This window comes from Paenarthrobacter sp. NPDC089307, from assembly GCF_040685055.1.
Taxonomy (GTDB): Bacteria; Actinomycetota; Actinomycetes; order Actinomycetales; family Micrococcaceae; genus Arthrobacter.
In genome coordinates this window covers 1-55,504 of record NZ_JBFBHE010000006.1, presented here as the reverse complement: position 1 = coordinate 55,504, position 55,504 = coordinate 1, and the positions used below count along the sequence as shown (strand labels likewise).

Below are 55,504 nucleotides of genomic sequence, written 5' to 3'. Positions count from 1 at the left end.
CGTCGGACACCGCCGCCGCCGAAGCCGCGGCAGCCCAGGCGGCACAGCAGCAGGCCGCAGCGGATGCTGCAGCCGCCGAGGAAGCGGCCCAGGAGGACTTGGAACCCGTCGCGCCGGAAGTCCAGCCCGAGGCGCAGGAAGCGGCCGTTGAGGCCGCTGCAGGGACAGGCCAGCCGGGGCCAGTGGCTCCCCGTGTCACCGAGGTGGTGGTGGAACAGGGCGACACCATGAGTGGGATCGCGGCGCAGTTCGGCGTGGATCTCGGAGCGTTGATCGCCACCAACGCCGACACCGTTCCCAACCCGGACTTGATCTACCCGGGGCAGGTGCTTCGCCTGCCCTGAAAAGCCGGTATCTGGATCAGGAAAAAGGCGTCTTCGCAAATTGTGTCGGCGCCATTTTCCCGCGCTCTTTCGCCGATTTGTAGCTTCTGAAAACGTCCGGTAGAGTATTTACTCGTTGCCCCCCTAGCTCAGTGGTAGAGCGCGTTCTTGGTAAGAACGAGGTCACCGGATCGATTCCGGTGGGGGGCTCTGGATGAGGGCCTGTGTCAAGGCGGTTTTGACCGGCTTGACACAGGTTTTTCTCATTCGTGGCGGTGTAGCTCAGTTGGTTAGAGCGCACGACTCATAATCGTGAGGTCGGGAGATCGAGCCTCCCCACCGCTACAGGGCAAGACCCCGCAGATGTTCTCTGCGGGGTTTTTTGTTTTCTGGGACAGAATGGGTCCATGAGCCGAATCGCGATTATTGGCGGCCACGGAAAAGTGGCCCTGCACCTGTCCCGGATTCTTAGTGGTGAAGGTCACGACGTCACGTCGTTCATCCGGAATCCCGCCCATGTGGCGGATGTCACGGACACCGGCGCCTCTGCCGAAGTGCTCGACGTTGAAAATTCGACGACGGCGGAACTCGCCCAAGCGCTCCAGGGGCACGATGCCGTGGTCTGGTCCGCTGGTGCCGGGGGAGGCAATCCGTCCAGGACCTATGCCGTTGACCGGGACGCTGCCATCCGATCCATGGACGCCGCGGCGGAGGCCGGCGTCAAAAGGTACGTCATGGTCTCCTACATCGGTGCTTCCAAGGAGCACGGCATTCCCAGTGACCACCCGTTCTTCGCCTACGCGGAGTCCAAGGCCGCCGCTGACGACTACCTGCGTGGCACGGACCTTGACTGGACCGTGCTTGGCCCGGGAACCCTGAGCGATGAGCCGGCCACGGGCCTGATCGAACTGCACCCGGAAAACCCGGGCAACGGCACCCGGACTTCCCGGGCCAACGTGGCGCTGGTGGCTGCCGCGGTCCTTGAGCTGCCCGGGACCATCGGCAAGACCATCCCCTTCAAGGATGGAACCGAGGACGTGGTGGACGCGCTGACCAAGGATTAGCAGCCCGGCTGGCAAACGGTTCCGGCAGGAGTGTGTGCGCCCCGCGATATGTTGGTAGGGAACTTTTCCGGTTTTGCCCGGTAAGTGCCGTACACATCTGGGGAAAGCAGGAACATGGATCAGCTGGCGCTCATAGTCGGGTTGCTGCTTGCAACAGTCATCGCGGTTGGCCTGGGGGACCGGCTCCGGTTGCCGTATCCGGTCCTCATGCTCCTGCTGGCTGTTGCGCTCACCTTCATTCCCGGGTTTCCCGAATTTGAGATCTCGCCGGAACTGATCCTGCCGATTTTCCTCCCTCCGTTGCTGTTCGCCACTGCCCAGAAGAGTTCCTGGGCCGTGTTCCGGGTCCGCTGGCGGACCTTGCTGCTGATGGCGGTTGCCTTGGTGGTGGTTTCTACCGCCGTGGTGGCCGGTGCTGCATGGCTGATGATTCCCGGCATTGGTATTCCCGCGGCGATAGCCCTCGGTGCCATGGTGGCGCCTCCGGACCCGGTAGCCGTTGAATCCGTGGCGGGCCGGGTCCATATGCCACGTCGACTGATCACGGTCCTCCAAAGCGAGGGACTGTTCAACGATGCCGCGGCAATCGTGATCTTCCAGGCGGCAGTTGCTGCCACCCTGGCAGGCAAGGAAGTGGGCCCCGGCGTCATCCCGCAGTTTGTGATTGGCGCCGCGTTGGCCATCCTGATCGGCATCGCCATGGGCTGGTTGACCAAGTTCATCACCAAGCTGGTGACCTCCATGGTGGCCCGCAGCGCGGTGACACTGGTGGTCCCTTTCGCCGCGTACATCCTGGCCGAAGAACTGCACGCCTCCGGTGTGGTGGCCGTCGTCGTGACCGCCCTGGAGCTGCAGCGCCACACGCGTCCGCAGGACGCAGCTGAACGCATAACCCAGACGGCTTTCTGGGACGTGGTGGAATTGCTGGTCACCGGCTTGGCCTTTGGCCTGGTGGGCCTGGAAATCCGGCACGTAATCCGTGATGAAGGTACGGCCATTTTCGGGATGATCGGCATGGCCGTGATGATCTGCGTCCTGGTCTTCGCTGTCCGGTTCCTGTGGCTGGGGCTGCTGTCCATGACCGCCCGACGACGCCGTAACCTCCTGCCCACCTCGCCCAAGGAAGTGCTGATCCTGACCTGGTGCGGCATGCGGGGCCTGGCAACATTGGCGCTTGCCCTGGCCTTGCCCGTGACGCTGCCCGATGGCAGTGATTTCCCGGCCCGCCACGAAATCCTGGTGATCGCCTGCGCGGTCCTTCTGGCCACCCTGGTGCTGCCGGGGCTGACGTTGCCCTGGCTCATGCGGGTGCTCAAGGCCACCGAAGATGGCTCGCATGAGCAGGAGGCCGCGAGGGTCCTCGCCAGGAGGGCCCAATCCGCGGCTGTGGCTGCGCTGAAGGACCACGACCTCATGAAGGAGTTGCCGCCCGAGAAGGTGGCACTGGTCAAGGAGAAGATGCGCCGCCTGCATGCCGAGCTGCTTGATGGCACCCTGCAGAACGAATCGGCGGCGGAAAAGCGCAAGAGGGGCCGTGAACTGTCCATTGCCGTGCAGACCATCGCCCTGGATGCTGCCCGTCAGGAAGTGGTCTCAGCCCGCAACGAGCCAGGGACTGATCCGGAAGTGGCAGACAGGGTGCTGCGCCAATTGGATCTGCGCACCATGTCCATGCCGGACTAAACGGCTGCCTGGTGCCTCGGCAGGGACGCCGGGTAGAGGTCCAGGGCGTGTTCCTCCACGTAGTCAAGGGCATGGCGGATGGCACCCAGAGACACTATTCCTTCACCAAGGACTGAAGCTGCCAGCCGCGGGGGAGTGAAGGTGAAGTCCTGCAGTTCTTTCCCGATGCCTGGCAGCAACGCCTGTGCGGAGGGTGCGACACCGCCTGCGATGACCACCAGTTCAGGGTTGACGAAGGTGGCTATGGACCCGATCACGCGCGCCATGCGGCGGGCCACCTGGTCCAGCGCCTTCTGCGCGGCGGGGTCGCCGTCGGCGGCTGCCTTGAAGACCATCTCAGCGGTCAACGCGGCAGGGTCATCGCCGCAAAGCTCCCGTAGCACCGCGGTGGCCGTTCCGTCGTCCAGGGCTTCGCGCCCCCAAAGAACGGCGTAGTGGGCGATCCCGTACGTGTCGCCCACTCCGTCCACGTTGTCCAAGTAGCCCAGTTCCCCGAATCCGCCGTGCTGTCCGTGGAGCAGGCGGCCGGATTCGAGGATACCGGACCCCAGGCGGTCTCCGGCCAGCATGACCACCAGGTTGTCCACCCCTTGCGCCGTACCCTGCCACCGTTCAGCCAACGCCGCGAGGTTGGCGTCGTTTTCCAGGAGCACTTTCCATCCGTGCCGTTCTGAGACGATTCCGCGGACATCGAAGGACTTCCAGAATTCCTGGGCTGTCAGGACCTCGCCTTCTCGGCTCACGGGAGCGGCTACTCCCACGGAGACGGCAAGGACCGAATCAGCCGTCACCCCGGCTTTTTCGAGGGCTTCTGCCGCGATCTTGTCCAGCACGTCCGCCCGCTCATCGGCGCCGATGTTGTCCGTGCGGAAGGGCGTGGTGACCTGGGACAGCGACGTGCCGGCCATGTCAGCGACGATGGCGGTGATTTTGTTGGCCCCGATATCGATGCCGATCACGCTGGCCGCGCCGTCGTCGAAGACAAAGCGGCGGGCAGGCCTGCCCTTGACGTAGTCGCCGGCTCCGCGCTGGTTCTCCAGCTCCTGAAGCCAGCCAAGTCGGACCAGTTCGTCGCAGATGGAAATGACCGTGGCGCGGGAGAGCCCCGTTGATGCCATCAGTTCGGTGCCTGTCACCACTCCGGCGCCGCGCATGGCCTTGAGCATTGCGCCGGCGTTGACCCGGCGGACCAACTGGGTGGACGGGGCAGTTCCGGTCAACATTCCGACTCCCGATCAATGGGGTAGCCGTCCATCGGAGTGATAGGGCGGTCTCTCTAAATTTAGTCCATAAATTTAGATGACAACACATTTCCTCCATCGCTTGACGATGTGGTGCCAATCACCCACCATTATCGATGGGTCATAAATTTACGACCTATCAAAAATTGGGGACGAGGCCGGAGGCAGGTCTTCGGCATGGCATCGAAGCCATCGGGGTTCTCGCGACGAAAGGACTATGGAGTCTGTGAAAGCTACGCGCAGGAAACGCCTGGCAGCGATGGTCCTGGGGCTGGCCCTGCTGGCCGGCCTCCTCTCGGGGTGCACCGGGGCCCAGGGCAAAGAGACCATCCGCTTCACGTTCAGCAAGCGGGAGGCCATCGGCTTCATGACCAAGCTTGTTGCGGACTACAACGCATCCCAGGACCACACCGAGGTGGTACTGGACACCTCGGGCGTGGACGTTGTCTCCGCCAGTTTCGTGCGGGGCAATCCGCCGGACGTCGCCTTGGCCAACTACAACATGGAAACCTCCCGCTTCGTCCAGAGGGGAGCGCTGAGTGACCTGTCCGGCACGGAGGCTGCATCCCGCATTCGCGGCGACCTCCAGCCGCTCATGGACCAGTACGGTTCCTACCCCGGCCGGACCAGTGCCCTGCCGTATTCGGTTATGGCGTCATCGGTGATCTACAACAAGGCAATCTTCGCAGCCCACAACATCGCCATTCCCAGAACCTGGAGCGAACTGATCGCGGCGTGCGAAACCCTGAAAGCCGCGGGCATTACACCGTTCTACGCCACCTGGAAGGACGACTGGACCATCGCGCAGGGGTGGTTCGACTACTCCGTAGGCGGGCAGGTGAACACCATCGACTTCTTCAAAAAGCTTGCTGATGAAGGAACCCGCGTAGGACCTGACTCGTCGGCGTCCTTCCAAAAGGACTTTGATCAACCAGTGGGCAAGATGCTGACCCTGGCGCAGAACTATGTCAACAAGGATGCGGCGAGCCGGGCCTACGGCGACGGCAACCTGGCGTTCTCCCAAGGCAAAGCAGCCATGTACTTGCAGGGCCCCTGGGCGTTCAGTGAAATTGCCAAGACAGCTCCTGACCTCGAGCTGGGGACCTTCCCTTTGCCGATGACCGAGGATGCCGAAGACTTGCGCGTCCGCGTCAACGTGGACCTCGCGGCCTGGATCCCGGAGGCCTCCAAGCACAAGGAGGCAGCGCGCGATTTCCTTGAGTACCTGTACCGGCCGGAGGTGATCGACGCCTACAACGCATCGCAGCTGGGCTTTGCGCCCACCAAGGACTCCGCCAAGGCCACCGACCCCCGAATCGAGGGAATGGTGCCGTACTACGAGCAGTCCCGTGTGTACCAGGGCCCATCTGTGCTGGTTCCGCGCACCATCCCCATCATGAACTACACGCAGGCAATCGTCTTCGGCGCATCCCCTGCATCCACCCTCCGCACACTCGACGCAGATTGGGCGCGGCTGGCGTTCCGCCAGTAGTGCAGACACCAGGGAGTCAGACACATGTCCAGCATCACCACGCCATCCACGAACAGCCCATCCAGCCAGACGCCCAGCAGCCCGGCTCGGCGCAGCCGGCCGCGGGTGGAACCCATCTTCTACCTTTTCCTGGTGCCCAGCCTGGTCCTGTTTACCTTGGCCATCACCGTTCCCGGCGTCATCGGCATCTTCTTCAGCTTCACCAACTCCATCGGAATTGGTGACTGGGAGTTCATTGGCCTGACCAACTACATAGCTATATTCAGCGATCCTGCCATCTTGCAGAGCTACCTGTTTACGTTCGGCTTCTCCATCGTTACCGTCATCGCGGTCAATCTTGTTGCCTTCCTCCTTGCCGTTGGGCTGACGGCGCGGATCCGGATGAAGACCGCTTTGCGGACCGTCTTCGTCATTCCCATGGTGGTCTCCGGGATCATCATCGCGTACGTCTTCAACTTCCTTTTCTCCAATTCCCTCCCGGCGGCCGGCTCTGCGGCAGGAATCCCATGGCTGGAGAACAGCCTGCTTGCCAACCCTGACCTCGCCTGGGTCGCGGTGGTACTGGTGACAGCCTGGCAGGCGGTGCCCGGAGCGTTGTTGATCTACATTGCCGGTCTGGTGGCTGTGCCAGGGGACGTCTACGAGGCCGCTGAAATCGACGGCGCCGGTAAGTTCCAGCAGCTGATCAAAATCACGCTGCCGCTGGTGGCAGGCTATGTGGTCATCAACGTCATCCTCGGTTTCAAAGGCTTCCTGAACGCCTTCGACATCATCGTGGGGTTGACGAACGGTGGCCCGGGTACGTCCACCAGGAGCATCGCCATGACAGTCATTGCCGGCTTCAACGGCGGGGACTACGCCTACCAGATGGCCAATGCCACGATCTTCTTCGTGGTCGCCATCCTCATTTCCCTTCTTCAGCTTTCCCTGACCCGCGGACGGAATGCACTCTGATGACCACTCACTCCACCCTCACCATCGACGACGACACCCAGCCCGCCTCCGGCGTCGTGACCAACCGGCGGCAGCGAGCAGCTTCCTCCGCGGAACGCGTCAACTGGCCGGCCACGGTCATCCTTGTACTGTGCGCGGTGACCGTGCTGCTTCCCCTGTACGTGACAGTTTCCATGGCCTTCAAAACCCAGGGCCAGGCTGTGGACGGAAACGCCTTCTCATTTCCGGCCCCCTTCAGCATTGACGGCTTCATCCAGGCCTGGACGCTGACGAACTTCCCCGTGGGAGCCGCAATGTCCTTGCTGGTCACCGCGGGCACTGTCCTGGCCACCATCATCCTGGCCGCCTTTGCTTCCTACGCGATCGTGCGCAACTGGGAGCGCCGGTTCTTCCGATACTCGTTTTTCTACCTGCTGGGCGCCATGTTCATCCCGTTCCCCGTGGTGGCCCTGCCGCAGATCCAACTCACGGGGCGCCTGGGCCTGGACAATCCGTTCGGCGTGGTCCTCCTTGCCACGATGTTCCAGCTGAGCTTCAGTGTGCTGCTCTTTACGGCGTTCCTTCGTTCCATTCCCTTGGAGCTGGAGGAGAGCGCCAGGATCGATGGCGCCACCACGTGGCAGACCTTCTGGAAGTTGATCTTTCCGCTCCTGGCACCCATGAGCGCCACCGTGGGGATCTTTGCCTTCCTGTACGCCTGGAACGACTTCATGATGCCGTCCCTGATCATTTCGGATCCGGCCCTGCAGACCCTTCCGGTGCGGCAGAACCTGTTCCAGACGCAATTCAGCAACAACTACCACGTGTCCTTCGCCTCTTACCTGATGGCGATGGCGCCAGCGATTGTCGCCTACCTCTTCACCCAGCGGTGGGTCATGGCCGGTGTCACCCAGGGGGCGGTCAAGGGCTAGACCAATGTTGACCTTCCGCGACCGGCGTTTCATACTGGTCCCGGACCTAAATTTAGATTCTAAATCAAAGGAGTTTCGTGAGCACCTCCGCCACCCAGGCACACCGCACCGATGCAGACCGCATGTCCGATCCCAACTGGTGGCGCCAGGCGGCCGTCTACCAGATCTACCCGCGCAGTTTCTACGACGCCAACGGGGACGGCCTGGGAGATCTCAAGGGCATCACGGCCAAGGTCCCGTACCTGAAGGAATTGGGCATCGACGCCGTCTGGCTCAGTCCGTTCTATCCGTCGGCGCTCGCTGACGGCGGCTACGACGTCGATGATTACCGCAACGTGGACCCGAAACTCGGGACGCTCGAGGACTTCGACGAGATGGCTGCCGCTTTGCATGCTGCGGGTATCAAGATCGTGGTGGACATCGTCCCCAACCACTCTTCCGACCGCCACGAGTGGTTCAAGGAAGCGCTGGCATCGCCCAAGGGTTCGGCAGCCCGCGACCGCTACATCTTCCGTGACGGCAAGGGTGAAAACGGCGAGTTGCCGCCGTCGGACTGGGACTCGGTGTTTGGCGGTCCCATCTGGGAGCGCATCACCGAACCGGATGGCACTCCAGGCCAGTGGTACCTGCACATTTTTGCCAAGGAACAGCCGGACTTCAACTGGGAGAACCCTGAGATCCGCGAGGACTTCCTGAAGACCCTGCGTTTCTGGTCGGACCGCGGCGTGGACGGTTTCCGCATCGACGTGGCCCACGGCATGGCCAAGGACCTTAGCGAGCCGCTGCCGATGAAGGCGGACCTTGAGGCCAAGGCACACGGCACTGATGGCTTCGTTGATGGTTCCCACCCCTTCTGGGACCGGGATGAAGTCCATGAGGTGTACGCCGAGTGGCGCAAGCTCTTCAACGAGTACAACCCGCCGCGCACTGCCGTTGCAGAAGCCTGGGTCCATGAGTCGCGCCGTGCCCGCTATGCCAGCCCCGAAGGACTGGGCCAGGCCTTCAACTTCGACCTCCTGCAGTCCGATTTCGACGCAGCTTCGTTCAAGAAGATCATCACGGACAACCTGGTGGCAGCCAAGGAATCCGGAGCGTCCTCCACCTGGGTCTTCTCCAATCACGATGTTGTCCGCCACGCCACGCGCTACGGCCTGCCCAAGGGCGGCTCCGTTGCCCAGGGCACGAATGCTGCCCAGGACATCACTGGCAGCGAACCCAAGGGCCAGGACGGCAAAGGCTGGCTGCTTGCCGGCGCGCCGGCGGAAGAGCTCGACGTCGAACTCGGCTTGCGTCGGGCCCGCGCCGCAACGCTCCTCCTCCTCGCGCTGCCCGGCTCCGCGTACCTGTACCAGGGCGAAGAACTGGGGCTTCGGGAGGTCACCGAGATTCCCGACGCCGAGCGGCAGGACCCGTCGTTCTTCCGGAACCCGGGCGTCGAGATCGGCCGCGACGGTTGCCGCGTGCCACTGCCCTGGACGGCGGAAGGCCCGTCCTTCGGTTTTGGCGAGGCCCGGGCGCACCTGCCCCAGCCGGAATGGTTCGCGGACTACGCCGTCGCCAAGCAGGAAGGCGTTGAAGGCTCAACCCTGGGGCTCTACCGCAGGGCACTGCACCTGCGCAGTGAACTGCAGACGGACGAAGAACTCCAGTGGGTGGAGACCGGGAACAAGGAAGTCCTGCACTTCAGCCGGCCCGGCAGCTGGCACACGGTCACCAACTTCGGCGGGGAACCGGTTGAGCTGCCCGAAGGTGAGGTCGTTGTAACCAGCGGTCCGCTGGAGGACGGCAAGCTCCCGTCCGACACCACTGCCTGGATCGTCACCAAGGACTAGGAACCACATGACCAACGCGAACGGGCCGGGACGGCTCATTTATGGCTGCATGGGCCTTGGCGGTCCGTGGGAGGGCACGACCTACGGTACGGCCGAAATTGACCAGGCAGCTGCGGTGATCGAAGCCGCGAGGGGGATCGGCATTGGGCTTTTTGACCATGCGGACATCTACCGCAGCGGCAAGTCCGAGGCCGTGTTTGGTGAAGTCCTGGCCCGTTCGCAAGGTCTGCGCGAAGAGCTCACCCTGCAAACGAAGTGCGGAATCAGGTTGGGGGAGCGGGGTTTGCAAACCCACTACGACCTCAGCCGGGATGCCATTCTTGAACGGGTCACTGAAAGCCTGAAACGCCTTCAAACAGATTACGTGGACGTCCTGCTCCTGCACCGTCCCGATCCCTTGACGGACGCGCGCGAGGTGGCTGACGCCGTCGGGCAGTTAATGGCCGAAGGCAAGGTGCGGCACGTAGCTGTGTCCAACATGTCCGGGGCGCAGATAGCGTACCTGCAGGATGTGCTGGAGACACCCATTGTGGCGAACCAGTTGGAAATGAGCCTGCTCCGCAGCGACTGGCTGGAGAGTACTGTGCTGGTCAACCACCCTGGAGATTCGGGCTACAGTTTCCCGCACGGGACCTTGGAGCACTGCATGGCCAATGGGATCGAACTGCAGGCCTACGGCTCCTTGGCCCAGGGCCGTTACACGGGTGCGAAGTCCGGGGAGTTGTCTCCGGCGGAGTCGGCAACGGCGACGATGCTGGAACAACTCGCTGCGGCGCACGGCACAACCCCTGAGTCCGTACTGCTTGGTTGGCTGATGAAGCACCCGGCCAGGATTTCGCCCGTGGTGGGAACCACCAGCCCCGCACGGATCGCAGCCTGTGCTGACGCGGCCATCGTCGCGAAGGACATGACCCGCGCCGAGTGGTACGGCCTCTGGGTAACTGCCCGCGGACACAACCTCCCTTAACCCAACTGAGTCGCAGTTCAGGTCGTTCCCAGCACTCAAAACGACCCCATCTGCGACTCAGTTGGGTTAAAACAGCAACACATACGCGCCCCTACGAAACGCCGGGTGAGGCCACGGGCGCCACCACGGAGTAGGTGCTCGAATCACCCTGCAGTGCCTGACTCGGCTTGCCCTCGATGCCCACCGGAATGTCGCCGGCGATGGTCACCCGGTTCAGCTTGCGCGGCTGGCCATCGTAGTTGTCCGGCGCGTAGTGCTGCGTGATGCGGTTATCGAACAGGACCACCTGGTTGGGCTCCCAGTTCACGCGGACTACGTTCTCCGGACGCGTCACGTACGCCTGCAGCAGGCGGATGATGTCCTTGGATTCGGTGTTGGACAGTCCCACGATCCTGAGCCGCTGCGCGAAGCCCCCAATGAACAATCCGCGCTCGCCGGTCAGGGGGTGCACCCGCACTACCGGGTGGGCGGTTTCGAACTTCAACCGGGTGAACTCCTTGCGTCGCTCCTCCGCATTGGAATGCTCAAGGTTCTTCGGCACTGAGTAGTCGTAATCGTTGGTGTGGATGGCCCACAGGGAATCCGCAAAAGTTCGGAGTTCCTCGGGGAGGTCCTGGTATGCACCTGCGGAGGACGCAATCAGGGTCTCGCCCCCGTAGGTGGGAAGGTCAATGCTGCGCAGCGTGGAAGCCTGTGGCGGGTTGACCACGAAGGTGACGTCCGTGTGCCAGTTGTTGGCTGAGCCGTTTTCGCTGTCCACGGGGAGGACGTTCTCTTCCCCCTCCACGGAAGCCACTGTTGGGTGTGCTTTCGTCAGCGGCCCGAAGTGCGAAGCAAACTTCACCTGTGCTTCGTCGCTGAGGATGTTCGCCTCGCGGAACACCAGTGCCTTGTGTTCGTTGAGCGCTGCCCGGATCTGGGCAACAGTGTCCTCGCTGAGGTCTCCGCTGATGTCCAGCCCCCGGATCTCGGCGCCGATGCGGGAGCCCAGCTTGGCGAATTCGAGTTTGGTTTCGGTAATGACGGTCATTGTTTCTTTCCTTACTTGTTGTGATGGTTGTGGCAGGTGCCACGGGGTGGTTTCAGGAAGCGGCAGCGCCAACAGCGGTCCGCCAGCGGGAGAAGTGGCGTTCAAGAGCCACCAGCAGGAAGTTCACGCCCAGACCCAGCAAGGACACTGTGAGGATGCCCGCGTACATGTCCGGGATGAGGAAGCTGCTTTGCGCATTCACGATCAGATAGCCCAAGCCGGCCTTGGCTCCCACCATCTCGGCGGCGATAAGCACCAGGATGGATGCCGTGCCGGCCATGCGGATACCGGTGAAGATGGTAGGAACGGCTGAAGGCAGGATCACCTTCTGGAACAGCCGGAAGCTGTTCAGGCCCAACGAGCGGGCAGCCCTGATCAACAGCGGATCAACGGTCTTCACGCCCGCGATGGTGTTCAGGAGGACCGGGAAGAACGCGGCGTAGGCCACGATGCTGATCTTGGACTCCTCGCCAATGCCCAGCAACAGCGTGAACACTGGAAGCAACGCCAGTGCGGCCGTGTTGCGGAACAGTTCCAGCAGGGGATTCAGGACAGAGTTCAGCCGCCCATACCAAGCGATGAGCAGACCCAGCGAAACACCAGCCACCAAGGCCGCACCGAAGCCCGCTACCGAGCGGCTAAGGCTGGCAGCGATGTGGCCTTGGATGGTCCCGGATTCGAACAGCTTGCCCCACGCGAGGAGCACTTCATGCAGCGGCGGCAGGAACACCCGGGTGGACGGGCTGGCCAGGTAGCTTGGCCCCAGCTCCCACAGCGCCAGGAAGGCAATGATTGCGGTGGACTTCCACAGGCCCGCCCCCAGCGCGGAGGTGACCCGTCGCGCCCTGGCCGGTGCCGGCGTCGTGCGTTCGGTTTCCAAACGGACGGAAGGCTCGACGGCGGCCGTCCGCCCGGGCGCGGAGGCGGCGGTTTGTGCCTGTGTGAGGGTGGTTGTCATCAGGCTGCGCTCCTTTCAGGGGTGGTTGCTGGTTCATCGGGGGCGCTGCCGTCGGGCATGATCTTGCGGTGGCCCGCGTCCTGCGCCCGGCGGACTTCGTCGTGCAACAGGGTCCAGACCTGGTGGCGGTGCTCCACGAAGGCCGGGTTGGAACGGATGTCCTCATCGCCGTCGCGGTCCGGGATGTCGATGTCAACGATTTCCTTGAGCCGTCCCGGGCGGGCACTGAGTACGGCGACGCGCTGGCCAAGATAAACGGCCTCGTCGATGCCGTGGGTGATGAAGACGATAGTTTTTCCGGTGGCCTTCCAGATCCGCAGGAGTTCGTCCTGCAGTTGCTCTCGGGTCTGGGCATCCAAGGCTGCGAACGGTTCATCCATCAGCAGCACGTCCGGCTCGTACGCAAGGCTGCGGGCTATCGCCACGCGTTGCTTCATGCCGCCGGACAGTTCATGCGGGTAGCGGTCCTCGAAGCCCGCCAACCCCACCAACGCCAGGTACTCGCTGGCTTTCGCGGCGCGCTCGCGGCGGTTCAGCTTCCTGCCGTCCGGGCCCACACCTTCGAGCCCGATAGATACGTTGGCCGACGCGGTCCGCCAGGGGAACAAGGCGTACTGCTGGAACACAACGGCGCGGTCCTTGCCCGGCCCGGTGACCGGTTTGCCGTCCACCAATACCTCTCCCGAGGTGGGCGTGGAGAGCCCGGCAAGCAGGTCCAGGAGTGTTGTCTTGCCGGAGCCGCTGGGGCCCACCAGGGTGAGGAATTCGCCGTCGCGGACGTCCAGGCTGAGGGAATCGATGGCCGTGAGCGTTGTTGCGGACGTGGTCTTCGTGGCCCGGACCGTGAATTGCTTGGTGACATTCCTGAGGCTGATTTTCGCGGTCATGGCTATCCCTTCTTCGCTGCCGCGAGGTCGTTGAAGTCATTGGTGTAGTACTTGGACGGCGTCAGCTTGTCCTTGACGATTCCCGCCGAGTTCAACCAGGCTTCCCACCGCGTGAAGTCCTGGTCCTGGATCACGCCTGCGTCCGGGACGCCAGGGCTCTTCCAGAACTTGAGGTTGGCGGTGCTTTCGTTGCGGCCACGGTTTTCGATGATCTTGGTGAAGCGGGCAATCACCTCGTCCCGCGGGGTTTCGGCGGCCCACTTGATGGCTTTCGCAACGCCCGTGGTGAAGGTCCTGGTGGTGTTGGGATTCTTTTCGATGAAGTCGTTCCGGAGCACGATCTGGCCGCCTGCAAAGTTGCCGAACAACTGCACATCGCTGAACAAGGAGCGCAGTCCGCCTGCCTCGATGGCCCGGTCCTGGAGCACGCCTCCCAGCGTTCCCGCGTCCACCTGGCCGCGGCGAATGGCTTCCTCGGTGTCATTAGGGGCCAGCGGCACCAGCTGGACCTGCTTGATTTCGTCCTGGCTCAAGCCGTTCTTGGTGAGGTAGCTGTTGATGACGGCTTCGTGATGGGCGCCCAGGGTATTGACGGCGATCTTCTTGCCGATCAGGTCGCGGGGCTCCTTGATGGGGCTGTCCGCTTTGACGTAATAACCGCTGAACGTTTTCTCGTCCGAGCCGTAGTAGTTGACCACCGCCTTGACGGGGGCGCCGGCCTCGATGAGTTTGACCACGGCGCCTGAGAATGCGCCGCCAAAGTCCGTCTGGTTGGTGGCCGCTGACTGGATGTCCTGGGGGCCGCTGGTGGTGTTGCCCACCCAGTTCAGCTTCAGGTCACCCAGGTATCCGAGGTCCGCGGCCAGTTCGGGGAACGTCACGTTGTTGGCCGAGCCCTGGTAACGGAGTTCCTTGACTTCGTTGCCTGGCTGGCCGCCCTGTCCGGCTTCGGCTGCACCGCCGCAGCCGCTCACCGTCAGCGCTAGTACGACGGCGGCCGCGACGCTCAGGAGGGGCAGATGCAGTTTCATGGGAGCTACTTTCGATGGTTGGGGTGTTGGGTGGCCGGCTGGTGAAACGGCTTGGGAACGATGAAAGCCCATGACGACGGCGGCTGGGAAGTGGCGCGGTAACGCCCGGAAACGCTGCGAAACAGCCTGAAACGGGACGAAATCCTGAGCCATGCCCGGCAACCCGGAGACTCAAAGACGTCGTGTTGAGCCCCGTGAACAACAGCGACAGGTGCGCCGGATATTACTGGCGCGGACCGCCGTCGGGCGTTCATACTGACGGACCCCACAGTCATATGGGGTTTAGTTCGTATTGATCCTCACAAGGAAGCCGAATTCTTCGCCTTGCGGGCAGCAGGGCAGATACGGTAGATACATGACGTCTAGCATCGCCGCCGAATCCATTCGGCCCACCCGCAACATTCCCGCCGACATCGCCCGTTCATGGCTCCTCGTGAATGCGATGAAAACGGAGCTTTTCGACGAATCCGCGGGTTCGCGTGCCGACGCCATCATCCTGGACATCGAAGACGCCGTGGACCCGTCCCAGAAGGACGCTGCACGCGAAAACGTGGTCAATTGGCTGACCGCGGGCGGCCGCGCATGGGTCCGCATCAACGATGCCACCAGCAAGTTCTGGGCCGACGACCTCGCGGGCCTGCGTGGTACGCCCGGCCTGCTGGGCGTCATGCTCGCCAAGACCGAGTCCGCGGACCAGGTCACCGAGTCCTACCACCGCATGGACGGCAAGACTCCGGTTGTTGCGTTGGTTGAATCCGCCCTCGGCATCGAGGAAGCCAACCACATTGCCCGCGCCCAGGGCGCCTTCCGCCTGGCGTTCGGTTCCGGCGACTTCCGCCGCGACACCGGCATGGCAGCCACCCCTGAAGCCATGGCCTACCCGCGCGCCAAGCTCGTTGTGGCCTCCCGCGTAGGCAACCTGCCCGGCCCCATCGATGGCCCCACCGTCGGCACGAACCACCCCATCCTGCGCGAGCAGACGGGCATCACCGTGACCATGGGCATGACCGGCAAGCTGTGCCTGGCCATCGATCAGACCACTGTGATCAACGAGGTCATCAGCCCCACGCCGTCGGATGTTGCCTGGGCCACCGACTTCATGAACGACTTCGAAGCCAACGGCCGCGTGATCCGAGATGGATCGGACCTCCCGCGTTTGGGTCGTGCAGAAAAGATCATGAAGCTCGCCGTGGCTTTCGGAGTCCAGCCTTCCATCTAACCGTCCTGGTCAGGTAAACGATGCTGGTCCACGGAGTCGTTTGGGATACTCCCACACCCTCACTGCGGGCGCTGGGGCCGGACGGGGATTTCGTTGACGTCGGGTTGGCCAACGGTGCTGTCCTCGGCCTCCGCGTCACCCCCGGTTTGTGGTGCCTCGGACACACCAAGGTCCACGGACCAGGGGACCGCACCCACGTGCCGTGCCGCGATGCCGCCCCGGCGGAGCGCGGCAAACAGTGCGGGACCTGCTTCGCGCGCGACGACTCCCGGCTGATGCACGATTTCCACCGCGGCGGCGCCGTCCCAACGGGTCTTCGGGCCTACCTGATGCAGCCGCACTGGCTGTACGTGGCAACGTTTGCGAACGGCGCCACCAAAATTGGTACTGCGTCCGCGCCGCGGAAATGGAACAGGCTCGCAGAGCAGGGGGCCGTGCATGCCTCCTATGTAGCCCATGCTGAAGACGGCCACGTGGTCCGGGTGCTTGAGGACCTGGTGACGCGCGAGCTCGGCCTCGTCCAGCAGGTCCGCTCTGCCGCCAAGGTGACAGGGCTGGTGGAGCCGCGGACCGCCGTCGAGCTTTCCGGAGTGAACCGGGAGCACGCAGGGCGCGTGCGCGGTTTGCTCGGCGGGCTGGCCATGACCGGTTTTTCCATTGTGGAGGAACAGTGGGAACGGCCTGCCCTGGCCGATGCCCTGTGCACCGTTCGTCCCGGCGCCGGGGTGCGGCACCGGTATCCGGCAGCGTTCGACGACGGCGGGCACGGCCTGCGGATCCGCTCACTGTCCGGGGCAATCGCCTTGGCTGGGCTGCCCGATGCTTCGGGAAACGAGATCGAGGGCAGCTTCGTGGCGGACCTGGGTGCCTTGAAAGGCCGCAAAATCGAGTTCGGCCCCCACACTACGGAGATCCCGGCCCTACAGGATTCGCTCTTCTAGTCCGTTGCGGGGCCTGGTCTGCGGGGTGTTTCCCGCTTCAAGGGCGCGGACCGGGCCTCACAACGCGCCCCGGTAGACTTGGACCGTGCTTGAACAATTCTGGGCCACCGCCTCCACCTCCTATAAAGTGCTGGTTTTCAGCGCCATGGGACTCATCGCTGTGGGACTCATCCTGTCGATTGCGGGAAACGTCTCGGGTAACCAGGGGCTGGCGTTGGCGTCATTGCCCGTGATCGGTGTCGGGCTGATCCTCCACGTCACCGGGCTGGTGGTCCGCGGCCAGAAGATCCGGAAGAGCTACAAGAAGTAGTTGCCCGCACTGCCCGCACGGCCGCTGCCCGATAGGGTTGGAGCATGAGTATCAATCCGGACCTGCAGGGCCGAAGCTACCCTGCCGCAGAGGTATACGACGTCGGCCGCGAAAAAATCCGCGAGTTTGCCAAGGCCGTGAAGGCCAGCAACCCTGTGCATTTCGATGTTGAGGCAGCAAAGGCCATGGGCCACAGCGACCTCGTCGCCCCGCCAACGTTTGCCATCATCGTCGCCCAGCGCGCCGACGCCCAGCTGGTGGAGGACCCCGAGTCGGGGATCGACTTCTCACGTGTGGTCCACGCTGACCAGCGGTTTACGCATCACCGCGCGATTGTCGCCGGCGACCGCCTCGTTGCCGAGCTGCACGTTGACGGCGTCCGGGCCATGGGTGGCGGAGCCATGATCACCACGCGCTCCGAGATTTCCACCGAGGCCGGCGAAAAAGTAGCCACCACGACGTCGTCCATCCTGGTCCGGGGAGAGGGACAGTAACCATGAGCCACACCTTCGAAGAACTCAGCGTTGGCCAGGAAATCGGTACGCGCAGCATTGAGGTAACCCGCCAGGACCTGGTGAAATACGCCGGAGCGTCGGGCGACTTCAACCCGATCCACTGGAACGAGGCTTTTGCTACCTCCGTTGAGCTCCCTGGCGTCATCGCCCACGGGATGTTCACCATGGGTGCCGCAGTTCAGCTGGTGAGCGACTGGGCAGGCGACCCTGCCGCCGTCGTCGATTACCAGACCCGCTTCACCAAGCCCGTGCTGGTCACGGACACGACGGGCACCGAACAGGCCGGGGCTGTCATTGATGTCACCGGCGTGGTGGGAGCGCTCGACGCCGATGCCCGCACGGCCCGCATCGATCTCACCGTCGTGGCTGCCGGACAGAAAGTCCTCATGAAGTCGCAGGCGGTTGTGAAGGTCTCTTGAACCAACGCGGTAACACTGAACATTGCAGCAAACCGCGCGCCACTGCGACAGAAATGTTGCGGTGGCGCGCCGCTGTTCTTGCCTCCTACGCTGCGAGCGGGATCGCCTTTGCCACGTGGGTTTCCCGGCTGCCGGCGATCCGCGACGGACTGGACCTCACCCCGGGCGGCATCGGCCTGTTGCTGATGTGCATGACCGTGGCGTCCTTCATCTCGATTTCGGCCTCGGGCCTGATCGTGTTGCGGCTCGGGCCGAAGCTGACCACGAGGATCGGCAGCTGCATGGTCGGTGCGGGACTGGTCATTGTGGGCATCGGGACCTCGGTTGCCGCACACCCGCTGGTGGTGGCTGCAGGACTGGTGGTTCTGGGCTTGGGCACAGCGAGCTGGAACACGGCTTCCAACGTGGAAGGCGCCGCCCTGGAGCGTGCCCTCGAGCGGCACATCATGCCTCACCTGCACGGGGCGTTCAGCCTGGGAACAGTTGCCGCGGCCGGTTTTGGTGCCTGGGCTGCTGCCGTGCACATGCCGGTGTTTTGGCACTTCCTGATTTCCGGCGTGGTGGTGACGGCATCGGTGGTCAGTGCAGGCTTCTGGTTCAGGGCGGAAAAGACTGCCCAGGCCGCCACGACCTACCGGCCCCCTGAAACGGATACTTTCCAGGATCCCTCAACAGGTCCGCTGCCTGTTATCTCTCCCGAACCGGTCCGCACCGGGGCCGAGACCTCACCTCCACTGGACAACAAGCGGCTCGTTGCCCTCGCCTGGCGGGATCGCCGGACCCTCCTGATCGGCGTCCTTGTCCTTGGTTTGGCGCTGGCCGAAGGTGCGGCGGGGGACTGGGTGGCTTTGGCACTGGCTGACGGGCACGGGCAGAGTGATGCGGCCGGCGCCGTAGGTTATGGCGTGTTCGTGACGTTCATGACCATAGGTCGTTTCACGGGGACAGCCGTCCTTGACCGTTTCGGACGGGTACTGGTGATGCGCTGGTGCTCGGCCACCGCCGTCGTGGGTCTTGCCCTTTTCGTGTTTTCGCCAGTTCCCTGGCTTGCTTTCGTCGCATTGGCGGTGTGGGGACTGGGAGCCTCCCTGGGCTTCCCCGTGGGAATGTCCGCAGCGGCCGATGATCCTGTACACGCGGCCGCCCGTGTTTCCGTCGTATCCACGATTGGATATGGCGCGTTCCTGTGCGGACCTCCACTCCTGGGCCTGCTGGCAGAGCACTTCGGCATCCTGCATTCCCTGCTGGCGCCGCTGGTGCTGCTGGTGGTCAGCTTTTTCCTGGCGCCGCTGGCCGGCAAGCAGAAGGCCACGTCCATGGAGCCCGGCCACTCCCGTTAGGCTTGATTGGTGACCCAGATGCTTCTTTCAGAATTGACCACGGCTGCCGTCGGCGGCCCCGCAGGGAACTACGTTGAAGCCCGCACCGAAGCAGAAATCATCGACGCCGTCCGTTCGGCCGACGCTGCCGGTGAGAAACTCCTGATCATCGGCGGTGGATCAAACCTCCTGATTTCCGACGACGGCTACCCCGGCACGGTCCTGAAGATCGCATCCGAGGGCTTCACGGTCAACTCAGAGGACAGCTGTGGCGGCGTTTCCGTGGTGGTCCAGGCGGGCCACAACTGGGATGCGCTGGTGGAGTATTCCGTTCTGCACGCCTGGTCCGGCCTGGAGGCCTTGTCCGGCATTCCCGGGGCCACAGGAGCAACTCCCGTGCAGAATGTGGGAGCTTACGGAGCGGACGTCTCGCAAACCATTGCCGCCGTCCGGACGTGGGACCGGGAACGCAACGCCGTCCAGACTTTCACCAACTCTGAATTGAAGTTTGGTTACCGTGACTCGATCCTGAAGCAAACCACCGTTGAAGGATCCCCGCGCTACGTGGTGCTCACTGTGGAGTTCCAGCTGCCCCTGGGCCGGATGAGCGCCCCCATCCGCTACGCCGAGTTGGCCCGGGTCCTCGGAGTCGAGGCCGGCAAGCGCGCCTACTCCAACGATGTCCGCCGGGAAGTCCTTCGGCTGCGCGCCTCCAAGGGCATGGTCCTGGATGCAGCCGATCGCGACACCTTCTCCACCGGCTCCTTCTTCACCAATCCCATCGTCCCCGCGGAGCGTGCGGCGGGGCTCCCGGAGAACGCCCCCAAGTATCCCGCCGGTTCGGACGGACTGGTGAAGCTCTCCGCTGCCTGGCTGATTGACCAGGCCGGATTCGGGAAGGGCTTCGGGCTGGAGGAATCCAGCGTTTCAGGTGGCAGGGCTTCCCTGTCCACCAAACACACCCTTGCCATCACCAACAGGGGCTCGGCGTCCGCTGCGGATATGGTGGCCATCGCGCGCGAGGTGAGGGCCGGCGTCGTCGAACGCTTTGGCATTGAACTGCACCCGGAACCGTTGCTGATCGGCCTGAGCCTCTAGTCCACGCCGCGAGGGGGCGGGCTTTCGCCCCTCGGCGTGCAAAAAGCTAGCGTGTGCGGCGCTCGGCGATCGGCAGGACCTTGTTGAGCAGCAGGAAGGTGAGGCCGCAGCTGACCGCACCCAACAAGAAGATCTGGCTGAACGCGATGCTCTGCGGCGACGGTCCACTGGGCATGAACATCCCGGCCGTCGCAAAGCCAATCAGGCCCAGCAACAAGACGATCGCTCCCAGGAGGAAGCTGCGGACCTGTGCTGCAGCGGCAGGGTAGTACCAAGGCTCGGGGGCTTCATCGTGGCGATCTGACAGGGGTTGGCTGGCCGCTGCGGTTCCTATCAACAGCGCCGCGGCGGCGGTTGCCACCAAGCTGATGGTCTGGATGGCTTGCATGGAGGGGGAGAGGCTTACGCCCGTCCCGACGGCCACTATGAGTCCGGAGCCGAGTCCGACAAGCGTGCAGAACCAGCCGGCGGTAGCCAACCACCGGCTCATCGGCCGCACAAACGGTGCAAGATCACCAAAAAGCATGAACTCATCCTAGGATCCGCTGCTGGGTGACGGCTGGGAGGCGCGGCAAGGTTTCCTGTGCCTGCCGGGCCTTTTAGGATGAAGCATGCCTGCACCCCTTACTCCCCGCGTCATGGGCCGCTTGCGGCTCGCCAGCCAAGGCCTGCTGGGCACCGGCTTTCCAACGGTTCCCGACGCCGTGCGGTGGATGACCGCCATGCAGGCGCAAGACCTTGGTGCGGCGCTGTGGGCGGTTGGGCAACGCGTGCCGGGGACGGCCGCTTCGGACGTTCGCGCGGCCCTCGACGCCGGAACTGTGGTCCGTTCGTGGCCGATGCGCGGCACTTTGCATCTCCTGGCGCCGGAGGATCTGCGCTGGATTCTGGGCATCACGAGTGACCGCCTGATGAACACCCTGACCGGCCGCCACCGCGAACTTGCCATCACGCCTGACGACATTGCCCACTGCCGTGACATCGCGTTCAAGACCACTGAAGTCCTGGCGGCAGACGGCATCCCAGGAGCCAGCCGCGAGCAGCTCTTCCAGGCGTTCGAGGACGCTGGACAACTTACCAAGGCCCAACGTGGCATCCACCTCCTGGGGAGCCTGTGCCAGCGCGCTTGGTTGGTCCAGGGCCCGATGGCAGGGAGCAAGGGAAAGGTGGGTGTGCAGCAGCTTTTCGCACCTTTTGACCTGTGGATCCCGGAGTCCAGGGACTTGAGCCGTGAGGAAGGCATTGCCGAATTGCTGTTCAGGTACTTCAGGAGCCACGGGCCGGCCACGGTGAAGGATTTCTCGTGGTGGAGCCAGATCCCGTTGTCGGAGGCGCGGGCCGCCCTTGAGGGGATCCGACACCGTCTGGTGGAGCTGCAGTTCGGCGGCACCAGCTATTGGCTCTCGCCGGAGTCGGCGGCACTGCTCGACGACGGCGTCCCCGGCTCGCGTTCGTTGCTGGCCCTGCCCGGGTTCGATGAATACCTGCTCGGCTACCAGGACCGCAGCCTGGTCCTCGCCCCTGGGTTTGCGGAGCTGGTGGTACCGGGCAAGAACGGTGTGTTCAAGCGGATCATCGTCTCCGGAGGTGAGGTGGTCGGGACGTGGACGAGGGCCGTCAGTGGCAAGCAGGTGGATATTGTGCCCGAGCCGTTCGCCGGTCCCCTGGGTCCTGCCGCCGGGCGTTCGTTCGCCAGCCAAGGGCGTGCCTATGTGAAGTTCATGGCGGGCTAAACGTAGAAAACCCGCTGTTCCGTTGCAGGGCAGCGACGGAACAGCGGGTCAAGGCCGTGAAAAGGGCTCGGTTAGAGCTTGCCCGTCACGATGTTGAGCATGCGGCGCAGCGGCTCAGCTGCACCCCACAGGAGCTGGTCGCCCACGGTGAAGGCGCTGATGTACTCGGGTCCCATTTCCAGCTTGCGGATGCGGCCCACGGGGATGTCCAAAGTGCCGGATGCGGCAACGGGGGTCAGGTCCGCCATGGACGCTTCCTTGGTGTTCGGCACAACCTTGGCCCACTCGTTGTCCTTGGCCAGGAGGTTCTCGATCTCCGTCACGGACAGGTCTTCGCGCAGCTTCAGCGTCAGCGCCTGGGAGTGGGAGCGCATGGCGCCGATGCGGATGCACAGGCCGTCCATGGCGATGTGGTCCTTGCCCGCGGTGCCGGCTCCGGTGCCGAGGATCTTGTTGGTCTCAACACCGGCCTTCCACTCTTCCTTGGACTGGCCGTTGCCGAGGTCCGCGTCAATCCAGGGAATCAGGGAACCGGCCAACGGAACGCCAAACTGGGTGGCGTCGACGCCCGTGCGCTGGGTGGCGAGCACCTTGCGGTCGATTTCCAAAATGGCGGATGCCGGGTCCTGAAGTTCGCTGCTGACCTCGTTGTTCAGGGTGCCGAACTGATTGAGGAGTTCGCGCATGTGCCGTGCGCCGCCCCCGGAAGCTGCCTGGTACGTCATGGACGTACCCCACTCCACGAGGTTGTTCTTGAACAAGCCACCGAGGCCCATCAACATGCAGGAAACCGTACAGTTGCCGCCGATGAAGTCCTTCACGCCACCGGAAAGCCCGGCGTCGATCACGTCGCGGTTGATCGGGTCCAGCACAATGATGGAGTCATCGTTCATGCGCAGCGTGGAAGCAGCATCAATCCAAAGGCCGTCCCAGCCGCGGCTGCGGAGTTCGCCATGAACCTGCTTGGTATAGTCCCCGCCCTGGGCGGTAACAATAATCGGCAGCTTGGCAAGCGTCTCAATATCGAACGCATTCTCGAGCTTGCCTGCTCCGTCAGCAAAGGACGGAGCGGCACCTCCTGCGTTCGAGGTGGAGAAAAATACCGGGTTGATGTTGGCGAAGTCGTTCTCTTCCTGCATGCGCTGCATCAGGACGGAACCGACCATGCCACGCCAACCGACCAGTCCTACGGACGGATTAGCTGCTGTAGTCATTCACCCAGTCTAAACTTTCGGAGCAACCGGCCGCTGTTGGTTACGTCACGCACGCAGCGCACGACGACGGCCCCCGCCGCAGCGGCACGCCGGCCGACCGCCTGGACTAGCTCCCGGCGTCGGGTTCCTGCAGCAGCGCGGCCTTGCGCTTGCGCAGGGCAAAGAACGCACCGAAGGTGAATACCTGCGTCACCACCACCAGGACGATGATGCCCAGGATCTTGTTGCCGCCCAGGATCATGGTCAGTCCAACAATTGCCGAGAGCAGGGCGAAGAGCGGCAGCAGCATATAGCCCAGCACGAACAGGGTTTCAGGTTTCTTCAGCATTTCCAGTACGTCCTGCGTTCCTAGCTTTCGGTCCGGCGCCATGAGGTGAACCGGTAGTTAGTGCCGTTTTTGGCAGTGAGCCAGCCTTCGGCCGGTGCCACGGTATCAAAGGTCCAGTCATCGCCGAGCTCAGGGGCGTAGGTATCGCCTTCCACATCGGTATCGATGATGGTGATGACGGCAATGTTGGCGATTTCCATGGATTGCCGGTAGATCTCGCCACCGCCGACAATCCACACCTTCTGTCCGCCGGGCGCAAATTGCGATTCCAGCAAGGCTTCGTCCAGCGACGAAACCACGACGGCGCCCTTGGCCTCGGGCGTGGAGGCCCAGTCTTTGTTTCGGGTCACCACAATGTTGGTGCGGCCCGGCAGGGGACGGTATTTTTCCGGGAACGACTCCCAGGTCCGTCGTCCCATGATTACAGGGTGTCCCGTGGTGATCTGGCTGAAGTGCTTCATGTCCTCGGGCAGGGTCCATGGCATGGTGCCGTCCTTGCCGATGACGCCGGAGGTGGTCTGCGCCCAGATCATGCCGATGCCGGTCATCGCGGCGGCGGTTTCCCGGGTGAAGATGACACCGGGCAGCTGGGAGGGGTTCTCGGAGGAGAGGGCGCTCATACCGCGATCGGTGCCTTGATGGTGGGGTGGTGCCGGTAGTCCACAACCTCGAAGTCGTCCACTGTGTAGTCGAAGATGGACTCCGGCTTACGGAGGATACGCAGCTGTGGGTACTCGTACGGTTCGCGGCTGAGCTGCTCGGCGACCTGCTCCACGTGGTTGTCGTAAACGTGGACGTCACCGCCGGTCCACACGAATTCGCCGGGTTCGAGGCCAAGCTGTTGAGCCACCATGAGGGTCAGCAGTGCGTAGGAAGCGATGTTGAAGGGGACGCCCAGGAACGTATCCGCGGAGCGCTGGTACAGCTGGCAGGACAGCTTGCCGTCAGCCACGTAGAACTGGAAGAACGCGTGGCACGGAGGCAGGGCCATGTCCTTGAGTTCGGAAACGTTCCATGCGGACACGATGTGTCGCCGCGAGTCCGGATTCGCCGCGAGGCTCTTCATGACCTCGGAGATCTGGTCGATGTGCCCGCCGTCCGGGGTGGGCCAGCTGCGCCACTGTACGCCGTACACGGGGCCGAGCTCGCCGTCCGCATCCGCCCATTCGTCCCAGATGGAGACGCCCTGGTCCTGCATCCACTTCACGTTGGAGTCGCCGCGAAGGAACCACAGGAGCTCCACGGCCACGGACTTGAAGTGGACCCGCTTGGTGGTGATGAGCGGGAAGCTCTCAGCGAGATCGAACCTCAACTGACGGCCGAAAACGCTGCGCGTTCCGGTTCCGGTGCGGTCCGATTTGTGCGTGCCGTTGGCCATGACGTCGCGCAGGAGGTCTTCATACGGGGTGGGGATGCTCACCAGTCCAGCTTACTGGCCAGCCGCCCCCGAAGCAGGTCCATCAGCGTTTCATCGCTCACACCCGCGGCGCGCGCCGTCCGGATCAAGCCGTCGACGGCGGCAATCACCGCCGCGTCTGCGCCAGCCTGGCGGCTCGGCGCAGCTGGCGGGCCGACGACGACGGTACCGTTCCGGCGTCGTGATTCAATCAGTCCGGACTGCTCAAGTTCCTTGTAGGCGCGCGCCACCGTCCCCGCCGCGATCCCCAGGTCCGCCGCAAGGCTTCGAACAGTGGGCAGGCGGCTGCCCGGCTCCAAGACCCCGACGGCAATCAGCGAACTGAGTTGACGCCGGATCTGTTCGTAGGGCGGGACCGGATCCGCCAGGTTGATAGTTATCCCCGCGGTCATGGCGTTGGCTGGTTCTGGTTGGCCTCGGGGCCCGTGGGTATGGCGCGGAGCAGGCTGCGGACCGGGACGACGGCAACGATTACGGCGACTGCGGCCAGGACCACACCTGTCACGGTGACCGGGCTCGGGGCGATCGGGGATGCGCCACCGTCAGGTGACAGCACCATGAACCACGCATCGCCGGTAATGAGCAGCAGGGCGGCCGCCTGGCCCAGGCAGTACGCGGCCACGGTCCTCACGATCCGATACATGCTGATGGCCCTCAACGCCCCGTCCATGCCAGCGCGGGGCTCCTCTTCCGGGATGCCGCGACGACGACGAACGGCCAGCGCGGCCAAGCCACCTGTGATGGCGACCACCGCAGACAGCAGAAGAACACCTGACCATGTCTTCGGGGCGGCTGTCCGGGCTTCGGCCGCGACGGCGAAGGCCACGGCAAGTAGCAGGAGCAGGGCGCTGACGATCGCGAAGGCAAGCAGTCCATTCGAAACGGGCCGGTGCGGCCATTGCTTGGGTGCACCGGCGTCACCATAGTTTCGGGCGATCAATAGCTCGCCTGCCGCGATGGTCGCCAGCAGGACCACCGCGGCCATGGCGGTTAGGCCGGGAAAGGCCCACGCGTTGAGGGGGCGCGAGGCAGTGAGGATTATTACGACGCCGGCCAGCAGCGCCAGTCCGCCCGCCACGCCCAACGCCGCGCCGATGGAGATACTAAGCTTGGCCGCTCCATGGGTTCGAGGATCGTTACGCAGCGCGGCGGCGCTGGGGGCCTTGCCTTCCTTGATGAGGGAAGGGAGCGTCGGCACCCGCCACCACCACATCACGAGCAGCACCATGACGTTGACCAGGCCGGCAGCGCTGAACCAGCTGGATTGCCACGGACTTCCAGCGGCTGGCAGTACCGCGAAGTTGCCGGCGAGGCCTGCCAGCCCGGCTGCTATGGTCGCCACCGTCCGCAGCAGGCGGTTCACGGCGATGATCCGGAGCGTACGGTTGTCGTCGCCGTCGAGCGTTTCCAACTGCCGCCGTCGCGCGATGAGGACGAGCACCAACCAGGTCCCAATGCCGAGGGCCAGCAGGGCTCCGCCGAGCCACAGGGCCAGTTCCGACCCCGGAATTCGCCCGTCCTGTCCTTGTCCTCCGGAGAAGTTGTAGTCCGGCGACGATGCCGGGGAAGGTGTCGGCTGAACGGGACTGGAGCCCGGGAGCGACGCGATGCCGGCAACGACTAAGGCTGCGCACGCGAAGATCCCTGCGGTAGTCCAGGCCAGCTTCCGTGGGAGGAAGTCGCGGATCCGGCGGACGGTGAGTTCTGCGTACCTGTGTGGTGCCTTGGGCGTGGGATAGCTCAACTGGCCCAGGGCGTGGACGGCCAGGGTTGCCAGGATGGGCCACGCGAGGGCGGTTGCGAGCTGATCCGCAGTGGAGATAGCCACGGAGCCTGTGGGATTCGCACGGAGGATTCCGGCATTCGTGGCGCCCTGCAGGGAACTTGCCATCCACCCGATGATGCCAACCCACAACGCGTGTGAGGCGGCCGCCTGCCCGTCGGGCTTGGACCGCACTTGGATGCGCAGGCACAAATACACGATCACAGCACCCGCCGCCGGTCCCAGGAACAGCAGCGGAGGCACATTGGCTATCAACACGAAGACCCCCACATCTTTTGTATCAATCTACTGACACAAAGATGCGGGGGTCAATCGCGCCGGAGACTAGTCGTCGAAAGGCCTGACCTGCTCCACGGAGACAATCTTTCGTTCGGAGCCCCTTGCCACCTGGCAAACAATGACCTCTCCCGGCGAAAGGAAGGGGTCCGCGGCCGGAAGGACGGCGCGCAGGCTTTGCGACATGTGCTGGCCCAGTTGCTTCAAGGCCGTAGGCAGCGCGGGCCGATGCGTGCACACCGCTACGGGGAGCTGTTTGTCGAACAACGCCTCGATAACCGCTGCCGTCTTCTTTGGAGAGCGCTGATGGTGATGCTCTGTCAATGCCTCAACAAGCTTGACCTTGGCTCCCGAGGCTTTCGCGTAGGGTGCGATGGTGGCCACGCAGCGGGCCCACGGGCTGGTCACCAACCGTTGGGGCTTCCAGACATTCAACAGTCGCTGCACCGCAACGGCTTGTCGCTGGCCAGTGGCCGCCAAAGGACGGTCGCCCTCAGCCTTGGTCCATGACGATCGCGGCTTGGCCTTTGCATGACGGATCAAGATCAAAGGCCACGTATCCAGTTCACCCCTGACGTGGGCCTTCTCCAGATATTCCAGCGGCTTTACGTCCGTGGGGTTGCTGAGGAATGACGCGGCCCGGTCAGGGCTGCACCACATCACGCTGTCCACTTCCTTGCCATCGGGACGCAGCGGTTCACCGTTGACTTTGGCAGCCCAATACTGGACCACCTTCAGGCCCGCGGACACGTGGTAGTGGATGGCCGGAAGGGGAATACCCAGCGGAGCCCGCAGGCCAATCTCTTCCCACACTTCACGGGCGGCGCATTCCGGAACCGTCTCGCCGGCGTCGAGTTTTCCCTTCGGCCATGACCAATCGTCGTAGCGGGGCCGGTGGATCAACAGAACCTCCAAGGCGCCCTTGTTGAGGCGCCATGGAATGGCGCCGGCAGCGACGACGGCTACCGGCTCGCCGGGGTGGTCTGTCTGATCCTCCACGGGGGTATCGCTGTTCAAATCTTCCTTACCTCCGTGCCGACGCACGCTGGCGCGAACGCGACTCCAACAGCCAGGACTGCATGTCCAGCAACGGCTTGCCGTCGGCATCCAGGTGGTGCCTGGTCCAGTGTCCTTGGTTGTCCAGGTGCCAGCTGGCCGTTTCATCGTCCACGTAGCGGCGCATCAGGTCCATGACCGTGTTGATGTCCTCCTTGCTGGCGAGCTGCACCAGGGCCTCCACACGGCGATCCAGGTTGCGGTGCATCATGTCTGCGGAACCGATGTACACCACGGGTTCGCCGCCGTTGCCAAAGGCGAACACCCGCGAGTGCTCAAGGAAGCGGCCGAGAATCGACCTGACCGTGATGTTCTCGCTCAAGCCCGGAACCCCGGGGCGGAGGGAGCAAATACCTCGCACAACGACATCGACCTTCACACCGGCCTGGGATGCACGGTACAGGGCGTCAATGATCGCTTCGTCGACCATTGAGTTGACCTTGATCTGGACCAGGCCCGGAATGCCGGCGCGGGCGTTGCGGATTTCCGTTTCGATCCGCTCCACCAAGCCAGCCCGGACGGAGCGCGGCGCCACAAGCAACCTCTTGAATGTGGACTTCGGTGCATAGCCGGAAAGCTGGTTGAAGAGCTTGGAAAGGTCCTCGCCCACCTGTTCGTTGGCGGTCAGCAAACCGAGGTCTTCGTAGTAGCGGGCCGTGCGGGGGTGGTAGTTGCCCGTACCTATGTGGCAGTAGCGGCGCAGGCCGTCCACTTCCTGGCGGACAACCAAGGACAACTTGCAGTGGGTTTTCAGGCCAACGATGCCGTACACCACGTGGACGCCGGCCTGCTCAAGTTTGCGGGCCCAGGAAATGTTGGCTTGCTCGTCGAAACGGGCCTTGATCTCCACCAGTGCCAGTACTTGCTTGCCGGCCTCGGCGGCGTCGATCAACGCATCCACGATGGGGGAGTCGCCGGACGTCCGGTAGAGGGTCTGCTTGATGGCCTGGACCTTCGGATCCGCAGCAGCCTGCTCGAGGAACGCCTGGACGGACGTGGAGAAAGAATCGTAGGGGTGGTGCAGCAAAATGTCCCGGCGCCGCATGGCCGCAAAGACGTTCGCCGCTTTTGAGGTCTCCGATTCGTTGAGGTACCGCGAGGTGTGCGGGACGTGCTTGGGGTAGTGGAGATCGGCGCGGTCGATCCCGCTGATCGCGGACAAACCACGCAGGTCCAACGGGGCGGGCACGGAGTAGACCTCGGACTCTTCAACACCAAGTTCGCGGATGAGCAGGGCCTTGATGTTCGGGTTGATGTCCGTGGTCACTTCCAGGCGCACGGGAGGGCCGAAACGGCGGCGCAGCAGTTCCTTCTCCAAGGCCTGGAGGAGGTTCTCGGCGTCGTCCTCTTCAACCTCAAGGTCCTCGTTGCGGGTGACGCGGAAGGTGTGGTGCTCAAGGACTTCCATGCCCGGGAAGAGCTTGTCCAAGTGGACAGCGATGACCTCTTCCAAGGCAATGAACCTGGCAACACGGCCGGGAATGGCACCTGCGCGCGGTCCGTCCACGGAGATGAGGCGGGGCAGCTGGTCCGGGACCTTGACGCGGGCAAAGAGCTCTTTGTCGCTGATCGGGTTGCTGACAATCACTGCCAGGTTCAAGGAGAGCCCGGAAATGTAGGGGAACGGGTGGGCAGGATCCACGGCCAGGGGAGTCAGGATGGGGAAGACCTTCTCCTGGAACATGACGCTGATCCGCTGGCGCGCGTCCTCATCCAGTTCATTCCAGTGCATGAGGTGGATGTGTTCGTAGGCCAAGGCAGGCCGGATCTGCTCGGCGAAGACCCGGGCATGACGTTCCTGCAGCTTGTGGGCCTCTTCGCCAATCTGTTCCAACACCTCGATGGGGCTGAGACCGGCGGGGGAGGGCACTGCGAGTCCGGTAGCGATGCGCCGCTTGAGGCCGGCCACGCGGACCATGAAGAACTCGTCAAGGTTGGAAGCGAAGATCGAGAGGAAGTTGACCCGTTCCAGCAGGAACAGGTCGGGGTCCTCGGCAAGTTCCAGCACCCTGGAGTTGAAGGCAAGCCAGCTGAGTTCGCGGTCCAAAAAGCGGTCCGGGGAGATGTCCCCTTCAGGTTCCAGGCTCGGCGCGAATTCGGGAATGTCGATGCGGTCCTGGGTGGCCCGCGAGGCCGGCACTTCCGACGATCCGAAGCGCGGGGGCAGTGTGGCCCCCTTAGAGGTGGATCCGGCGATGCCGACGGGGTCCGGCTGCATGGGGCTCTCCTAAGCTCAGGACTGGGTTTGTCTCCTACATTACAAGCAATCGCGGTGTCCGAATCCAAAGAGTCGCCGCCTTTCCCTGCGGCGATCCCACCAGGTTAATTTTTCGTTGCAGGACCGTACATCACGTCGGTGTCCCAGCGGACGAAGCCAAGTTTCTGGTATAGGGCCACGGCTGCCTCATTGTCCGCGTCCACGTACAACATCACGGCGTGGAGGCCCTTGTCCTGGAGGTGCTTGATTCCGGCCACCGTCAAGGCTTTACCGAGCCCCAAACCCTGTGCAGCCGGAGTCACGCCCACCACGTAGACTTCGCCGATTGCCGGGTGCGGGCCCTGCCGGGGGTGGACCTTCGTCCAGTGGAATCCCAGGAGTTCACCGGCGGCGTTGACAGCCAGGAGGAAGCCCTCGGGATCGAACCAGTCTTCGGCCTTGCGCGCTTCGAGATCCTCCAGCGTCATGGAACCCTGTTCAGGGTGGTGGGCAAAGGCGGCCCTGTTGGCCGCCAGCCACGCCTGTTCGTCCTGTCCCGGTACGAAGGCGCGCAGCGAGACACCGTCCGGGAGACCGGCGTCGGGCAGCGCCGACGTCGAGGACATCAACCGCATCTTCCACAGTTCCCTCACTGGTCCGTAACCGAACCGTGTGGCCAGCTGGGCCGCGGCTTCGTGGTTGCCGTGCGACCACGCACTCAGGCCCTCAAGGCTCCGATGGTTTTGGAGGGCGCCCAGGAGTCGTCCGGCAACGCCCTGGTTGCGGTAACTGGGATGGACTGCCAGCTCCAGCACGCCGCTCGCGTCCGGAGCTTCAACGACGACGGCGATCCCCGCCAGGTCTTCGGCTGTCGACGGATCCGAATCCTCGTCGGGGGCATAAAGCGCGAAGGAGACCACCGAGTGATCACCCGCATCTGCGCCTCGCAACATCACCATCGTCTGCTCGGACAACGGCGGATTCCCGTCGGATTCCCCGGCCGCGGCGGTTAGGGTTGTGAAATCCTTGAGCAGTTCGGCGTCCAAAGCGCCTTTGATGATCAGTACGGGCCAGTTCTCCGGGTGCGCTTGACTCATGATGCAAGGCTATACGCCCGGGGCAAGCCCGTGATTTGATGTCTCGGCCCAACGGCTGTAGTGTCGTTATCTCATTCGGCTTTGGCCGGGTACAGGGGGGATCCACCAGTGGGGTGGCCTCGATACGTTCGACCCGTATGTCCTCCACAAATGCAGTGCAAAGTAAGGCCGGGATCCGTGTGGATCCCGGCCTTTCTTCGTCAAACAAGCAGGCTCAGGCTTCGGAGAGCTCGTCGTCCGGCAAGCGCACAAGGGTAAGCCTGTATCCGACGTTGCGGACGGTGCTGATCAGGTTTTCGTGGTCCACGCCCAGCTTTGCGCGCAGGCGCCGGATGTGGACGTCCACGGTGCGTGTACCACCGTAGTAGTCATAGCCCCAGACTTCCGTCAGCAGCTGCTGGCGGGTAAATACGCGGCCAGGGTGCTGTGCCAGGTACTTCAGGAGCTCGAACTCCTTGAAGGTCAGGTTCAGGGGCTGGCCGCTGACGCGTGCGGTATAGCTTGCTTCGTCAATAACGACGCCGGCAGCCCGGATCTCCGTCTGGGTCTCCTCTTCGCCGGGTACGGCACGCGCCATGGCAAGCCTGATGCGGGCTTCCACCTCTGCGGGTCCAGCCGAGTCGAGGACAATGTCATCCACAGCCCACGCGGAAGAAACGGCAGCCATGCCGCCCTCCGTGAGGATCAGCATCAAGGGGGCGCTGAGCCCAGTCGCCTTGAGCAATTGCGTCAAAGAGCGGGCTCCGACAAGATCCTTGCGGGCATCCAGGAAGACGATGTCCGTGGGGTCGGTCTCAAGCAGGGCGGTTGGTTCTGCCGGGAGGATGTGCACGCGGTGGTTCAACAACTCCAAGGCAGGCAAAATGTCCACCGAAGAGCCGGTGCTGTTCGTCAGGAGCAGGATGTGCGACATAGTTCCTCCAATGGGCTGTACGCGCATCATCGGGCGTCGAAACCGGAGTTTCACCGGTCGGTCCCAGCGCCTTCTGGCCTTTGCCCGTTGTGACGGGATCGGGGCCAGGACAGTGCGCTGTTGAAGTCTGAGTATACCCATCAGTGCCCTGCGACACATGGATTCGTGACGGGCTGGCGGGGGAATTACGACATATTGGGCCGGTATGAGGCAGGATTGTCGAGAGGCCGTAGAGGGCGCATCGGATTGAGGTCGGGCACAACAGTGAAGTCTTGGAGCATCGGGGTATTCGGACTCGTGGCGCTCGCGGCCATCGTGGCCAGCACCTTCGTTTCCCGGGAAGTCATGGTGGACGTGGGTATCGCGGCGTCCGCAGCCGTTGGCATCGGCTGGCCCCACTTCCTGGGGGTCCCTGCCAAGAAGACCCTGGCGGCTGTCATTGGACTGGCCGGCGCGGGATCGGCTGTTGCGGCCGCTTACCTCCCCGCCCCTGGCTTCCTTGACGGGACGCCGGCTTTCGTCGCCCTTGGCGTCATGGCCGTGTTCATTGTCCAGCTCGTGCGCGGCACGGGACAGGCCCAGCGCTTGGAGTCCACCCTGGGCTGCAGTGCCGGCGTGCTCTTGAACTGCCTTGGTGCAGGCTGGATAGCAGGGGCAAGGTTCAACGGCGTCAAGGAAATGGTCCTGGTTGCCGGCCTGAGCGCGGCAGTTGCTTTGTTGGTGGGCATCATTCGTTGGCCGGACCGGATTGTTGCTCCGCTGGGCGTGGTCATGGCAGGCCTCATGGGTCCCTTGGCGGGCCTGGTTTTCTCTGACATCGCAGTCCTGCCCGCGGCGCTGGTGGGCGTCGTGGTCGGTTCTGTGCTGGTGTGTTTCCGCCGCATGACCACCCTGCGCCGGGGGAGGCTGAACCTTCCGGCCGCTCTTGGCATGGGCGTAGCCCCGGTCTGGGCCGTGGGTGCGTTGGCTTACTTCATAGACAAACTACTCATCTACTAACGGTTAGGATGGCATCATGTCTGTACTCGCATTTGAAATCTTCTTCCTCGTTCTCCTTGGCCTGGCCAGCGTCGCCATGGCGTGGTTTGCGGGATTTGTCGTCTACCGCCTTTTCAAGGGCCAGAAGTAACCCTTCCGGTTCTGCACCCCAACTGAGGTAACCGTTGTGCCTATTGAGATCCCTACAGATCTGACGCCCGAACTCGTCCCCCTTTCCTGGCTCATTGGTGAGTGGGAGGGCCGTGGCCGGCTCGGCAGCGGCGACGAGGATTCGGAACACTTCGTCCAGCATGTTTCCTTCACCCACAACGGCCTGCCGTACCTGCAGTACCGGGCCGAAACCTGGATCAGCGACGACGCCGGCGCAAAGTTGCGCCCGTTGACCGTTGAGACGGGATTCTGGGCGCTGGAACGGAAACTTGAGGAAGGCGACGGCGGCCCCGGACTGATCCCGGCGGACATCGTCCCGGTACTCAAGACAGCCGATGAAGTGGAAGAACGCCGCAACAAGGACGGCGGCTTCGATATCTCCGTCTCGATCGCCCACCCTGGTGGAATCACCGAGCTTTACTACGGTCAGATCAAGGGTCCCCAGATCCAACTGAGCACCGATATGGTGATGCGCGGGAGCCACTCCAAGGAATACACTGCAGCCACCCGGATCTTCGGTTTGGTGGACGGCAATCTCCTGTGGCGTTGGGATGTCGCAGCCAACGGCAAGACCCTCGAAGCCCACGCATCGGCGTTCCTGCACAAGGTTTCCTGAGCCCTGGTTCACGGTACGTTCCATGAAGCAACAGGCAGAAGGAGCAGAAAGTGACCGACCATCCCAAGCCAGGGGGCTACGAGGGCCTTAAAGCGGTCTTCTTCAATGGCACACTGAAGCCCTCCCCGCAGCTCAGCAACACCGATGGCCTGATCCGGATCAGCCGGGACATCATGGAGAAACAGGGCGTCGCCACGCGCCTTATCCGCACCGTGGACCACGACATCGCCAGCGGGGTATACCCGGACATGCGTGAGCATGGCTGGAAGACGGACGAATGGCCGGACCTCTATCCCGCTGTCCTCGAGGCCGACATTGTGGTGGTTGCCGGTCCCATCTGGTTGGGCGACAACTCCTCGCAGACCAAGAAACTCATTGAGCGGCTGTATGCCCATTCCGGTGAGTTGACCAGCAAGGGGCAGTGGGCCTTCTACCCGAAGGTAGGCGGCTGCCTGATCACCGGCAACGAGGACGGCATCAAGCACTGTGCCATGAACGTCCTCTACAGCCTCCAGCACATCGGCTTCACCATTCCACCCCAGGCCGATGCCGGGTGGATCGGTGCCGTGGGTCCCGGACCCAGCTATTTGGACGAAGGATCCGGCGGCCCGGAGAGTGACTTTACTAACAGGAACACCACCTTCATGACCTGGAACCTGCTGCATATGGCCAAGCTCCTGCGCGATGCCGGCGGCATTCCAGCCTACGGAAACCTGCCGGCGGAATGGAAAGCCGGCACCCGCTTCGATTTTGAAAACCCGGAATACCGCTGAACTGAAATATCGCCGCATCCGGAATACCCCTGAGCCGCAAGGACTTCTACTACATATGACTTACAAGAGCCCTCTGTTGTCGCGCCCTGGCGCCGTCGAAGATACCGGCCTGGATGCCGGCGTCGCGGCCCATTACGGCGAACCGCTGCGCGAACAGCGCACCCTGGCGGCAGGAACCGCCGTCGTGGATCTTTCCCACCGCGGCGTGGTGACCGTGACCGGACCGGACCGCCTCAGCTGGCTCAACACGCTGTCCTCCCAGCAACTGACCCACCTCCAGCCCGGCGTCTCCAGCGAGCTTCTGTTGTTGAGTGTCCAGGGCCGCATCGAGTTCGATGCCCGGGTTATTGACGACGGCGGGACCACCTGGCTGATCGTCGAGGCCGCTGAAGCCGCGCCCTTGGCTGAATGGCTGAACAAGATGAAGTTCATGCTGCGGGTCGAGATCGATGACGTCTCGGAGCAATGGGCTGTGGTTGGAGCTACCAAACGGTTGGAGCAGTTCGCCTCCCGGCTGGTCTGGGAAGACCCTTGGCCGCATGTCGGACCCGGCGGCTACGCCTACAGCATTGTCCCGGAGGAATCACATCCAGGCTTGGAGCGGCCATGGTTCGAGTACCTGGTCCCTGCTGCTGGGCTTGAGGACGCTGTGGAGGGCCTTCCGCTGGCCGGTGCCATGGCGGCTGACGCCTTGCGGATTGCCGCATGGCGGCCGCGGCTGGGAGCCGAGACCGACGAAAAGACGATTCCGCATGAGCTGGACCTCCTTCGTACCTCGGTGCACCTGAACAAGGGCTGCTACAAGGGCCAGGAGACCATTGCCCGCGTCCACAATCTTGGACACCCTCCACGGCGCTTGGTGTTCCTGCAACTTGATGGTTCCCAGCACACCCTGCCCGCTGTGGGCAGTGTTGTCTTTGCCGGGGAACGCAAGGTAGGTACTCTGACATCGGTGGCGCAGCACTTCGAGATGGGGCCTGTGGCTTTGGCCGTCATCAAGCGATCCGTTTCGGCGGAGGAAACCTTGACGGTGATGGACGGCGAGGAGCCTTACGTCGCAGCCCAGGAAGTGATCGTCGCCCCCGATGCCGGACAGGTAGTCGGGCGCCAGACCGGATTCCTGAAGGGACCCCACCGATGAACCAAAGCGATGGCGCAGCCACAAACCCCGAGACCGGCCCCGACGAAGAGACGTTGGCCTTGGCACACGCTTTGTTCGACGCCGCCCGCGAAGGGGATACGGAGCTGCTGCGGGGCTACCTGAATGCCGGAGCTCCCGCCACCCTGACCAACGCGGCAGGGGACTCCCTTCTGATGCTCGCCGCCTACCACGGGCACGAGGACGCCGTGCAGTTGATCATCCACCATGGTGCGGACGTCAACGCAGCCAATGATCGCGGCCAGACCCCGCTTGCGGGGGCCGTTTTCAAGGGCTACGTCGGGGTAGCCAGGGCGCTGCTGGATGCGGGAGCGGATCCCGACGCCGGGACGCCCAGCGCGCGCGACGCTGCCACGATGTTTGCCCGGGCGGAGATCCTGGCCCTCTTGGGCTGAGCAGGCTTATCAAGTAACCCCGGCTGCAGGCGCAGCCGGGGTTACTTGCGCCCGATTATTCCACGTGGAATAGTTGTCGTGGAATAACATCGATTTTGGAGGGGCTGACCATGGCCAAAAGTGCTGAGCTGACGCCGTTGGGCGTTGCATCGTTGGCGCTTCTCGCTGAACAGCCCATGCACCCCTATGAGATGTACCAGTTGCTGATGGCCCGTCATGAGGACCGGCTGGTCAAGGTCCGCCCGGGCACGCTGTATCACGCAGTGGGCCGCCTTGAGGAGAGCGGATTCGTGGAGGCGACAGGGACAGGGCGTGAAGGCAACCGTCCCGAGCGCACCACTTACAGGATCACTCAGGCAGGCCATGCCGCCCTGGACGCCCGGCTCCAAGCCATGCTGGCCACTCCGGTCAACGAGTACCCCGTCTTTCCGCATGCCATAGCCGAAGCCCATCACCTCCCCGCGGATGTGGTGACCGGCCTCCTGGGAGACCGGGTGGTTGCTTTGGATGCCGAGCTCGACTTCCTGGTCCGTGCGCAGGAGGCTGTGACGGCCAAGGGCCTGGACCGCAAGTACTGGATTGACATCACCTATCAGCAAGCCATGCTTCGAACCGAGATCGCGTGGATCCGCGGTCTCCTGGAGGAGTTGGGCACCGGGCAGCTGCCTTGGGACGAACCCCGCCCTGCCCTCACCGAACTTTCAAACAAGCCAAAGGAACCCCTTGGAAAACATAGCTAAGCCGTGGCCCGCGCTGTGGTCGCTCGTGGTTGGCTTCTTCATGATCCTCATCGACACCACTATCGTGTCGGTCGCGAATCCGCGGATCATGGAGGGCCTGAACACCGACATCAACGCCGTCATCTGGGTCACCAGCGCCTACCTGCTGGCCTACGCAGTACCCCTTCTCATCACCGGCAGGCTCGGTGACCGCTTCGGCCCCAAGAACCTGTACCTCATCGGCTTGGTCGTCTTTACGCTGGCCTCCCTCTGGTGCGGCCTCTCCGGCGATGTGACCTTGCTGATCGCAGCCAGGGCTGTGCAAGGCCTCGGCGCCGCGATGATGACTCCCCAAACCATGGCGGTCATCACGCGCATCTTCCCGCCGGACCGCCGCGGTGCGGCCATGGGTCTGTGGGGAGCCACCGCAGGCATGGCAGTCCTCGTTGGCCCGATCCTGGGCGGCGTGCTGGTGGACAGCCTCGGCTGGGAGTGGATCTTCTTCGTCAACGTCCCGATCGGGCTTGTTGCCTTCATCCTGGTGACCCGGTTCGTGCCCAAGCTGACCACGCACAGCCACTCCTTCGACGTCCTGGGCGTGCTGCTTTCCGCCGTGGGCATGTTCCTGCTGGTCTTCGGAATCCAGGAAGGCCAGACCTACAAATGGGGAACCGTCACCGGCTTCATCTCCGTGTGGGGCCTGATCATCACCGGCCTTGCCGTCCTGGTGGTCTTTGTACTCTGGCAGTGGATCCTGGAACGCCGTGGCGGAGAACCGCTGCTTCCCCTGGGCCTGTTCAAGGAACGGAACTTCTCCTTGGGCAACACCACCATCATGGCCGTGGGCTTCACGGTGACAGCATTCCCGTTGCCCACTATCTTCTACTACCAGACTGTGCGGGGCCTGACGCCCACACAGTCCGCCCTGCTCATGATCCCCATGGCCGTTATTTCCGGTGCCTTGGCGCCGGTCGTGGGCAAGCTGATTGACCGGGCAAACCCGCGGTGGTTCGCTTCGTTCGGCCTTGTCTGCCTTTCCGGGGCCCTGTTCTGGACGGCTTCGTTGCTGGGTCCGGACACTCCCATCTGGATGTTCCTGCTGCCCAGCGCCCTCCAGGGTGTTGCGAATGCCTTCATTTGGGGGCCGGTGTCCAACGCCACCACCCGGAACCTGGAACCGCGCCAGGCTGGCGCCGGATCGGGTGTCTTCAACACAACGCGCCAGATCGGTGCCGTGCTGGGTTCGGCCGCCATTGCTGCCTTGATCCAGTCACGGTTGGCCGCCGAACTCCCGGCAGCACCCGCCGGCGCGCCCGTCGGTGAGGCATCAGTGGGCGGCACCTTGCCGGAGTTCCTGCACGCGGGATTCTCGACGGCGATGAGCCAGTCAATCCTTTTGCCCGCCTTTGCGATACTGCTGGGTGCCGTCGTCGCCTTGTTCTTTGGTAAGCCGAAGGCCGTATCAGGTTGGGGCGCCAAGGCACCAGCCCAAGCTGAGGCAGCCGACGTCGAAGTCCAGCGCTAGCCGATGGAGTTTTTGTACAGCTAACGCCGCTAAAAGGCCTTCTAAAGGGCGTTAGCTGTACAAAAACTCCCGGGGGGTTAGCCGAGGAGTACGCTCGCGTGAAGCCCGCCAGTGGCGAAGCCCAGGCTGCGGGCCATCGCGAGCGCTCCGGTGTTGCTGACATCGGCCTTCCATTGAAGGGTCAGTCCGGCGGCAAGCGCTTCGTGGGCGGCAATGGAAGCGGCCAAGGTCCCGATCCCGCGCCTGCGCCATGGGGGAGCCACCAGTACTCCCATGTTGGCCAGGATGCCTTCCCACTCGGCGTAGGCTCCACACGCCACGGGAGTGGGCTGCTCCTCTTCCGGATGCATGATGGTGAAGCGGTGCTCCAAACCCTGCAGTCCCACTTCATTGACGTCGTCCGGTGGACAGAGCCCTTCCAGGGTGATGGCCTCGGGATTGCCGTGCGAAACGGTGAGGTCTTCGGAGGGCTGTTGCAGCGGAAGGTCGTCGGCGAAAAACAGTGCCGAGGATCCGAGCCCGTGCCCACCGTGCGAACGGGTAAGTGTCAGCAGCGTGACGTGCTGGGCCAACTCGGTATCGGGGATCGCCTCGGCTGCGTCCAGCGCCCACTGGGGACCTACCAGGGCCGAGACGCCGAACAACCGCAGGAACACCAACGCCCGCGCTGATTCATCAACGCGGGTAATCCTGGTGGTCGGGTCGCCCGGGTCAGACCCTTCAGTGGCGAGTGCCGCAGCTGCGCCGGCGAAAGCGTCGTCGTCGAGCCCCAAATGGCGAGCCCACGCCAGCTGGATGATGGCAGCGGACGTGGGCTCCAGAGTCATGGATTCAGCCTAGCCGACTAACCGAACAACACACTCGCTTCGTCGTAACGGTGCTGCGGCACGGTCTTCAGCTTGCCCAGGGCTTCTTCGAAGCCAACGTGGGAGATGTCGGTGCCTTTCAGGGCCACCATGGTGCCCCAGCGTCCTTCAACCACGGAATCGATGGCGGCCATGCCAAGACGGGTGGCCAGGACACGGTCGTAGGCGGTCGGAACGCCGCCGCGTTGGATGTGTCCAAGAATCGTGGCACGGGTTTCGATGCCGGTGCGGGCCTCGATCTCGGGGGCCAACTGGTCGGCGATGCCTCCCAGGCGGGGCCGCCCGAAAGTATCCAGACCGCGTTCGGAGTGCGGGGATTCCATGTGGTCCGGGACAAAGCCCTCAGCAACAACCACCAGCGGTGCGCGACCACGATCGTGGGCCTCCTGCACCCACTCGGTGATCTGTTCGATGCTTGCCTTCTGCTCGGGGATCAGGATGGCGTGGGCGCCCGCGGCCATGCCTGCGTGGAGGGCAATCCAGCCGACGTGGCGTCCCATGACCTCGGCGATCATGCAACGGTGGTGGGATTCGCCGGTGGTGCGGAGGCGGTCAATGGCCTCGGTGGCGATTTGGACTGCCGTGTCAAAGCCGAAGGTGTAGTCAGTGGCATCGAGGTCGTTGTCCACGGTCTTGGGGACGCCAACGATTTTCAGGCCTGCATCCGTGAGGCGCTTGGCCGCAGCCAAAGTTCCCTCACCACCGATGGCGATGATCGCGTCGATGCCGAGGCGTTCCATGTGGGCCTTGATGACATCCGGGCCGCCGCCGTTTTCGAACGGATTGGTGCGGGACGTACCGAGGATGGTGCCGCCCTGCTTGGCGATGCCGCGGACCATGGTGCGGGGGATGTCGATGATGTCGCCTTCGACCACGCCGCGCCATCCGTCACGGAAACCCACGAATTCCTGGCCGTGGATGGCGATGCCTTTGAGGACAGATCCCCGGATCACTGCGTTGAGTCCGGGGCAGTCGCCACCGCTGGTAAGAATGCCAATTTTCATGTTTGCTCACTCATGGCTTGGAGGAATACGTGCAAGAGCGCCACGCTGAGCTCCCCATGATTGTAGACGGGCATGTGGGGTGCGACACAAACGGTTACTTTTGGACCCGTCTGTGCGCTAGTGGAAATGTGGCTGAAATCAACGAAAAGCGCCCCGCCAACGGGCGGAGCGCTTCCTGTTGGTCCAAATGGTTACCGGGACCGCTGGCTGATGAATGATTCGAGGGCGATCTTGTTGTTCTGGTCCGGCAGGATGAGCCAGCCCAGGATGTACACCACCACTGCGGGCCCGGGAAGCAGGCAGAACAGCAGGAATGCCACCCGGACGTAGGCCACGTCCACCCGGAGCTTCGCGGCGATTCCTCCGCAGACGCCTCCCAGCCAGCGTTGCGGTCCGCGCTTCAGGCCGAGGCCCCTGACGATGCTGAAGAACTTGTCCATGGCTACACCCTTCCCTGTTGTGGTTGCTTTGTCACGTGGATTGCATGGTTCACGGCGTGGGGTTCTTTGATTTCGCCGAACCTTTGCGGGCTGCGAGCAGTCCGCCCACCACCAGGGCCGCACCGGCTCCGATCATCAGGCCTATCAGCACATACGTGCCGTTCAACGTCACCCAGCCAAGGGTTGAGATGACGATCAAGACTGCCAGTGCAATCACGATCAGCCCCCACACCACCGTTCCGATGCGGGCCTGCCGTGGTTCGTCCTCTGCTGCCTTTTCCACCCGGAAGCTTGGCTCCAGGGGCGGCGTGAGGGGGATTTGCTGGAGCCGGGGCTTCGGCAACGCTTCGGTGGGGCGGGTTCCCTTTGGCAAAGGCTCCGTGTGCTGGGACTCGGGCAAGTTGCCTGGCTCGTTCGTGCTCATGTCAGTTTCCTTCCTTGATGGTCACGTTGCTGAAGGTGCCGTCGATTTGCACTACGAGGTTGGCCCCGGGTTTTCCTGTGTTGTAGAGGGTCCGGTCGTCCTGCAGGCGGCCTCCGCGGTCGGCTCCACGTTCGTTCAAGTTGCCGAAGGTCATGTCCGCCCTGACTTCCACGGGAACGTCATTGGGGATGATGACCGTGACGTTGCTTGCGGTGGCATCCACGGGGACCAGGACCTCGGAGATCAGCGGCGGCGTCAAGGCGACATCGCTCAGGTCCACAGTGCCCTTGGCCCCGGTTACGTCAATGCCCTGCCGTGCCTGCTCCAAACTTGTGGGAGCCCAATTGACGTCGTGGAACGTCCAGCGGTCACCGTTGCGTGGAACCACATTGAAGATTCCCCCGATCACCAGGGCAACGATCGCCAGGAACCCGAGGAACCCGGACGTCCTTCCCCGGAGCCCTGCAATGAGGATGCCCAGGCCCAGCACTGCAGCGGCCGTAGCCCACACCACGGCGTTGGCGGTGTTTCCCAGATCAATGACGTGTCCGGCGTCGAGTGCTTTGAGGGTGCCGCCGGCCAGCAGGGCTGCACCAGCTGTGACTGCCACAATCGCGGCCCCCGGCCCCTTGCGCTTGGGCCCAGCCGGTTTCGGATTCCAGTCCTGCGGGGGAGTGGGACCGTATGGCGGACGCGGCCCGGAGGGCTCGGATGGACGCGGGGAGTTGAAAGGACCTGTTGGGGGCACCGGCCCTGAGCCGTATCCGCCGGATCCGTAGCCGGCGCCTGGCTTGGTGCCTGCCGGCATGCCGGCGCCGTAGACGGGGACACCTGTGTTGGTCCCTGTGGCCGGGTAGGAGGTCGGGGCGCCATAGGCGGCGGTCGGTGTCGGAGTGGTCCCGTAGTTGTGGGCTCCCATGGGAGCTTTCGGGGCCTTGTTCCGCTGCACCAGGAAGTAGATGAGGTAGATGACCCCACCCATCCAGAACAGCGTCCAGAACAAGCCCGGAAGACCGTTCCAACCCCATCCCCAGAAGCCGCGGCCAAGGCTTGGAAGGCCGATGATGGCAGTGATGAGCGCACCGGTCATTCCTCCGGACCAGCGCCCCGCCGCTGCCTCCTGCACGTGGATCCGGCCGTCCGGTTCCGGCAGGAGCGCCCAGGCGATGCCGTACAGCAGAACCCCGACGCCGGCGAAGAGCGCAAGGACAATGAAGATGCCGCGCACGATCAACGGATCGATGCCGAACCGGTGCGCAATCCCACTGGCCACTCCGCCTATCCAGCGGTCAGGCCCGCGGCGGATGCCTTGGTTGCGGATCCAGTCAAAGAAGTTCTGTTGCGAAGCTGCGGGGGCATCGCCCGATGGCACATAGGTACCGGCGGCCGGGCCACTCCCGGCTCCGCCACTGCCGGCAGACGCGCCGGAAGCGGACTGGTCCGAGGCCCCGGAAGGGGAGTCGGGGCCACCGGTGGAAGCGCCATTGGCGGCGCTGGAGCCGGACGTGCCGGCGGTGCCAGGCGTTCCGGGTTCCTCTGGGTTCATGCTGTTCGCGTTCATACTTAGATCCTGCCGTCCGGGCACGCCCGCCCTCTACTGGGGGATACCCTGAATGATCCCTGAGAGGCCCCCTGACCCTGCCGGAATCCGGTCCGGGGAACCCTGATCCGTGCTTGGATTGGTACATGACAACCGCCGTTGAACGCCCCCCGCTGGTCCGCAGCAGCGACCGCATGATCGCGGGCGTCTGCAGCGGGCTGGCCGATCACCTGGGGTGGCCGGTCAAGTTTGTGCGGCTTGGCATGGTCCTGGCCTGCTTTGCCGGTGGTGCCGGCGTGGCCTTCTACGCGTGGCTGTGGACCATGGTTCCCACCGCGGATGAGAACGCCAAGCGCAATGCCCGCCGACCGGCGTCGCCCATTGCTCCAGCCGTGAGCCTGCCGCCGGTGCCCGCCACCGGCGTCGGCCCGGCCCGGCCGCAGCAAACGTACGACGCCGGGCCCGGACCGGCGTCGCGAACCGAACCGGCGGCGCACAGCGGCTCCGCGGCTGGCGGCCCCGCTGGCACCGGAACAGGCGCTGACGCCGGGCGCTCTTTCAATGCTGCGAACGCCGATGCCTGGTGGGGTGGCAACGCGCTGGGATCCTGGTTCTCGTTCCGCAAGATCCAATACGGCAAGGAGATCCTGCTGGGCGCGGCTTTGCTCCTGGTGGCCGCCATTCTGGTCGCGCGCCAATTTGGTGTTGACGTACCGTTGGGGACCCTCATTCCCGCCGCGGCGATCCTCGGGGGAGCGGCGATCGCCTGGATGCAGCTCGACGAAACCCGCAGGGCCGGTTTGGTGGACAAGACGAAGGCCGACCAAGCCGGTGGGTGGGTCCGGTTGGCGGCTGGGTTGGCGCTGGTGGTGGCCGGCGTCCTGGTGATGGTGTCAGGTTCGGGATCGTGGGAACAGACATGGCTTGCCCTGCTGGCCTCTGTAGCTGTCCTTGGCGGTGTTGCCCTTGTGCTGCTGCCTTGGGGGTTGAAGTTCTGGAAAGACCTGGAGACGGAGCGGGCCGGGCGCGTCCGGGAAACCGAGCGCGCCGAAATTGCGGCCCATTTGCACGACTCTGTGCTCCAGACGCTGGCACTTATCCAGCGCAGGGCAGGCTCTGAGCAGGACGTGGTCCGCCTGGCACGGGCCCAGGAGCGCGAACTCCGGACCTGGCTCTTCAGTGATCCGGCCAAGGAGTCAGGTCTTTTGGCAGAACGGATCAAAGCTGTGGCAGCAGAGGTGGAGGACGCCCACGGCCATCCCGTGGAAGTTGTCGCCGTAGGTGATTCGGATATGTCGGACAGGCACGAAGCCTTGGTCCAGGCAGCAAGGGAAGCCATGCTCAATGCGGCCCGGCACGCCGGCGGCACGGTTTCGGTGTACATGGAGAGCACTGACGCCGGCACCGAGATCTTCATCAAGGACCGCGGGCCCGGCTTTGATCCCGGCGCAGTCCCCGATGACAGGCTGGGCGTCAAGGAATCGATCATCGGTCGCATGAAGAGGCATGGCGGCACCGCGGTCATCAACAGCAGTGGTGACGGAACTGAAGTGCGGTTGGGTCTTCCGGCGGCAAATCCGGACCCTGGCGAAGCCCGGAATGTAGAAGCCCGGAACAGTGAAACCCGGAACAGTGAAGCCCGGAATGGAGAAACGAAGCAATGACAATCAATCCCGACGGTGGCACTGTGCGCAAAGTGCGGGTGGTGATCGTGGATGACCACACCATTTTCCGCTCCGGTTTGAAGGCCGACCTCGACGCCCGCATGGACGTGGTGGGCGAGGCCGGAACGGTGGAGCAGGCCATCGCGGTCATCGCCGAAACCCGCCCGGAAGTAGTGCTGCTGGATGTTCACCTTCCCGGTGGGCTGGGCGGTGGTGGCCGGGAAGTCATCGCAGGATCTGCTGCGTTGCTGGGGAGCACGAGCTTCCTGGCCTTGAGTGTTTCGGACGCCGCCGAGGACGTGGTGTCAGTGATCCGGGCCGGAGCCCGCGGCTACGTCACCAAAACCATTTCCGGTAAGGAAATTTCCGATGCCGTCATCCGGGTAGCCGACGGCGATGCGGTTTTTTCGCCCCGGCTCGCGGGATTCGTGCTGGATGCCTTCGGCACGGCTCCTGCCGACATCGCGGATGATGAACTGGACAAGCTCTCGGCCCGGGAACTCGAAGTCATGCGGCTCATTGCGCGCGGCTACAGCTACAAGGAAGTGGCCAAGGAGCTCTTCATTTCCATCAAGACGGTGGAAACCCACGTCTCCGCCGTGCTGCGGAAACTCCAGCTTTCCAGTCGGCATGAACTGACCAAGTGGGCCGCCGAGCGCCGCCTCCTCTAACCCTCCCTCACGTTCCGGGTGCTTGGGCCGGACGCTCGGTCACGTTCCGGGTGCTTGGGCCGGACGCTCGCTCACGTCCCAGGCCCGCCATGAACTGTCGACGGCGGTACGCGGCTAACGTGGGTGCGCCCCGGGTTCGGCTTCCCGCTCCGGATAACAAATCAGCCCCCAGGCAACCTGTTCGGTTGCCTGGGGGCTGATCCCGATCCAAAGAAGGTCAGGAAGCGACATCCCGCTTCTCAAGAAGCAGCTATTTGGCCTTGCCCAGGAATTCCTGGATGCGGCGGACACCCTCGGCGAGGTCGTCGTCGCCCAGTGCATAAGAAAGCCGAACGTAGCCGGAGGGGCCGAACGCCTCACCCGGGACAATGGCGACCTCAACCTCGTCGAGGATGAGCGTGGCGAGTTCAGCGGAAGTCTCCGGGCGGACCGGGCCGTTCGAGGTCTCGAATTCCTTGCCCAGCAGGCCACGGACGTCGGCGTATACGTAGAAGGCGCCGGTCGGCGTCGGGCATTCAACGCCGTCAATCGCGTTAAGCCCGGCGACGATCGCCTTGCGGCGGCGGTCGAAGGCTACCTTCATCTCGTCGACGGCGGTCAGCGGACCGGTGAGGGCAGCGGCGGCCGCGACCTGCATGATGTTGGAGACGTTGGACGTGGCGTGGGACTGCAGGTTGGTTGCGGCCTTGATGACGTCAGTGGGGCCGATCATCCAACCCACGCGCCAACCGGTCATTGCGTAGGTCTTGGCAACGCCGTTGAGGATGACTACTTTGTCGCCAAGTTCAGGAGCGGCAGTGGCAATGGACGTGAACTCGACGTCGTCGTAGGTGAGGTGTTCGTAGATTTCATCGGTGACAACCCACAGGCCCTTGGACGCGGCCCACTTGCCGATCTCCGCCACCTGCTCCGGGCTGTAGACGGCGCCGGTGGGGTTCGAGGGGGACACGAACAACAGGATCTTGGTCTTGTCGGTGACAGCGGCTTCGAGCTGCTCCACGGTGACCAGGTAGCCCTGCTCCGGACCGGCGAAAACCTCAACCGGCACGCCGCCGGCGAGCCGGATGGCCTCCGGGTAAGTGGTCCAGAACGGGGTGGGGATGATGACCTCGTCGCCGGGATCCACCAACGTGGCGAAGGTGTTGTACACGGCCTGCTTGCCGCCGTTGGTCACCAGCACCTGGGCAGGATCAACCTTGTAACCCGAGTCCCGGAGGGTCTTGTCCGCAATGGCTTTCTTGAGTTCAGGTAAGCCGCCCGCAGGGGAATAGCGGTGGTACTTCGGCTGGCTGGCTGCCTCGATTGCTGCCTGGACGATGTAGTCGGGGGTGGGGAAATCGGGTTCGCCTGCACCGAAACCAATCACGGGACGACCCGCGGCCTTCAGTGCCTTGGCCTTGGCATCAACGGCAAGGGTGGCGGACTCGGCAATGGCGGAAATTCGCTGTGAAATGCGGGCGGTAGTTGTTCCGGCAGACATCTATGTACCGTTCTTCGCAGGCAGCTCGTGGGCTGGATGATGGGATTCGACGTAAACTACCTTATGCTGTTCTGCGGAGCTCCCGCGTGCCCTTCCGGGTTTGTGACTGATAATGCTGGTCACAGCCCATTCAGGGGACTGGGAGGCCCGAAACAGGCCGGTTCGACTATCGTGAAATTCTTGCGTAGACTGGTTCACCGGTGTTGAAAAGCATCACAGGCTGAAGTGCGGCCTGAAACATGGATTCGATCCATAGGGTAGTGGCGCAATTGGTAGCGCAGCGGTCTCCAAAACCGCAGGTTGCAGGTTCGAGTCCTGTCTGCCCTGCGCAAGCTGTTCCGGCGGAAACGCCGGGACACGCGCAGCAACCATGGCTCTGATCAGAGTCGGGTCAACGACTTTGCAAGGTGAGTGAGGACCAGGTGACCGAAACAGCTGCCAGCAGCTCGAAGGGCCGTCCCGCCAAGAAAGCCGAACGCGGCTTCTTCGCCCGTATTGCACTCTTCGTACGCCAGATCATTGGCGAACTGAAGAAGGTCGTTGCCCCCACCCGCAAGGAACTGATCAACTACACGCTCGTGGTGCTGGTGTTCGTGGTCATCATGATGGTCATTGTCACCCTGCTGGACCTCGCCTTCGGCACGGGAGTCAGCTGGGTCTTCGGTGGGTCAGGCGCCACGGACCGCTAAGCGGATCTGTCCGTAAACTGCGTGGGATTCCTCAGTACGCCAGGAATTTTGCGGGGTTTGCGGAATTGAGCCATTTAAATAGGCATGTTAGGCAATGAGGAAGCAGGAGACCAAGTGTCTGAGCAGGAGCTCGAGGTAAACGAGACTGAGCTGGAAGAAACTGAGGGCGCTGCAGCTGAGGCTGCGGAAGAGTCCGAGGTCGATTCTGCTGCGCCCGAATCTGCCGACGTCGACGCCGACGATTCCGAAGAGGACTTCGAAGCCGACGTTGACGAAGAGTCCGACGACGCGTCCGGTGAGTCCGCCGACGTCGACTCCGAGGAAGAGTCCGACGGCGACCAGCTGGCTGCCGCTGCTGCTGCAGCACCCGCTGACCCGGCCGAAGAGTTCAAGGCCAAGCTGCGCCGCCAGGAAGGTGACTGGTACGTCATCCACTCCTACGCAGGTTACGAAAACCGCGTAAAGGCCAACCTTGAGACCCGCATCCAGACCCTGGACATGGAAGATTACATCTTCGAGATCCAGGTGCCCATGGAAGAGGTCGTCGAGATCAAGAACGCGCAGCGCAAGGTCATCAACCGCGTTCGCATTCCCGGTTACGTCCTGGTCCGCATGGACCTGACCGACGCCTCCTGGGGCGCCGTTCGCCACACCCCCGGTGTTACCGGCTTCGTGGGCAACGCCCACAACCCGGTCCCGCTCCGCCTTGACGAGGTCTTCTCCATGCTCGCCCCGGTCTTCGAAGAAGAGCAGGCAGAGCAGGGCAAGCCGGTCAACAAGCAGAACCAGGCTCCCGTGGCCGTCGACTTCGAGGTCGGCGAGTCGGTCATCGTCAAGGAAGGTCCGTTCGAGACCCTCCCGGCAACGATTTCCGAAATCAAGCCCGAGTCCCAGACCCTCGTGGTGCTGGTCTCGATCTTCGAGCGCGAAACTCCGGTGACGCTCGCTTTCAACCAGGTCACCAAGATCTAGTTGATTCCAAAATTTCGCTCCGGTGCTGCCTGCTTAGCAGTCCGGGAGCGGCCGGCCGCCTCGCCATGGCGGCCAACAACCTGGGACGCGCTCCTGTGCCCCAGGAAGCTATTGAGAGAAGGACCCTACATTGGCTCCCAAGAAGAAGGTCACCGGCCTCATCAAGCTGCAGATCCAGGCAGGTGCCGCTAACCCGGCTCCGCCGATCGGTCCTGCACTTGGCCAGCACGGTGTCAACATCATGGAATTCTGCAAGGCGTACAACGCTGCAACGGAATCCCAGCGCGGAAACGTTATCCCGGTTGAAATCACGGTCTACGAAGACCGTTCCTTCACCTTCATCACCAAGACCCCGCCGGCTGCAGAGCTCATCAAGAAGGCTGCAGGCGTCGCCAAGGGTTCGGCTACCCCGCACACCGTCAAGGTTGCCAAGCTGACCCAGGCACAGGTCGAGGAAATTGCTTCCACCAAGATGGAAGACCTGAACGCCAACGACATCAAGGCTGCTGCCCTGATCATCGCCGGCACCGCCCGCTCCATGGGCATCACGGTCGAAGGCTAGAACCCTCGAAGGCCAATCGCGGCCTTCACCCGCCGGGCAACCGGCATCTGAAACATTAAAATGTCGCAGGATCCTTGCCGGATCCACGACTTGTGGCAGGGCCCAGCGCGGTCCGCAGACCACAACTGCACAAGGAGAAACAGCAGCATGGCAAAGCGCAGCAAAGCATATGAGGCAGCCGTAGCCAAGATCGAGGCAGACAAGGTCTACGCCCCGTTCGAGGCCATCAACCTCGCGAAGGACACCAACCCTTCCAAGTTCGACGCAACCGTTGAGGTCGCATTCCGCCTGGGCGTTGACCCGCGTAAGGCTGACCAGATGGTTCGTGGCACCGTCAACCTGCCCCACGGCACCGGTAAGACTGCCCGCGTCCTCGTTTTCGCAACGGGCGACAAGGCCGAAGCAGCAATCGCTGCCGGCGCCGACTTCGTTGGTTCCGATGACCTGATCGAAAAGATCGCAGCCGGCTGGACCGACTTCGACGCCGCAGTGGCAACTCCTGACCTCATGGGCAAGGTTGGCCGCCTCGGTAAGGTCCTCGGCCCGCGTAACCTCATGCCGAACCCGAAGACCGGCACGGTTACCCCGGACGTCACCAAGGCTGTCAACGACATCAAGGGCGGCAAGATCGACTTCCGCGTCGACAAGCACTCCAACCTTCACTTCATCATCGGCAAGGTGTCCTTCGACGCCCAGAAGCTGGCTGAGAACTACGCAGCTGCACTGGAAGAGGTGCTTCGCTTGAAGCCGTCCGCTTCCAAGGGCCGCTACATCCAGAAGGCTACCGTTGCCACCACGTTCGGTCCGGGCATCACCGTTGACCCGAACGTCACCAAGGTTCTCACCGACGCGTAAGCTTCGGGAGCACTTGCTCTGAAAAGGACCGTCCGGCTTTGCCGGGCGGTCCTTTTTCTTGTCTGCCGTCTTGCCTGCCTTCTTGTCGGCGGCCGCCTTTTTCATCCATCGCCCTGTTCGCGGCGGGGCGGCGGGCCGTAGGCTGTGGTGCGTGACGTCGTCGAACTCTTCCGGGACTGCCGGTCTGACCGTGGCGCGGATCCAGGTCCCCGCAAGTCCCGACGCCGCAGCCGAAGCCTCGGATTTTCAGGCCTTCCACCAGCTGAACGTAGCCCACGCGCTGGAACTGTGGGGCAACCTGGACCGTTGCGCCACCATGGCCGAAGCCGTCCTTTTCTGGCAGGGCAATGAATACGAAGAACGCCAGGTGTTCCTCGCGCGCCTTGACGGCAAGGTGGTGGGCTGCGGCACGCTCACGTTGCCCCTGAGCGAAAACACGACGACGGCGGGTGTGGACGTGCTGGTTGACGGCAACTTCCGGCGTCGCGGCTTTGGGTCGCGGATCCTGATGGTGCTTGAGGAATTGGCCACCGAACGCGGGCGGGTGTCCTTCGACGCCTACTGCGGTGAGCCGATTGCGCCCGTTGAAGCCGGCGTAGAGCTCCTCGAGGCGAAATCCGGCTCAGGCGGTGTGCCGTTGGCCGCGGCGTCCACAGGCTTCGCCCTCCATCACGGGTATTCGCTGGAACAAGTGGAAACGAACAGCACGCTCGCCTTCCCCGGGCCGGAAGCGTTGCTCGGAGAGCTTGAGGACGAGGCAATGAAGCGGGCCGCGGGTTACAGCGTCATCAGCTGGCAGGACCGTTGTCCCGACCCCCTGGTGGACGCCTTCGCCCGGCTCAAGAGCCTGATGAGCACCGAGGTTCCCATCGCGGGCATGGCCTGGGAAGGCGAGGTCTGGGACGCGGCCCGTGTCCGGAGGGAGGAGGCCACCTGGCGGGCAAGCAGCGTGGACGCCGCAGTATGCGTTGCACGCCACGACGCGACCGGCGAATTGGCGGCTTACACAGTGCTGACGCACAGGGAAGAAGCGCCGGCAGTGATCTATCAGGAGGACACCCTGGTGGCTCCAGGGCACAGGGGGCATGGCTTGGGCATGCTGGTGAAAGTCGCCAATCTGCGCCGGGCCAAGGGACTCTGGCCTGGCGCCACGTTGGTGATGACGTGGAACGCTGTTGAAAACCAGCATATGCTGGCCATAAATATCGCCCTTGGATTCAAGCCGTCCGGCTTTGAAGGCGAATGGCAGAAACGGCTGGGATGACTGTAGACGAGGCAGGTACCGTTCAGGTCGAGCAGCTGTGGGTGCCTGACACCCTGGACAGCCCGGAGGCTGCCGATTTCCTGGACGCCGTGGAAGTCGGGCGCCGGGTGCGGATGGAAACGTGGGGGAGCGACGACCTCGCCTACACGCCCTTGGAAAAGTTGCTGGAGTTCTCGGATCCCTACGAGCGCCAGATCATTCTGGTGGCCAAAGTTGACGGCGTCATCGTGGGTGTGGTGGATATTGCCCTGCCACTGGCTGACAACATGGACTTGGCCGAGTTCACTTTGGACATCCTTCCCGAGTTCCAAGGACAAGGGGTGGGGCGGCAGTTGCTTGAGGCTGCCGAAGAGCTGGCCCGGGCCGAGGGCCGCACCATGATCCTGGTGGACACCAACCACCCGGCGACTTCTTTGACGGAGGTTCCCGAGGACCAGATGATTCCCGGCAGTGGTGCCGGCTTTGTTCCCGTGAGCAGCAGGGAGGTGGACTTCGCCAGGAAGGCCGGCTACGCCCTGCAGCACATCGAGCAGTTCAGCTCCTGCATCCTGCCCCTTGACTCCCAGCTGGTTGCCGACCTCCAGCTTGAGGCAGAGGAAGCAAACGGCGGCAGGTATACCCTCCACCACTGGACCGACCGTTGCCCGGAGGCGTGGCTGGAAGCTGTGGCAGCGCTGGAAAATGCCGCCGGCGAGGTCGTTCGCGAGGACGCCGCCGAAGACGCGCCGGAGGTTGAAGCGAGCGGCATGGTCTTCGACACCGCGATCCTCAGGGAAACCGAGGACGCCGCATTGGCGCAGGGCCGACGTACGGTGGTCACCGCCGTCGAACATGTTGAAAGCGGCAAGCTGGTGGGCCTGACCACCATCAGTGTCCTTGCGCACCGTCAGGACGTGGTTTTCCAGGACGACACCTTGGTCCTGCAGGAGCACCGGGGAAACAAACTGGGGCTGCTCATCAAGGTGGCCAACATGGAAAGGCTAAGCGAGCAATTCCCCGATGCCCGCGTGATCTACACCTGGAACGCCCCTGAAAACCGCTACCTCCTGACAGTCAACAAGCAGCTGGGATTTACGACGGCGGGTGTCACCGGACTGTGGCAAAAGGAGCTTCCGGGCCGGGATGAAGGGCCGACGGTTTCCGACTAGCGCTGCTTCGATTTGGTTTGCTGAACGCTGTCCCGTAACCTTGAAGTACCAAAGACCGTCGGTTGATGGGAATCCACTCTTTCGAGCGCAGCTCAATTCTGCAGCCACGCCCCTGAGAACCAAGTGAATTCCTTGACGAAGGACCCTGAACATAGGGCGGCCGGCGCAGGTGAACGAAGCTAACTCCACGGATACATCTGTGTTGAGCCAAGCCCCGTGCATCTGCGCGGGGCGTTTTTAGTTTTAGCTCTTGTGAGTGGGGACCCGGAAGACCGGCTTTATTCCCCGGAAGGAGGGTTATGACAACGCCTAGCAAGGTTTCCGCAGTTGCGGAGATCACCAACGATTTCAAGGAATCGAACGCGGCTGTCCTGACCGAATACCGCGGGCTCACTGTTGCACAGCTCAAGGAACTGCGTGTTGCGCTCGGCCAGGACACCAAGTTCTCGGTCGTCAAGAACACCCTGAGCGCCATTGCAGCCAAGGAAGCTGGAGTTGAAGCATTCAACGATCAGCTTGCCGGCCCTACTGCAATCGCCTTCATCAAGGGTGACGCTGTTGCTGCTGCCAAGAGCCTGACGGACTTTGCCAAGGCCAACAAGCAGCTGGTTATCAAGACCGGCGTCTTCGAAGGCAAGGCATTGGACGCAGCAGGAGTTGCCGAACTGGCAGCCCTCGAGTCCCGCGAACTGCAGCTCGCACGTGTTGCTGGTGTCCTCAAGGCTCCCGCATCTGCTGCTGCACGCATCATCGACGCTCTGCGCCTCAAGCTTGAAGAAGAGGGCGGCGCACCTGCACCGGCCGCTGACGAAGCCCCGGCCGAAGAGGCTGCTGCTGAGGAAGCTCCGGCTGCTGAAGAAGCACCGGCTGCCGAAGCTGCAACCGAAGAGAACTAAGTTCTCCCCCCAAACAAACTCTGGCGCTCGGACCTGCATGGTCCGGACCTGCGCCAACTAATGGAAGGACGCCACCATGGCGAAGCTCAGCAACGAAGAGCTCATTGAAGCTTTCAAGGAACTGACCATCATCGAGCTCTCCGAGTTCGTCAAGCTCTTCGAAGAGACCTTCGAAGTTACGGCTGCTGCTGTTGCAGTTGCTGGCCCCGCTGCCGGCGGTGCCGCTGAAGCTGCTGAAGAGAAGACCGACTTCGACGTCATCCTCGAATCTGCTGGCGACAAGAAGATCGCAGTGATCAAGGAAGTTCGCGCCATCACCTCCCTCGGCCTCAAGGAAGCCAAGGACCTGGTTGACAGCGCACCGAAGGCTGTTCTCGAAGGCGCCAACAAGGAAGCCGCAGAGAAGGCAAAGGCTCAGCTCGAAGAAGCTGGCGCAACGGTTACCCTCAAGTAACTCGTCTTGCTTGGGAAGCCCCGTCCGGTTCGCCGGGCGGGGCTTCCTGCTGTTTAAGCACTCCAACCGGGTCGCAGTTGAGGTCGTTCCCAGTGCTGGAAACGACCTGAACCGCGACCTAGTTGGGTTCGCTGATGTCCGCGACTACTGCTCCGAGCGCGGCTGTCAGGGCATCTGCGTCAACGAAAGCACTGCGCCCGTGGGCTCCGGCACCCATGGAAATCCGGCGGCCTGAGATGGTGGCATCGGCGTAGACCGGCCACGGGGTGGTGCTGCCCAGGGGAGTGATGGTGCCGCGCTCGTAGCCAGTGGCCTCCAAAGCCGTCTCTGCCGGCGGCAGGGATAGTTTGTTGACGCCCACCAACGCACGCAGCTTCGGCCAGGAAATCTGGCGGTCACCGGGAATCAAAGCGAACAGGAAACTGCCATCCCGGTGCTTGACCACCAACGACTTCACGATGTCGGCCGGGCTGATCCCCAGAATGCCGGCTGCCTCTTCCAGGCTGCGCGCAGCAGGACGTTCGACGACGTCGACGTCCAGTCCGCGGGCCGCGGCGTCGGCCAGAAAGCGTTCCGCCCCTTCGGTCATTTCGCCTGCCATCAGTCGCGGTACAGAAGCAGTGCTTCGCCCTGGCCGCCGCCACCGCACAAGGAAACCGCTGCCTTGCCGGTTCCCCGGCGCTTGAGCTCATGCGCAGCGTGAAGGGCCAAACGGGCGCCGGAGGCTCCGATGGGGTGCCCGAGGGCGATGGCGCCGCCATGGACATTGCACTTCTCCAGCGGATAGCGCAGGTCCTTGAGGGACTGGACAGCCACCGAGCCGAAGGCCTCGTTGATTTCAATGAAGTCAAGGTCCTCCGCGGTCCAGCCTGCACGCTTCAGTGCCTGTGCGATCGCGTTGGATGGCTGGGAGTGCAGCGAGTTGTCCGGCCCGGCAACCTGGCCCGGTTTCCCTACCACAGCCAGGTATTCCAAGCCGTTGTCCGTGGCGAAGCGGCGACTGGTCAGCACCAGTGCGGAGGCGCCGTCGGACAATGGCGAAGAGTTGCCCGCCGTGATGGTGCCGTCCGTGGCGAACGCCGCCTTCAGGGGGGCCAGGGTTTCAATAGTGGTGTTGGGCCGCACGCCTTCGTCCGTGGAGAGTACAAGGGGGTCGCCCTTGCGCTGCTTGACGCTCACCGGAGCAATTTCGACGTCGAAAATTCCGTCTGCGATCGCGGCAGCGGCGCGCTGGTGCGAGGCCGCTGCGACTTCGTCCTGGGCCCGGCGGTCGATGCCCAGCGTGACGTTCTTGGTTTCCGTGGACAATCCCATGGACTGACCGTCGAAGGCATCCGTGAGGCCGTCATGGGCGGCGACGTCCAGGGCCTGGATGGAACCGTAGGTCCAGCCCTGACGGGAACCGGGGAGCAGGTGCGGAGCCCGCGTCATCGATTCCTGGCCACCGGCCACCACCACGGTGGCATCACCGCTGCGGATCATGCGCGCGGCATCAATGACAGCCGTGAGTCCCGAGAGGCACACCTTGTTGATGGTCACCGCCGGGATGTTCCAGCCGACGCCGGCGGCAATGGCGCTTTGGCGGGCGGGGTTCTGTCCGGCGCCTGCCTGGAGGACCTGGCCCATGATGACGGCATCCACCTGCTCGGCTTTGACGCCGCTTGCCGCCAGGGCGACGCTGATCGCGTGTGCACCAAGTTCGACGGCGGTGAATCCCGCCAATTGTCCGTTCAGCCGGCCCTGCGGGGTGCGGGAGGCGGCGAGGATGACAACGTCATTGTCGTCAGCGGAGTTGCTCATGGTCTCTCTTCCGATCCGGGAGTGGTGTAGCTAGGCTATCGCGGGGTTTGCGTCGGCCTAACCATTCAACGATCGTGGCCGGCCGGGCATTCCGCCACCCCTTCTTCCCTTCATTGGGTGCCTGCGGCAACGGTGCCCTGTTGCCTCACGTCAATAGGTCCGGGAAGTCGGCTTCGTTGCCTCATGTGAAAAGGTCCGGTTCAGGGGCTTGTTGAACCAGGTGTTGGTTTT

Annotated in this window: 57 protein-coding genes and 3 tRNA genes (1 of these 60 cut by a window edge); 36 read left to right on the top strand and 24 right to left on the bottom strand. The window is 63.4% G+C overall.

What is annotated here, in order from left to right; genetic code table 11:
- The 5 genes from AB0N72_RS15650 to AB0N72_RS15630 all read left to right on the top strand — a co-directional run.
- A protein-coding gene (locus AB0N72_RS15650; RefSeq protein ID WP_363933209.1) for a LysM domain-containing protein crosses the window boundary here: on the top strand, positions 1–344 show its 3' portion. The gene continues 169 nt to the left of window position 1, outside the view; only the last 344 of its 513 coding nucleotides appear in the window; the start codon falls outside the window, past its left edge; it ends in the stop codon at positions 342–344.
- Positions 345–461: 117 nt separating this feature from the next.
- A tRNA-Thr gene (locus tag AB0N72_RS15645) sits at positions 462–533 on the top strand.
- 61 nt (positions 534–594) lie between these two features.
- Positions 595–668, top strand: a tRNA-Met gene (locus AB0N72_RS15640).
- A 62-nt stretch (positions 669–730) separates the two neighbouring features.
- Positions 731–1,387 (top strand): NAD(P)-binding oxidoreductase, encoded by a 657-nt coding sequence (locus tag AB0N72_RS15635; protein ID WP_363933211.1) that lies wholly within the window; start codon positions 731–733, stop codon positions 1,385–1,387.
- Positions 1,388–1,501: 114 nt separating this feature from the next.
- On the top strand, positions 1,502–3,070 hold the full coding sequence (locus AB0N72_RS15630; protein WP_363933213.1) for a Na+/H+ antiporter: 1,569 nt from the start codon (positions 1,502–1,504) through the stop codon (positions 3,068–3,070).
- Here the strand turns inward: AB0N72_RS15630 and AB0N72_RS15625 are convergent.
- The gene (locus tag AB0N72_RS15625) at positions 3,067–4,293 is read right to left on the bottom strand and encodes an ROK family protein (RefSeq protein WP_363933214.1); all 1,227 of its coding nucleotides are present in this window, start codon (positions 4,291–4,293) and stop codon (positions 3,067–3,069) included. The genes AB0N72_RS15630 and AB0N72_RS15625 overlap by 4 nt on opposite strands.
- Before the next feature lie 235 nt (positions 4,294–4,528).
- Here AB0N72_RS15625 and AB0N72_RS15620 point away from each other — a divergent pair, with 235 nt between their 5' ends.
- The 5 genes from AB0N72_RS15620 (at position 4,529) to AB0N72_RS15600 (ending at position 10,467) form a co-directional block, all read left to right on the top strand.
- Complete coding sequence (locus AB0N72_RS15620) at positions 4,529–5,803, top strand: extracellular solute-binding protein (protein ID WP_363933216.1); 1,275 nt, start codon at positions 4,529–4,531, stop codon at positions 5,801–5,803.
- Between the two features lie 24 nt (positions 5,804–5,827).
- A complete protein-coding gene (locus tag AB0N72_RS15615) occupies positions 5,828–6,757 on the top strand; it encodes a sugar ABC transporter permease (RefSeq protein WP_363933218.1) in 930 nt (309 codons plus the stop codon).
- Complete coding sequence (locus AB0N72_RS15610; RefSeq protein ID WP_363933219.1) at positions 6,757–7,668, top strand: carbohydrate ABC transporter permease; 912 nt, start codon at positions 6,757–6,759, stop codon at positions 7,666–7,668. The genes AB0N72_RS15615 and AB0N72_RS15610 overlap by 1 nt, the downstream gene beginning before the upstream one ends.
- Positions 7,669–7,745: 77 nt before the next feature.
- Positions 7,746–9,500, top strand: a complete 1,755-nt coding sequence (locus AB0N72_RS15605; RefSeq protein ID WP_363933221.1) for a glycoside hydrolase family 13 protein — start codon at positions 7,746–7,748, stop codon at positions 9,498–9,500.
- Between the two features lie 7 nt (positions 9,501–9,507).
- Positions 9,508–10,467, top strand: a complete 960-nt coding sequence (locus tag AB0N72_RS15600) for an aldo/keto reductase (protein WP_363933223.1) — start codon at positions 9,508–9,510, stop codon at positions 10,465–10,467.
- A gap of 91 nt (positions 10,468–10,558) precedes the next feature.
- Here AB0N72_RS15600 and AB0N72_RS15595 read toward each other — a convergent pair whose 3' ends face one another.
- The 4 genes from AB0N72_RS15595 to AB0N72_RS15580 are packed head-to-tail and all read right to left on the bottom strand — an operon-like array spanning position 10,559 to position 14,373.
- Positions 10,559–11,497 carry a TauD/TfdA family dioxygenase gene (locus tag AB0N72_RS15595; protein WP_363933225.1) on the bottom strand — a complete coding sequence of 313 codons (939 nt, stop codon included), beginning with the start codon at positions 11,495–11,497 and terminating at the stop codon, positions 10,559–10,561.
- 52 nt (positions 11,498–11,549) lie between these two features.
- Positions 11,550–12,455, bottom strand: coding sequence for an ABC transporter permease (locus AB0N72_RS15590; RefSeq protein WP_363933227.1), 906 nt, complete (start codon positions 12,453–12,455; stop codon positions 11,550–11,552).
- On the bottom strand, positions 12,455–13,342 hold the full coding sequence (locus tag AB0N72_RS15585) for an ABC transporter ATP-binding protein (RefSeq protein WP_363933229.1): 888 nt from the start codon (positions 13,340–13,342) through the stop codon (positions 12,455–12,457). Before AB0N72_RS15585 ends, AB0N72_RS15590 begins: the two co-directional genes overlap by 1 nt.
- A 2-nt stretch (positions 13,343–13,344) precedes the next feature.
- Positions 13,345–14,373 carry an ABC transporter substrate-binding protein gene (locus tag AB0N72_RS15580; protein WP_363933231.1) on the bottom strand — a complete coding sequence of 343 codons (1,029 nt, stop codon included), beginning with the start codon at positions 14,371–14,373 and terminating at the stop codon, positions 13,345–13,347.
- 355 nt (positions 14,374–14,728) lie between these two features.
- Between AB0N72_RS15580 and AB0N72_RS15575 the strand changes: the two genes are divergently transcribed.
- The 7 genes from AB0N72_RS15575 to AB0N72_RS15545 all read left to right on the top strand — a co-directional run bounded on the left by AB0N72_RS15575 (position 14,729) and on the right by AB0N72_RS15545 (position 20,194).
- On the top strand, positions 14,729–15,592 hold the full coding sequence (locus tag AB0N72_RS15575; protein WP_363933233.1) for a CoA ester lyase: 864 nt from the start codon (positions 14,729–14,731) through the stop codon (positions 15,590–15,592).
- A 20-nt stretch (positions 15,593–15,612) separates the two neighbouring features.
- Complete coding sequence (locus AB0N72_RS15570) at positions 15,613–16,533, top strand: DUF2797 domain-containing protein (protein ID WP_363933235.1); 921 nt, start codon at positions 15,613–15,615, stop codon at positions 16,531–16,533.
- Positions 16,534–16,618: 85 nt separating this feature from the next.
- The gene (locus tag AB0N72_RS15565) at positions 16,619–16,843 is read left to right on the top strand and encodes a DUF3188 domain-containing protein (protein WP_363933237.1); all 225 of its coding nucleotides are present in this window, start codon (positions 16,619–16,621) and stop codon (positions 16,841–16,843) included.
- Positions 16,844–16,887: 44 nt separating this feature from the next.
- Positions 16,888–17,337, top strand: a complete 450-nt coding sequence (locus AB0N72_RS15560; protein WP_363933238.1) for a MaoC family dehydratase N-terminal domain-containing protein — start codon at positions 16,888–16,890, stop codon at positions 17,335–17,337.
- 2 nt (positions 17,338–17,339) lie between these two features.
- Entirely contained in the window at positions 17,340–17,777 is a 438-nt protein-coding gene (locus AB0N72_RS15555) for a MaoC family dehydratase (RefSeq protein WP_363933239.1), read from the top strand.
- Positions 17,778–17,830: 53 nt separating this feature from the next.
- Complete coding sequence (locus tag AB0N72_RS15550) at positions 17,831–19,117, top strand: MFS transporter (RefSeq protein WP_363933241.1); 1,287 nt, start codon at positions 17,831–17,833, stop codon at positions 19,115–19,117.
- A 9-nt stretch (positions 19,118–19,126) separates the two neighbouring features.
- Positions 19,127–20,194, top strand: a complete 1,068-nt coding sequence (locus AB0N72_RS15545) for a UDP-N-acetylmuramate dehydrogenase (RefSeq protein ID WP_363933243.1) — start codon at positions 19,127–19,129, stop codon at positions 20,192–20,194.
- 46 nt (positions 20,195–20,240) lie between these two features.
- Here the strand turns inward: AB0N72_RS15545 and AB0N72_RS15540 are convergent, their stop codons facing one another.
- On the bottom strand, positions 20,241–20,720 hold the full coding sequence (locus tag AB0N72_RS15540) for a hypothetical protein (RefSeq protein WP_363933244.1): 480 nt from the start codon (positions 20,718–20,720) through the stop codon (positions 20,241–20,243).
- Positions 20,721–20,805: 85 nt separating this feature from the next.
- Between AB0N72_RS15540 and AB0N72_RS15535 the strand changes: the two genes are divergently transcribed.
- The gene (locus AB0N72_RS15535) at positions 20,806–21,927 is read left to right on the top strand and encodes a winged helix DNA-binding domain-containing protein (protein WP_363933246.1); all 1,122 of its coding nucleotides are present in this window, start codon (positions 20,806–20,808) and stop codon (positions 21,925–21,927) included.
- Between the two features lie 71 nt (positions 21,928–21,998).
- Here the strand turns inward: AB0N72_RS15535 and asd are convergent, their stop codons facing one another.
- From asd to AB0N72_RS15485, 10 genes are all read right to left on the bottom strand, one after another.
- A complete protein-coding gene (gene asd, locus AB0N72_RS15530; protein ID WP_363933247.1) occupies positions 21,999–23,141 on the bottom strand; it encodes an aspartate-semialdehyde dehydrogenase in 1,143 nt (380 codons plus the stop codon).
- 106 nt (positions 23,142–23,247) lie between these two features.
- Positions 23,248–23,469, bottom strand: coding sequence for an NF038396 family protein (locus AB0N72_RS15525; RefSeq protein WP_363933248.1), 222 nt, complete (start codon positions 23,467–23,469; stop codon positions 23,248–23,250).
- Positions 23,470–23,489: 20 nt separating this feature from the next.
- Positions 23,490–24,089, bottom strand: a complete 600-nt coding sequence (locus AB0N72_RS15520; RefSeq protein WP_363933250.1) for a dihydrofolate reductase — start codon at positions 24,087–24,089, stop codon at positions 23,490–23,492.
- Positions 24,086–24,889: a thymidylate synthase gene (locus AB0N72_RS15515; protein ID WP_363933252.1), complete on the bottom strand. Its 804-nt coding sequence runs from the start codon at positions 24,887–24,889 to the stop codon at positions 24,086–24,088. Before AB0N72_RS15515 ends, AB0N72_RS15520 begins: the two co-directional genes overlap by 4 nt.
- On the bottom strand, positions 24,886–25,278 hold the full coding sequence (locus AB0N72_RS15510) for a GntR family transcriptional regulator (RefSeq protein WP_363933254.1): 393 nt from the start codon (positions 25,276–25,278) through the stop codon (positions 24,886–24,888). The genes AB0N72_RS15515 and AB0N72_RS15510 overlap by 4 nt, the downstream gene beginning before the upstream one ends.
- Entirely contained in the window at positions 25,275–26,927 is a 1,653-nt protein-coding gene (locus tag AB0N72_RS15505) for a hypothetical protein (RefSeq protein WP_363933255.1), read from the bottom strand. The genes AB0N72_RS15510 and AB0N72_RS15505 overlap by 4 nt, the downstream gene beginning before the upstream one ends.
- 66 nt (positions 26,928–26,993) lie before the next feature.
- Positions 26,994–27,962, bottom strand: coding sequence for an NUDIX hydrolase (locus AB0N72_RS15500; RefSeq protein WP_363933257.1), 969 nt, complete (start codon positions 27,960–27,962; stop codon positions 26,994–26,996).
- Between the two features lie 7 nt (positions 27,963–27,969).
- Positions 27,970–30,219, bottom strand: a complete 2,250-nt coding sequence (locus AB0N72_RS15495) for an RNA degradosome polyphosphate kinase (protein ID WP_363933259.1) — start codon at positions 30,217–30,219, stop codon at positions 27,970–27,972.
- A gap of 104 nt (positions 30,220–30,323) precedes the next feature.
- Positions 30,324–31,295 (bottom strand): mycothiol synthase, encoded by a 972-nt coding sequence (gene mshD, locus AB0N72_RS15490; protein WP_363933261.1) that lies wholly within the window; start codon positions 31,293–31,295, stop codon positions 30,324–30,326.
- 214 nt (positions 31,296–31,509) lie between these two features.
- Positions 31,510–32,208, bottom strand: a complete 699-nt coding sequence (locus tag AB0N72_RS15485) for a response regulator transcription factor (protein WP_018776718.1) — start codon at positions 32,206–32,208, stop codon at positions 31,510–31,512.
- 264 nt (positions 32,209–32,472) lie between these two features.
- Between AB0N72_RS15485 and AB0N72_RS15480 the strand changes: the two genes are divergently transcribed.
- The 7 genes from AB0N72_RS15480 to AB0N72_RS15450 all read left to right on the top strand — a co-directional run bounded on the left by AB0N72_RS15480 (position 32,473) and on the right by AB0N72_RS15450 (position 38,544).
- Positions 32,473–33,207: a permease gene (locus AB0N72_RS15480; protein ID WP_363933263.1), complete on the top strand. Its 735-nt coding sequence runs from the start codon at positions 32,473–32,475 to the stop codon at positions 33,205–33,207.
- A 166-nt stretch (positions 33,208–33,373) separates the two neighbouring features.
- Entirely contained in the window at positions 33,374–33,973 is a 600-nt protein-coding gene (locus tag AB0N72_RS15475) for an FABP family protein (protein ID WP_018776715.1), read from the top strand.
- Between the two features lie 50 nt (positions 33,974–34,023).
- Positions 34,024–34,746 (top strand): flavodoxin family protein, encoded by a 723-nt coding sequence (locus AB0N72_RS15470; RefSeq protein ID WP_363933265.1) that lies wholly within the window; start codon positions 34,024–34,026, stop codon positions 34,744–34,746.
- Positions 34,747–34,801: 55 nt separating this feature from the next.
- The gene (locus tag AB0N72_RS15465) at positions 34,802–35,887 is read left to right on the top strand and encodes a folate-binding protein (protein WP_363933267.1); all 1,086 of its coding nucleotides are present in this window, start codon (positions 34,802–34,804) and stop codon (positions 35,885–35,887) included.
- Positions 35,884–36,300 (top strand): ankyrin repeat domain-containing protein, encoded by a 417-nt coding sequence (locus AB0N72_RS15460; protein ID WP_363933268.1) that lies wholly within the window; start codon positions 35,884–35,886, stop codon positions 36,298–36,300. The genes AB0N72_RS15465 and AB0N72_RS15460 overlap by 4 nt, the downstream gene beginning before the upstream one ends.
- 110 nt (positions 36,301–36,410) lie before the next feature.
- Positions 36,411–37,040: a PadR family transcriptional regulator gene (locus tag AB0N72_RS15455; RefSeq protein ID WP_363933270.1), complete on the top strand. Its 630-nt coding sequence runs from the start codon at positions 36,411–36,413 to the stop codon at positions 37,038–37,040.
- Entirely contained in the window at positions 37,024–38,544 is a 1,521-nt protein-coding gene (locus AB0N72_RS15450; RefSeq protein ID WP_363933272.1) for a DHA2 family efflux MFS transporter permease subunit, read from the top strand. Before AB0N72_RS15455 ends, AB0N72_RS15450 begins: the two co-directional genes overlap by 17 nt.
- 77 nt (positions 38,545–38,621) lie before the next feature.
- Here AB0N72_RS15450 and AB0N72_RS15445 read toward each other — a convergent pair whose 3' ends face one another.
- From AB0N72_RS15445 to AB0N72_RS15425, 5 genes are all read right to left on the bottom strand, one after another.
- Positions 38,622–39,371 carry a GNAT family N-acetyltransferase gene (locus AB0N72_RS15445; RefSeq protein ID WP_363933273.1) on the bottom strand — a complete coding sequence of 250 codons (750 nt, stop codon included), beginning with the start codon at positions 39,369–39,371 and terminating at the stop codon, positions 38,622–38,624.
- A 17-nt stretch (positions 39,372–39,388) separates the two neighbouring features.
- A complete protein-coding gene (locus AB0N72_RS15440; RefSeq protein ID WP_363933274.1) occupies positions 39,389–40,414 on the bottom strand; it encodes an ATP-dependent 6-phosphofructokinase in 1,026 nt (341 codons plus the stop codon).
- Positions 40,415–40,605: 191 nt separating this feature from the next.
- Positions 40,606–40,854: a PspC domain-containing protein gene (locus tag AB0N72_RS15435; protein WP_363933275.1), complete on the bottom strand. Its 249-nt coding sequence runs from the start codon at positions 40,852–40,854 to the stop codon at positions 40,606–40,608.
- A 49-nt stretch (positions 40,855–40,903) separates the two neighbouring features.
- Positions 40,904–41,278 carry a hypothetical protein gene (locus AB0N72_RS15430; protein WP_363933277.1) on the bottom strand — a complete coding sequence of 125 codons (375 nt, stop codon included), beginning with the start codon at positions 41,276–41,278 and terminating at the stop codon, positions 40,904–40,906.
- Position 41,279: 1 nt separating this feature from the next.
- Positions 41,280–42,839 (bottom strand): PspC domain-containing protein, encoded by a 1,560-nt coding sequence (locus tag AB0N72_RS15425; protein WP_363933278.1) that lies wholly within the window; start codon positions 42,837–42,839, stop codon positions 41,280–41,282.
- A 125-nt stretch (positions 42,840–42,964) separates the two neighbouring features.
- Here AB0N72_RS15425 and AB0N72_RS15420 point away from each other — a divergent pair, with 125 nt between their 5' ends.
- The gene (locus tag AB0N72_RS15420) at positions 42,965–44,482 is read left to right on the top strand and encodes a PspC domain-containing protein (RefSeq protein ID WP_363933280.1); all 1,518 of its coding nucleotides are present in this window, start codon (positions 42,965–42,967) and stop codon (positions 44,480–44,482) included.
- Positions 44,479–45,153 (top strand): response regulator transcription factor, encoded by a 675-nt coding sequence (locus AB0N72_RS15415; RefSeq protein WP_363933281.1) that lies wholly within the window; start codon positions 44,479–44,481, stop codon positions 45,151–45,153. The genes AB0N72_RS15420 and AB0N72_RS15415 overlap by 4 nt, the downstream gene beginning before the upstream one ends.
- Before the next feature lie 250 nt (positions 45,154–45,403).
- Here the strand turns inward: AB0N72_RS15415 and AB0N72_RS15410 are convergent, their stop codons facing one another.
- Positions 45,404–46,633: a pyridoxal phosphate-dependent aminotransferase gene (locus tag AB0N72_RS15410; RefSeq protein ID WP_363933283.1), complete on the bottom strand. Its 1,230-nt coding sequence runs from the start codon at positions 46,631–46,633 to the stop codon at positions 45,404–45,406.
- A 254-nt stretch (positions 46,634–46,887) separates the two neighbouring features.
- Here AB0N72_RS15410 and AB0N72_RS15405 point away from each other — a divergent pair.
- From AB0N72_RS15405 to rplL, 9 genes are all read left to right on the top strand, one after another.
- Positions 46,888–46,960 (top strand) — tRNA-Trp (locus AB0N72_RS15405).
- An 80-nt stretch (positions 46,961–47,040) separates the two neighbouring features.
- Positions 47,041–47,322, top strand: a complete 282-nt coding sequence (secE, locus tag AB0N72_RS15400) for a preprotein translocase subunit SecE (protein WP_144659401.1) — start codon at positions 47,041–47,043, stop codon at positions 47,320–47,322.
- Between the two features lie 114 nt (positions 47,323–47,436).
- Positions 47,437–48,294, top strand: a complete 858-nt coding sequence (gene nusG, locus AB0N72_RS15395; protein ID WP_363933285.1) for a transcription termination/antitermination protein NusG — start codon at positions 47,437–47,439, stop codon at positions 48,292–48,294.
- Positions 48,295–48,424: 130 nt separating this feature from the next.
- Positions 48,425–48,856, top strand: coding sequence for a 50S ribosomal protein L11 (gene rplK, locus AB0N72_RS15390; RefSeq protein WP_011775609.1), 432 nt, complete (start codon positions 48,425–48,427; stop codon positions 48,854–48,856).
- Positions 48,857–49,003: 147 nt separating this feature from the next.
- Complete coding sequence (gene rplA, locus AB0N72_RS15385; RefSeq protein ID WP_363933287.1) at positions 49,004–49,711, top strand: 50S ribosomal protein L1; 708 nt, start codon at positions 49,004–49,006, stop codon at positions 49,709–49,711.
- A gap of 151 nt (positions 49,712–49,862) precedes the next feature.
- Positions 49,863–50,975 carry a GNAT family N-acetyltransferase gene (locus tag AB0N72_RS15380; RefSeq protein ID WP_363933289.1) on the top strand — a complete coding sequence of 371 codons (1,113 nt, stop codon included), beginning with the start codon at positions 49,863–49,865 and terminating at the stop codon, positions 50,973–50,975.
- Complete coding sequence (locus tag AB0N72_RS15375) at positions 50,972–52,123, top strand: GNAT family N-acetyltransferase (protein ID WP_363933291.1); 1,152 nt, start codon at positions 50,972–50,974, stop codon at positions 52,121–52,123. The genes AB0N72_RS15380 and AB0N72_RS15375 overlap by 4 nt, the downstream gene beginning before the upstream one ends.
- A gap of 299 nt (positions 52,124–52,422) precedes the next feature.
- Positions 52,423–53,019, top strand: coding sequence for a 50S ribosomal protein L10 (gene rplJ / locus AB0N72_RS15370; protein ID WP_363933292.1), 597 nt, complete (start codon positions 52,423–52,425; stop codon positions 53,017–53,019).
- 76 nt (positions 53,020–53,095) lie between these two features.
- Entirely contained in the window at positions 53,096–53,473 is a 378-nt protein-coding gene (rplL, locus tag AB0N72_RS15365; RefSeq protein ID WP_144659408.1) for a 50S ribosomal protein L7/L12, read from the top strand.
- Between the two features lie 118 nt (positions 53,474–53,591).
- Here the strand turns inward: rplL and AB0N72_RS15360 are convergent, their stop codons facing one another.
- Together AB0N72_RS15360 and AB0N72_RS15355 are read right to left on the bottom strand one after the other, a co-directional pair.
- Positions 53,592–54,062 (bottom strand): YbaK/EbsC family protein, encoded by a 471-nt coding sequence (locus AB0N72_RS15360; RefSeq protein ID WP_363933294.1) that lies wholly within the window; start codon positions 54,060–54,062, stop codon positions 53,592–53,594.
- Between the two features lie 11 nt (positions 54,063–54,073).
- Positions 54,074–55,273, bottom strand: coding sequence for an acetyl-CoA C-acetyltransferase (locus tag AB0N72_RS15355; RefSeq protein ID WP_363933296.1), 1,200 nt, complete (start codon positions 55,271–55,273; stop codon positions 54,074–54,076).
- Positions 55,274–55,504 lie beyond the last annotated feature (231 nt).

What these genes read in the sequence shown, in the direction of transcription:
- AB0N72_RS15425 (WP_363933278.1), bottom strand. Translation starts at nt 42,839, where the DNA reads ATGAACGCGAACAGCATGAACCCAGAGGAACCCGGAACGCCTGGCACC.
- AB0N72_RS15355 (WP_363933296.1), bottom strand. Translation starts at nt 55,273, where the DNA reads ATGAGCAACTCCGCTGACGACAATGACGTTGTCATCCTCGCCGCCTCC.
- AB0N72_RS15420 (WP_363933280.1), top strand. Translation starts at nt 42,965, where the DNA reads ATGACAACCGCCGTTGAACGCCCCCCGCTGGTCCGCAGCAGCGACCGC.
- AB0N72_RS15555 (WP_363933239.1), top strand. Translation starts at nt 17,340, where the DNA reads ATGAGCCACACCTTCGAAGAACTCAGCGTTGGCCAGGAAATCGGTACG.
- rplJ (WP_363933292.1), top strand. Translation starts at nt 52,423, where the DNA reads ATGACAACGCCTAGCAAGGTTTCCGCAGTTGCGGAGATCACCAACGAT.
- AB0N72_RS15375 (WP_363933291.1), top strand. Translation starts at nt 50,972, where the DNA reads ATGACTGTAGACGAGGCAGGTACCGTTCAGGTCGAGCAGCTGTGGGTG.
- AB0N72_RS15430 (WP_363933277.1), bottom strand. Translation starts at nt 41,278, where the DNA reads ATGAGCACGAACGAGCCAGGCAACTTGCCCGAGTCCCAGCACACGGAG.
- AB0N72_RS15550 (WP_363933241.1), top strand. Translation starts at nt 17,831, where the DNA reads ATGTTGCGGTGGCGCGCCGCTGTTCTTGCCTCCTACGCTGCGAGCGGG.
- asd (WP_363933247.1), bottom strand. Translation starts at nt 23,141, where the DNA reads ATGACTACAGCAGCTAATCCGTCCGTAGGACTGGTCGGTTGGCGTGGC.
- AB0N72_RS15415 (WP_363933281.1), top strand. Translation starts at nt 44,479, where the DNA reads ATGACAATCAATCCCGACGGTGGCACTGTGCGCAAAGTGCGGGTGGTG.
- mshD (WP_363933261.1), bottom strand. Translation starts at nt 31,295, where the DNA reads ATGAGTCAAGCGCACCCGGAGAACTGGCCCGTACTGATCATCAAAGGC.
- AB0N72_RS15410 (WP_363933283.1), bottom strand. Translation starts at nt 46,633, where the DNA reads ATGTCTGCCGGAACAACTACCGCCCGCATTTCACAGCGAATTTCCGCC.
- AB0N72_RS15495 (WP_363933259.1), bottom strand. Translation starts at nt 30,219, where the DNA reads ATGCAGCCGGACCCCGTCGGCATCGCCGGATCCACCTCTAAGGGGGCC.
- AB0N72_RS15435 (WP_363933275.1), bottom strand. Translation starts at nt 40,854, where the DNA reads ATGGACAAGTTCTTCAGCATCGTCAGGGGCCTCGGCCTGAAGCGCGGA.
- AB0N72_RS15455 (WP_363933270.1), top strand. Translation starts at nt 36,411, where the DNA reads ATGGCCAAAAGTGCTGAGCTGACGCCGTTGGGCGTTGCATCGTTGGCG.
- AB0N72_RS15585 (WP_363933229.1), bottom strand. Translation starts at nt 13,342, where the DNA reads ATGACCGCGAAAATCAGCCTCAGGAATGTCACCAAGCAATTCACGGTC.
- AB0N72_RS15440 (WP_363933274.1), bottom strand. Translation starts at nt 40,414, where the DNA reads ATGAAAATTGGCATTCTTACCAGCGGTGGCGACTGCCCCGGACTCAAC.
- AB0N72_RS15615 (WP_363933218.1), top strand. Translation starts at nt 5,828, where the DNA reads ATGTCCAGCATCACCACGCCATCCACGAACAGCCCATCCAGCCAGACG.
- AB0N72_RS15610 (WP_363933219.1), top strand. Translation starts at nt 6,757, where the DNA reads ATGACCACTCACTCCACCCTCACCATCGACGACGACACCCAGCCCGCC.
- AB0N72_RS15570 (WP_363933235.1), top strand. Translation starts at nt 15,613, where the DNA reads ATGCTGGTCCACGGAGTCGTTTGGGATACTCCCACACCCTCACTGCGG.
- AB0N72_RS15595 (WP_363933225.1), bottom strand. Translation starts at nt 11,497, where the DNA reads ATGACCGTCATTACCGAAACCAAACTCGAATTCGCCAAGCTGGGCTCC.
- AB0N72_RS15635 (WP_363933211.1), top strand. Translation starts at nt 731, where the DNA reads ATGAGCCGAATCGCGATTATTGGCGGCCACGGAAAAGTGGCCCTGCAC.
- AB0N72_RS15600 (WP_363933223.1), top strand. Translation starts at nt 9,508, where the DNA reads ATGACCAACGCGAACGGGCCGGGACGGCTCATTTATGGCTGCATGGGC.
- AB0N72_RS15625 (WP_363933214.1), bottom strand. Translation starts at nt 4,293, where the DNA reads ATGTTGACCGGAACTGCCCCGTCCACCCAGTTGGTCCGCCGGGTCAAC.
- AB0N72_RS15620 (WP_363933216.1), top strand. Translation starts at nt 4,529, where the DNA reads ATGGAGTCTGTGAAAGCTACGCGCAGGAAACGCCTGGCAGCGATGGTC.
- rplL (WP_144659408.1), top strand. Translation starts at nt 53,096, where the DNA reads ATGGCGAAGCTCAGCAACGAAGAGCTCATTGAAGCTTTCAAGGAACTG.
- AB0N72_RS15525 (WP_363933248.1), bottom strand. Translation starts at nt 23,469, where the DNA reads ATGCTGAAGAAACCTGAAACCCTGTTCGTGCTGGGCTATATGCTGCTG.
- AB0N72_RS15445 (WP_363933273.1), bottom strand. Translation starts at nt 39,371, where the DNA reads ATGACTCTGGAGCCCACGTCCGCTGCCATCATCCAGCTGGCGTGGGCT.
- AB0N72_RS15535 (WP_363933246.1), top strand. Translation starts at nt 20,806, where the DNA reads ATGCCTGCACCCCTTACTCCCCGCGTCATGGGCCGCTTGCGGCTCGCC.
- AB0N72_RS15520 (WP_363933250.1), bottom strand. Translation starts at nt 24,089, where the DNA reads ATGAGCGCCCTCTCCTCCGAGAACCCCTCCCAGCTGCCCGGTGTCATC.
- AB0N72_RS15560 (WP_363933238.1), top strand. Translation starts at nt 16,888, where the DNA reads ATGAGTATCAATCCGGACCTGCAGGGCCGAAGCTACCCTGCCGCAGAG.
- AB0N72_RS15465 (WP_363933267.1), top strand. Translation starts at nt 34,802, where the DNA reads ATGACTTACAAGAGCCCTCTGTTGTCGCGCCCTGGCGCCGTCGAAGAT.
- AB0N72_RS15630 (WP_363933213.1), top strand. Translation starts at nt 1,502, where the DNA reads ATGGATCAGCTGGCGCTCATAGTCGGGTTGCTGCTTGCAACAGTCATC.
- AB0N72_RS15460 (WP_363933268.1), top strand. Translation starts at nt 35,884, where the DNA reads ATGAACCAAAGCGATGGCGCAGCCACAAACCCCGAGACCGGCCCCGAC.
- AB0N72_RS15485 (WP_018776718.1), bottom strand. Translation starts at nt 32,208, where the DNA reads ATGTCGCACATCCTGCTCCTGACGAACAGCACCGGCTCTTCGGTGGAC.
- AB0N72_RS15575 (WP_363933233.1), top strand. Translation starts at nt 14,729, where the DNA reads ATGACGTCTAGCATCGCCGCCGAATCCATTCGGCCCACCCGCAACATT.
- AB0N72_RS15510 (WP_363933254.1), bottom strand. Translation starts at nt 25,278, where the DNA reads ATGACCGCGGGGATAACTATCAACCTGGCGGATCCGGTCCCGCCCTAC.
- AB0N72_RS15590 (WP_363933227.1), bottom strand. Translation starts at nt 12,455, where the DNA reads ATGACAACCACCCTCACACAGGCACAAACCGCCGCCTCCGCGCCCGGG.
- AB0N72_RS15360 (WP_363933294.1), bottom strand. Translation starts at nt 54,062, where the DNA reads ATGACCGAAGGGGCGGAACGCTTTCTGGCCGACGCCGCGGCCCGCGGA.
- rplA (WP_363933287.1), top strand. Translation starts at nt 49,004, where the DNA reads ATGGCAAAGCGCAGCAAAGCATATGAGGCAGCCGTAGCCAAGATCGAG.
- AB0N72_RS15580 (WP_363933231.1), bottom strand. Translation starts at nt 14,373, where the DNA reads ATGAAACTGCATCTGCCCCTCCTGAGCGTCGCGGCCGCCGTCGTACTA.
- AB0N72_RS15540 (WP_363933244.1), bottom strand. Translation starts at nt 20,720, where the DNA reads ATGCTTTTTGGTGATCTTGCACCGTTTGTGCGGCCGATGAGCCGGTGG.